This window comes from Paenibacillus sp. IHB B 3084, from assembly GCF_001447315.1.
GTDB lineage: Bacteria > Bacillota > Bacilli > Paenibacillales > Paenibacillaceae > Paenibacillus.
Window position 1 is genome coordinate 5,088,392 of record NZ_CP013203.1, and the last position, 57,671, is coordinate 5,146,062.

The window sequence follows — 57,671 nt, forward strand, 5'->3', positions numbered from 1 at the left end:
ATATTTAACGGCGAAACGGAAACAGATGATAACATTATGGAAGGCATATGCCGCCCGGGTTATTTATACAGGCGACTTCATATCGGTTCTACAACACCGATAACCTTAATGCTGGACTACACTTGAATTGGGAGGTGAATATTATGAATAAAACGGATTTGATCAATCAGGTTTCCGAAAGCACTGAATTGTCCAAAAAGACGTAACTAAAGCCGTTGACGCTGTATTCGAAGCGATCTCCGGAGCGCTGCAAAGTGGAGACAAGGTGCAACTGGTAGGTTTCGGGAACTTTGAGGTTCGTGAACGTTCCGCACGTAAAGGACGTAACCCGCAAACAGGAGAAGAAATCGAAATCCCTGCGAGCAAAATTCCGGCATTTAAACCGGGTAAAGCGCTCAAGGACGGAATTAAATAAGATTTCTTACATATTCCCATTGCGCTGAAAAGACCGTGAATTTGATTCACGGCCTTTTCTTTTTGTCCTGTTATTCCATAGCAGATGCAATGCGGGACGAAGCAGGGGAAGCGGTTCTGTCGTTCCGTGAAGCATAGGCGATCAGCACCAGCGGTTCACCCGCCAGCTCAGCAAATTCTTGCTCAAGCTGCTGAAGCCGCTCTACTTGGGCAGGACTCAGATTAGCGGGACGATAGTTTTTCATCAGATTCGCTCCTTTCGTTAGCGGATGGGGCTGCACGGATAGTATGGCTCGGGACGCGGTAATTGTTGCAGTTTGTGTCCGAAGCATGTAGTTGACAAAACAAGCTCGAATCTCCATCATAAAAGTATAGCTTTGGCTCTCAGGGGGGAAATGGATATGGAAGATAATGTGACGGGTAACAGTGATTACGTTGTGATTAAAGCAAAAAGCAACGGATGTCAGGTTTTTGGTCTGACAAGAGGCCAGGATACACGCCTGCATCATTCAGAAAAATTGGACAAGGGTGAGGTGTTGATCGTTCAATTTACAGATCATACCTCTGCTATTAAAATTCGCGGCAAGGCCGTTGTGATGACCAAACACGGAGTCGTGGATACGGAGGATTAAAATGCAGGCATAGCCTGCTTTTTTTTGTTGTACAATGAGAGTGAGGACCTTTACCGTAATAACCCATAACAGGGTAGGGGTCAGGGGGGCTCTGAATGAAACCTTGGATTGTGCTAAGCGGTTCAATTCTCATAACCACTGCCGCTGCTATACTGCTGCCATCCTTACAGGCGCTGGATTCTGGAACCGTTGCTGTTCGTGAGACACAGGCGACGGTATCGTCGCAGCAGCGGGTGCTGCTGACCGATGACAATCTGGTGGATACGCTGAATGAGCTTCCTTTGACGACACCGATTGCCAGCGTAAGCTGGGAACATTCAGTCCTGACTCTGGATGTAAAGCTGTCCAAGGAAGAAACCGCCCCGCTTGAAATCTATCAAAATATGGCAGAGATTACCACCTTTAGTTTTTATGGAACGACGAATGTAAGGCAATTACTGCTTCGGGTAGTGACGCAGGACGAATGGTCAGGAGAACGTCATCTGCTGCTGGCATCTGATATACGCCGGAACGAGTGGACGAGTGAAGCGCTGGATCAGTTGAGAAGCCGGGAAGGTGCGGACTTGCCGGAGGAACTGAAAGTCCGCTTCCGTATTACGGTAACTCCAATGTGGCAAAGCAGGTTTAACGGTGTATATACAGATTAGGTGTTTCTGTCATTGGACCTACACTACTTTAGTCGCGAATCATTTTAAATTGTGATATAATATAAGGCATTGCAATTATTTGAGTACACCAGAAAGTCATGGCTCGGAGGCTTAGGATGAAACCGTATCGCGTACCCCAATTAGCAAGGAAATATGTGGAATACGACATGATTCAACAACATACGGAAATGCCGGCTTTTCCTGACAGCCGTACCCGCCTGTTGTTTATGTTTTTGAACCGGAATGCGCAGGAGCTACATACAAGCGAGGATGAACTATACGCACTGGTCACCTCACTCGTGCAGATGGGGCTGGATACGCATGATATGATTGATACTGTATCCGGCATACGGAGTCCGGAGGAAATGCGTTCCAGACAGCTTAAAGTGTTGGCCGGGGACTATTTTAGCAGCCGTTTTTATCAGTTGCTCGCATTGGCAGGTCGCATTACAGCCATTTCGAAGCTGAGTGATGCGGTGTGTGAAGTGAATGCAGGTAAAATGAGCCTGTATTGGGAGATGAAGCATTTCCGTCTGAATGCGGCACAGTATTTAACTCATATGGTTCGTTTTAAAAAGGAGCTTTTTCTATCCTTTACTTCACTTGTGGCAGAACAGGATCGGGAAGTTTGGGAGCAGCTTCTCAACGAATTTGCCCTCTGTGATACGTTGGCAGAGGAATGGGACAAGCGTGCAGAACCGGACAAATCCCGTTTCGGATATATGTTCTGGCATGTTTACGGTAAAGGTGACCAGAACGAACGGGAGCTGCTCTCAGAGAATAGTCCAGACGCGGATGCATGGCGCAAGCTTGTTCTGAAGTACAAGGCCGAGGATGCGGTACTGGACAAGCTCCGCACGGCTATTACACACATCCGGCAGATCCTGTCAGATGATCAAAATACGGGGATTGAGGAATTCGAACGCATGCTGGAGCCTTTCCTGAAGCTGCTGAATAGTCCACACCCGGTTGTGAGGGAAGGTTAGGTGAACGTCATGGGATCAAGCGACACCAAGCCGAAAGAGCAATTCGTTCACGGCGTGTTTGAAAGCATCGCAGGTAAATACGACTTGATGAACGATATACTGAGCTTTCGCAGACATAAGGCTTGGCGTAAATTTACGATGAAAAAAATGAATATGCACCATGGGGATACGGCAATCGACCTATGCTGTGGTACATGTGACTGGACGCTCGCGATGGCGCGTGCAAGTGAAAGTGGTCACATCGTAGGGCTGGATTTTAGCCAGAACATGCTGAATGTAGGCGAACGCAAGATTGCATCGGAAGCCCGTGAAAAGCAAATCACGCTTGTTCAGGGTAACGCGATGGAACTCCCTTTTGAAGACAATTTTTTTGACTACGCAACGATTGGCTTTGGTCTGCGTAATGTGCCTGATCTGCGCCGCGTTTTAGAGGAAATGCAGCGTGTCGTCAAACCGGGCGGGCAGGTCGTATGTCTGGAATTGTCCAAGCCTACATGGCAGCCGTTCAAGGGGATTTACTATTCATACTTTAAACACATCTTGCCCATGCTCGGCAAATTGTTCGCCAAACGTTATGAGCAATACAAATGGCTCCCTGATTCGTTGGCGCTTTTTCCGGGAAGGGATGAGCTGGCTGGCATCTTCTGTGAAGTCGGACTAAAGGATGTACAGGCTCATTCTCTCACTGGAGGCATTGCGGCATTGCATATTGGAATCAAGGAGAGTCAGCATGTTTAAGAAAATTGCTATTTTTTTGGAAATGATTAAAATTGAACATACGTTATTTGCGCTCCCATTTGCATTTATGGGGGCTGTATTAGGGTCAGTTGTCGTGACAGGCACACTTCCTTCATGGTCACAGATCGGATGGATCTTGCTGGCTATGGTCGGCGCACGTAGCGCTGCTTTTGGCTTCAATCGCATGATTGACCGTGTAATTGACGGGAAAAATCCGCGTACGGCAGGGCGTGCCATTCCGGCGGGGCTGCTCAAGTCGAGCGAAGTTGTGATTTTCATCATCGTCAGTTTGGTACTGTTGTTCTGGGCATCGTTCAAGTTAAGTCCGCTGGCGTTCAAGCTGTTCCCGCTGGCCTTTTTTATGCTTGTTTTTTACTCTTATACCAAGCGTTTTACTTGGCTTTGTCATATCGTACTCGGTCTGACAATCGGATTGGCGCCGCTGGGCGCGTGGGTCGCAGTGACGGGACAAATCGATTTAATCGCTATCGTATTATATCTCACGATTGCATTTTGGACGGCTGGCTTTGACATTATATATGCTTGTCAGGATATTGATTTTGATCAGAACGAGGGCGTTTATTCCATTCCTGCCCGCTTTGGTGTGTCGGGTGCCCTTAATATGGCTCGGGCATTCCATGTCATTACGGCGATCGGATTTATTGTGCTGTTCTTTATTACAGATTTAAGCTGGTGGTATCTGGCGGGCATGATTTTTTCGTACATTATCTTATTCTATGAGCACTATATCGTATCTCCGAAGGACCTGAGTCGTTTGCAGACGGCGTTCTTTACGATGAACGGTGTACTAAGCATGGTCGTATTTGCTTTTACACTGATTGATTTGGTGGTGCGTCAATACTTATGAATCATAATCAGGTGAGCAACCATCAAGGCAAACGAATCGTTATTGGCATTACAGGCGCGAGCGGAAGCATTTATGGAGTACGGCTGGTAGAAACACTGCTGGATTTGCAGTACACAGTTCACCTGATTGTTTCCAACGCCGGCTGGCGGGTACTGAAAGAGGAATTAGGCTGGAACGTAACTGACCGGGAGGGGGCTCTGAATGACAAATTCGGGGGCCGTCCCGGTTCTCTTGTATACCATCCGTTCACGGATATTGGCGCTTCGATTGCGAGTGGCTCCTATCTGGTGGACGCGATGGTTATCATGCCCTGCTCGATGGGAACGTTGTCCGCAGTGGCGCACGGCTCGTCCGATAATCTCATGGCGCGAGCAGCAGACGTGATGATGAAGGAAGGCCGTCCGCTCATTCTGGTGCCTCGTGAGACGCCGCTACATGCCATTCATTTGGAAAATATGCTTAAGCTTGCAAGGCTCGGGGTCAAAATGATTCCGGCTATGCCGGCTTTTTACTTTCATCCTAAGACGCTGGATGATATCGTACTGTTCCTCGTAGGCAAAGTTTTGGACAGCTTGCGTATCGAACATCAACTGTTTACGAGATGGGGGGATTCCGATGCCGACACCAGACACCAAGACAATCACAATCGGAAAAATTAAATATACTAACGCTTGGCCCATTTTTCATTATTTTAATCCTTCACAGCTTTTCCATCCGGCGGAGCTGGTTTCTAGAGTCCCGGCTGAATTGAACCGAAGCATGCTGAAAGGAGATTTGGATATCAGCGCGATGTCCTCCTTTGCTTATGCATCCGGTGCCGAGGATATGCTGCTGTTGCCGGATCTGTCTGTCAGTGCGGACGGTCCTGTGCAATCCATTTTGCTGTTCTCACGCAAACCGCTGGATGAAATCAAAAACGGAACGATTGCGTTGACGAATACGTCTGCTACATCCGTGAATTTGTTAAAAATTTTAATGGAGAAGGCGTGGGAAGGCCAACCTTCCTATTTCGACTGCGAGCCGGATCTGGATTTGATGCTGGGGCAGGCGGATGCAGGGCTGCTGATTGGAGATCACGCGATCAAGGCATCCTGGCGGCGTGATGGCCTGTACGTTACCGATCTCGGAGAAGAGTGGAAACGCTGGACAGGGTACAGCATGACCTTTGCCGTATGGGCAGTGCGCCGTCCTTTTGCTACACAGAATCCTGATGCCGTGGCTGAAGTAGCAGATGCCTTTCGTGTAAGCAAGCAGCGCAGTCTGTCTGATCTGACGTCTGTTATTTCTGAAGCCTGCAAGGAAATTGGGGGCCTGCGGGATTATTGGGAGCGCTACTTTACTAATCTGTGTTATGATTTTGGAGAGAAGGAACAAAAGGGCTTAGAGCTTTATTTTCAGTACGCACATGAACTGGGGCTGCTTGACCGACGAGTGAAGCCGCTTCTCTGGAGTGACAATACGCTGACACGGGTGAAAGAATGAAACGATTGGAATTGTTCGGTTTATTAAAGAAGGATATGAACTTCATAGAAGAAGAGCTGTACCGCAGCATCGACAGCACGGAGCCGTTGATTAATGATACGTCGCTTCATTTGCTCAAGGCGGGAGGCAAGCGTTTGCGGCCGGTCTTTGTGCTGCTGGGAGGCAAGTTTGGGGAATACGATCTGGACAAGCTCAAATGCATAGCAGTACCGCTGGAACTTATTCATTCTGCTTCCCTCGTTCACGACGATGTGATTGACGATGCGGAGATGAGGCGTGGCCAGCCAACTGTGAAGTCCAAATGGGACAATCGGGTGGCCATGTACACCGGAGACTACATATATGCACGTGCGCTTTCGATAGCCGCAGGACTGCCGAATCCGGACATTCACCGGGTATTGTCCAAGGCGCTGGTGCAAATGTCCATCGGTGAAATGGAACAAATCCGCGATTTTTTTAATGTCGATCAGAGTGTACGTAATTACTTGCTTCGCATACGTCGCAAAACGGCATTGTTGATTGCGGTCAGCTGCCAATTGGGAGCTATGGCTGCGGGTGCGCGGGAAAGAGTGAATTCCCTGTTGTATACTTATGGCTACAATGTGGGTATGGCTTTTCAAATTCAGGACGATTTGCTCGATCTGTGTGGCACGGAAAAAAAGATTGGCAAACCGCCAGGCAGTGATATGAGACAGGGAAACATTACGCTTCCGGTCATTTATGCGCTTGGACAGCCTGAGCTGCGCGACGATCTATTGGCTGAAATCGGTCGTATTCAGGCCGGGGACGGGCAGGGAGATGCACGCAAAGCGGTGGATATAATTAAAAAAAGTGAAGGAATCGCTAAAGCGGAAATTCTCGCCGACCGATATATTAAAAAAGCGCTACACGCGCTGGACTTACTACCAGATGTCAAAACGAAAAAGACGCTGCGCGATATTGCTCATTTTGTGACCCGCCGCTCCTACTAAAGTTGTGTTTTGGGTTTGCTATGACAAAATACTTTAACCGTTTCCAAGCTTTCTGTTACAATACAGTTTAGTACTGTATAAATACATTAGATTGGATTGGGAGTGAGCCGATGGATCGTACGTTTTTGATGGTTAAACCGGATGGAGTACAACGTGGACTAATTGGACGTATTATTAGTCGTTTGGAGGACAAAGGCTTCAAAATGACGGCTGGCAAACTTGTGCAGGTATCTAAAGAACAGGCGGAACGGCATTATGCGGAGCATGTGGGCAAGCCTTTTTTTGAAGAGCTTGTAGGCTTTATCACTTCTGGTCCTGTATTCGCCATGGTTTGGGAAGGGGATAACATCGTTACCCTGTCTCGCCTGTTGATTGGTAAAACACAAGTGACAGAGGCTCTTCCGGGCACGATCCGGGGAGACTTTGCTGCACATACACCGTTTAACCTCATTCACGGTTCAGATTCACCGGAGAGCGCGGAGCGCGAGATTGCGAATTTTTTCACGCCGGAGGAATCGGTTCGGTACGAAAAAAGTGTGGCGACCTGGGTGTAAGTATAATCTCGTATGAAGAAGGATGGTAGCATGACGGATATGGAACTGGGTCAGACGGACCCCGATTACACAGCGTTTATCCGCAAAATCAAGGACAGCACAGGTATTGATCTTGCACAATACAAGGAAGCACAGATGAAAAGGCGGTTAACGACGCTTCGCAACAAAAACGGGTTTCCCAGTTTTGTTTCTTTTTATGATGCCATGATGAAAGAAAAGCCCCTGTTCTATGAATTTTTGGATCGGATGACGATCAATGTTTCAGAGTTTTGGCGTAATCCCAATCGGTGGGAAGTGCTGCGGGATACGATTTTGCCACAGCTGCTTGTAGGCAAGCAGAAGCTCAAGCTGTGGAGTGCGGCCTGCTCGACTGGTGAGGAGCCGTACAGCTTGGCTATGGTACTGGACGGCAAGGGAATTTTGGGGAATTGCTCCATTACGGCCTCTGACATTGATGACGGCGCACTGGCTAAAGCCAAGGAAGGCAGATATTTGGAGCGTTCGCTCAAGGATGTGCCTGAACAGGTAGCTAGTAAGTATTTCAAGCCGGATGGTGCGATGTATCGAATTGATGATCGTTTGAAGCAGGCTGTGAAATTTCAAAAGCAAAATTTGCTGCTGGATCGGTTTGAGGACGGCTACGATCTCATTATCTGCCGTAATGTCATGATTTATTTTACGGAAGAGGCCAAGCATAAGCTGTACCAGAAGTTTGCAGCCAGTCTTCGTCCCGGCGGCGTGCTGTTTGTCGGCAGTACAGAGCAAATTTTTTCTCCAAACCAATATGGTCTGGAATCGACGGAAACCTTTTTTTATCGTAAAAAAGCATAAGCCCGGACATACAGCCCATTGTTCGTAGCTCGTTGAGTTCTAACAATGGATACGTTGGCTATTGGCTTATCAGGAGCGCACGTCCTTTGGCTTTGACCAAAGGGCGTGTTTTTTTGTTTATCTGCACTCTCGTGGCTTTTCTTGTCAAAGAAAGGTGCGTATACTATAATGAAGCACAGTTAAAGGTTTTAGCGATGCACAGTTTAACAGTTTAAAGGGGGAACGCGTCATGAGTTTACGTTACTTAACCGCGGGGGAAACGCATGGTCCCCAGCTTACTGCGATTGTAGAGGGCATGCCGAGCAATTTAAAATTGGATTTTGAAGAATTGAATTTTCAGCTACACCGTCGTCAGAAGGGGTATGGACGGGGACGGCGTATGCAGATTGAAAAGGATACGGCCAACATTGCCGGAGGCGTTCGTCACGGGTATACCACAGGTGCGCCGATTGCCCTGATTGTGGAAAACAACGATTGGAAGCATTGGCAGAACATTATGAATATTGAGCCTATCGAAGGCAGTGACGAGGAAAAGCGCCGGGTTCACCGTCCGCGTCCGGGTCATGCAGATCTGAACGGCGGATTGAAATACAATCTGAAGGATCTGCGCAACGTGCTGGAACGTTCCAGTGCCCGTGAGACGGCAATTCGTGTTGCCTGCGGCGGTTTGGCCCGTCAATTGCTGGCAGAGTTCGGAATTAAGGTGGCTGGTCAGGTTATCCGCATTGGAGAAATCGAGGCACCTCACCGCGAATTGCCGATTGACGAGCTGATTGCCGTGACAGAAGCTTCTTCAGTGAGAGTAACCGATCCGGAAACCGAAAAGAAAATGGAAGCCTACATTGACCTTATCAAGCAAGAAGGCGATTCGGTTGGTGGTGTAGTGGAATGTATCGTGGAAGGTGTTCCAATCGGTCTGGGCAGTCATGTTCAGTATGATCGGAAGCTGGATGCACGCATTGCCCAAGGAGTCATGTCCATTAATGCGTTCAAAGGCGTGGAAATCGGTATCGGCTTTGAAGCTGGAGAGCTGCGCGGTTCGCAGGTGCATGATGAGATCCTGCATGATGACGAACGTGGATATCACCGCCGTACCAATCGTTTGGGCGGTTTCGAGGGTGGGATGACCAACGGAATGCCTGTCGTGGTTCGTGGCGTGATGAAGCCGATCCCGACGCTGTATAAGCCGCTGCAAAGCGTGGATATTGATACGAAGGAAGCGTTCACCGCTCAGGTTGAGCGTTCGGATGCGTGTGCTGTACCAGCGGCAAGCGTAGTCATGGAGCATGTCGTAGCCTGGGAGATTGCGAAGGCTTTGCTTGAAAAATTCGGCGGGGATTCCATTGAAGAGATCCGTGCGAACATTGCATCCTACGAAGAACAACTGGGACGGTACTAAAATGAGTACGCTGACGGTACAACTTGGGGAACGTTCCTATCCCATTCATATCGAACGTGGACTGTTACATCGGGCAGGAGCGTTGTTGAGCGAACGAGGAATTGCGCAAAAAAGTCCATTGTTGATTGTCTCTGATGAAAATGTAGCAGCTTTTTATTTGGCGACACTGGAGAGCAACCTTCAGGCAGCAGGGTACAAGACGGTTTCCATCGTCGTCAAGCCGGGTGAAAAGTCCAAATCGCTTGCTGTGTATGAGCAGGTGATTACAGCAGCTATCGAGGGCGGTTTGGATCGCAATTCAGCCGTTATCGCACTTGGCGGTGGCGTAGTGGGTGATCTGGCCGGATTTGTGGCGGCTTCTTTTATGAGAGGCGTCAAGTTCGTACAGATTCCAACTACAATCCTTGCGCATGACAGCAGCGTGGGCGGCAAGGTCGGCATCAATCATCCTTTGGCTAAAAATATGATTGGAGCTTTCCATCAGCCGGAATTGGTATTGTATGACGTGGATACGTTGTCTACATTACCTCCGCGCGAGGTATCCGCCGGGCTGGCTGAAATGATCAAACATGGATTGATCTGGGATGCTGATTTTGCTCACTGGTGCCGCGATTATGCGGCTGACTTGCTGGCTTTGGATGCGGCAGCTCTGGAGTACGGTCTGGAAAAGGGATGCTCCGTGAAAGCCGAAGTGGTGTCGCGCGATGAACGTGAAAACGATTTACGTGCTATTCTAAACCTCGGTCACACTATTGGTCATGCAATAGAGGCGATTGCGGGGTATGGTGAGTTTTTACACGGGGAAGCGATTTCTATTGGTATGGTCGGTTCTGCACTTCTGGGTGTGAAGCTGGGGGCAGATCCTTCATTGGTAACAGAAACAAGGGATATGCTGGCTTCGCTTCGTCTACCGACCTCTCTTCCCGCTCATCTCGAAACGGATCGTCTGCTGGATGCTATGATGCATGACAAAAAGTTTAAGGAAGGCAGTATTACTTTTGTCGTCCCACGCAGCATCGGGCGCGTGGAGGTAGTGAAGGATATTTCCGTCTCTTACATCCGACAAGTAATTGAACAGCTAAAAGAGGAGGCGTAACGATGTACAATCGTGGAATTCGTGGGGCGACGACCGTAGCGAACAATGAAGAAAACGAAATTTTGGAAGCCACATGTCTTCTGTTGGAGGAAATTGTGTCCTACAATGAAGTGCAGCCGGAGGATATTAGCAACGTATGGATTACGGTGACCCACGATCTGAATGCTACTTTCCCGGCGAAGGCGATCCGCCAGCTAGACGGTTGGGATATGGTTCCGCTTATGTGTTCGTTGGAAATTCCCGTAGAGGGCAGCTTGCCAAAATGCATCCGTTTGATGGTACAGGTGAATACCGTTAAAACACAGCGGGAAATCAAACATGTTTATTTGAACGGAGCGCAGGCGCTAAGACCGGATTTGGCTTCCCAAGGGAAGTAATCGCCTGTTTTTAAAGTTGATGGTTGCCAAAGTAACATCGTATGAGATATAGTGTGTGTAGCAGAGTTGAGTAGAGTTAGCCAGAGCCAGAGTTGAGATGAGAAGAGTGCAGTTGAGCCAATTCCATATGAAGATTACAGAGACCAGCGGTAGCGGGTAAGCCTTTGTCCACGGAGAATGTTTCTGGGGGAAGTGCTTATTTGAAGTAACCCAGGTTATACAAAGGGATGAGTGTATACTTTGTATATTTGCTGTAGTCATTTTGTATATGGTAGCATTCTTATAATTTCAATAACTGACAGCCTCTACCTTCCGGGTGGAGGCTTTTTTATGTTCTCTCCTTTGGGTTCTGCGCCAATTTGGAAAGGAAGTGATCTCATGTTAACGCCGCATGTGGAGCAAGTGATAACGATGGCGAATGAATTTAACCTGATTCCTGTGTACAAAAAAGTGCTGGCCGATATGGAGACGCCAATTCGGATTTTCCGTCGGTATGCTGAGCGGGACCGGGCCTTTCTGCTGGAGAGTGTAGAGGGAGGCGAGCAATGGGCGCGACATTCATTCATCGGGACCGACCCGTTCCTGATGGTTTCCGGCAAAAAAGGCCGTTTAATCCTGGAACAGCATGGTAAGCGACAAATATTAAACGACAAGCCGCTTGAAGCGCTCAAGGCGTTGCTTCGCAAGTACCGTAGCCCGAAGCTGAAAGAGATGCCTCCATTTACAGGCGGGGCCATCGGATTTTTTGGATATGATTTGCTGCAATACTATGAAAAACTGCCAGAGCATTCAGTAGATGATTTGAATATGGATGATATTCGTTTTATGTTCTGTGATCAAGTTATCGTCTTTGACCACGTGAAACAGCAAATTTTGCTGGTCGGCAATGTTCATGTAGGCGAAGGCTACAGTGATGAGGACATCCGCGCTGCTTATGCCGAGGTGGAACGCAAGCTGGAAGCAACGGCGCAGTACCTGCGTAAGCAGACACCGCCAGAGACATTGGGAGCAGCCTCGATTCCTGATGATGTGGAGCTGGGTGAGATTCAATCGAATGTGACGAAGGAGCAGTTTATTTCAAACGTGGAGCAGGCAAAGGAATATATCCGTTCAGGCGATATTTTTCAAGTCGTGCTATCCCAGCGCTTTCACATTGATACAGATGCCTCTCCTTTACAGGTATACCGCGTGCTGCGCACGATGAACCCGTCTCCGTATATGTATTATTTGAAAATGGATGACGAGATCATCGTGGGCACTTCGCCGGAGGCGCTCGTCAAGGTGGAAAACGGTCGGGTGGAAACCCGTCCTATTGCCGGAACGAGGCCGCGTGGCGTGACGGAAACAGAAGATATAGCGCTCGCCGAAGAGCTGCTGAAGGATGAAAAAGAACGTGCCGAGCATCTGATGCTGGTCGATTTGGGAAGAAATGATCTGGGACGTGTATCTCAGTTCGGTACGGTCAAATGCGATACGTTTATGGAAATTGAACGCTATTCCCACGTGATGCACATTGTATCCAATGTATCGGGTAAGCTGCGCGAAGATAAAGATTTTTTCGATGCGTTCCTGTCCTGCCTGCCAGCGGGCACGGTATCGGGGGCTCCGAAGCTGCGGGCGATGGAGATTATTGCCGAGCTGGAGCGGGAAGCGCGCGGTCCGTATGCAGGAGCCATCGGATATTTGGGCTTCTCGGGCAATATGGATACTTGCATTACGATTCGTACGATTGTGTTTAAAAAGAACCGGGCCTATGTTCAGGCGGGTGCAGGGATTGTGTGGGACTCGGTTCCGGAAAGCGAGTATCAGGAGACGGTGAACAAGGCCAAGGCGATGCTGAAAGCGATCCGCACGGCTGAAGCGATGTTCCCGGCGACGGTACAGCCCTACAACAGCGTCATCAACCAGGATTATTTGTACACTCCGTAACATACAAAATCTGATTTTGAGGAGGAGACGACGATGGAACGACATGACATGATGCAAGTGGGGTTAAGCCGGGTCATTGAGGGACAGCATCTTTCACGTACGGAGGCCCGCGGCGTGATGGAACAGATTATGAGTGGGAGTGCCACGCAGGCGCAAATTGGTGGGCTGCTGACGGCTCTGCGCATCAAGGGGGAGACGGTGGATGAAATCACCGGATTTGCCGAAGCTATGCGCAGCTATGCCAGTCCGGTGCAAATCGGAGAAGGTGATACCCATTTGCTGGACACATGTGGAACCGGAGGTTCGGGTATTCACAAGTTTAATATTTCCACGATATCCGCTATTATTGCGGCCTCGGTATCTGTACGGGTAGCGAAGCATGGCAATCGCTCTGCAAGCGGACGTGCCGGGAGCGCCGATGTGCTGGAGGCCCTAGGGGTCAATATCCATTTGACGAGTGATCAGGCGCGGTCATGTCTGGATCGTATCGGCATCTGCTTTTTATTTGCGCAGTTGTACCATCCGTCTATGAAGCATGCTGCCGCTCCACGCAGGGAGCTTGGAGTACGAACGGTGTTTAACATGCTCGGTCCCTTGACGAATCCGGCAGGTGCGGATCGCCAGTTGCTGGGCATTTATGACGCGGGAAAAACGGAAGTGATCGCTGAGGTGCTGAATCGACTCGGCTCCAAGCGGGCCATGGTCGTAAGCAGTCTGGACGGATTGGATGAAATCAGCATTTCGGCACCGACACGGGTATCTGAGCTGAAGGATGGTCAGGTTCATACGTTTGAACTTAACCCGTCGGATCTGGGTTTACAGACGCACCGTCTCGATGAAGTGCTGGGTGGGGACGCCCATGTTAACGCCGACATTATAGGTCGGATTTTGAACGGGGAGCGGGGAGCTTATCGGGACGTCGTGTTAGCGAATGCCGGCGCGTGCATCTATGTATCGGGCGCAGCAGCTACCTTAACGGACGGAGTAGCACGGGCGGCTGAAGCTATTGACTCGGGGCTGGCCCTGTCCAAGCTGGATCAATTAATACAGGCAACGGGGAATATCAATATGTATCTTGATCGAATTGTAGTGACGAAGCGACAAGAAGTGGAGCAGCTTAAGGAGTATTTTCAAATCAGTGAAGCCGAACGATTGGTTGCCGATTTACCTGCGACGAGAGGGTTCGAGGATGCTATAGCTCTGCGTCGCAACCGTCCGCTCGGACTGATTGCCGAAGTGAAGAAGGCTTCCCCCTCCAAAGGGTTGATCCGACCGGATTTTCATCCGGTGGACATTGCACGGGCATATGAGGAAGCTGGAGCCGATTGTATTTCTGTCTTGACGGATGTGACGTACTTTCAGGGGAGTTCTGAATATTTGCACCAAATTCGTGAACAGGTAAAGATTCCGCTGCTGCGCAAGGATTTTATCATTGATGAACGGCAAATTTATGAAGCTCGTCTGCTGGGAGCGGATGCGGTGCTGTTGATTGCGGCTATACTGGAGCCACGTGTTTTGGGGTCATTTTTACAGATTGCTAAGAACCTAGGGCTGGACGCATTGGTAGAGGTGCATGACAGTGAGGAGCTTAAAGCTGTGCTGGATCTGGGGACAGCTACCTTGATTGGCGTGAACAACCGAAATTTGAGGACATTTGAGACCCGCCTCCAGACGACAGAGGAGCTGATCTCATTGATTCCTAAAGGAGTTACGTTTATTAGCGAAAGCGGCATTGCTGGACCCGAAGATGTAAATTATTTGCATTCGGTAGGTGCACACGGCATCCTGGTAGGGAGCATCTGATGCGCAAGGATGATGTAGGACAGGCTGTAGCCGATTTGATGGACGGGGTTAGAGCATGAATAAAACGGGCGTAAAAATTTGTGGACTTCAAAGCGTTGAAGTGCTAAAATCTATGGTAAACTTACCGGTCGATTATATAGGTTTTGTGTTTGCCGACAGCAAGCGCCGGATTGACGGCGCACAGGCTGGAGAGCTGCTTCGCGTATTGGATGAATGGACCCCAGGCAGCAGACCGCGCAGCGTGGGCGTATTTGTGAACCCTGATGATGCACTGTTAAATGATGTCATGGAGAAAGCACCATTAGATGTCATTCAACTGCACGGGCAGGAGAGTCCGCAGCGCTGCCGGGAGATCAGGGAGCATTTTCGCGTACAGGTATTCAAGGCATGGTCTGTGGATAGTAAAGGGCAGACGGTGAAGGGCGAGACAGAACGCCCGACGGACGAATTGGATGCCTATGTCGGGACGATTGACGCTTTATTGCTGGATACATATGATCCCTTGTATGGTGGCGGTTCCGGCAAAACGTTTGCGTGGGATCGTATTCCTGCCTATCAGACCTGGACCCAACAATATGGAATTCCTTTGTTTGTAGCCGGCGGGCTGACTGCCGATAATGCGGAAAAGCTGGTTACTGAGTATCATCCCGAAGGGCTGGATGTGTCCAGCGGTGTAGAGACGGATGGAGTCAAGGACATTGCAAAAATCACAGCATTCGTAGAAAGGGTGAAGCAGGCATGACACAATTACCTGATAACAACGGACGTTTTGGAACATTTGGCGGACGTTTTGTACCGGAAACGTTGATGAACGCACTGATTGAATTGGAGGAATCCTACCGGAAGTATGCGGATGATCCTGATTTTAACGCTGAGCTGAACGGACTGCTGAAGGATTATTCGGGCCGGGAAACGCCGCTCTATTATGCGGAGCGTCTGAGTCAGCATTTGGGCAAGGCTAAAATTTACTTGAAACGCGAAGATCTGAACCATACCGGAGCCCACAAAATTAATAATGCGCTGGCGCAGGGACTGCTGGCGAAGCGTATGGGCAAGCAGAAGGTCATTGCCGAAACAGGCGCAGGCCAGCATGGTGTTGCGACGGCGACTGTCGCGGCATTGCTCGGACTGGAGTGCAAGGTGTTCATGGGAGAAGAGGATACCGTACGCCAGCAGCTAAATGTATTCCGTATGCAACTATTAGGTGCAGAGGTCATTCCGGTTACATCGGGCACACGTACACTCAAGGATGCCGGGAATGAAGCTTTGCGGTATTGGGTGAGCCATGTCCATGATACGTTCTATATTTTGGGCTCGGCGGTCGGACCACATCCGTATCCAATGATGGTGCGCAACTTCCAGCGTGTCATTGGCGACGAAACCCGCCGTCAAATTCTCGAAAAAGAAGGCAGACTTCCAGATGTCGTGGTAGCGGCGATTGGTGGCGGAAGTAATGCCATCGGTATGTTCTATCCATTTATCGAGGATCACGAGGTTGCTTTGCTTGGGGTTGAGGCGGCTGGAAAAGGCGTGGAAACGGAATTTCATGCAGCAACGATGAGCAAGGGAACGCAAGGTGTCTTCCAAGGCTCAATGAGCTATCTGCTTCAGGATGAATATGGACAGGTACAGCCTGCGCATTCCATCTCGGCGGGATTGGACTATCCGGGTGTTGGACCGGAGCATTCGTATTTGAAGGATATCGAGCGGGCCAAGTATGTTCCGATTACCGATCAGGAAGCGCTGGATGCTCTCCAATTGTTATGCCGCACGGAAGGTATTCTTCCGGCATTGGAGTCGGCACATGCAGTCGCGCAGGTCGTTAAACTGGCACCTGCCTTGACGGCGGATGATATTATTGTTATCTGTTTATCGGGTCGTGGTGACAAAGATGTGGACTCCATTATTAAGCATTTGGGAGGAAATCCGTCATGAATTTAATTGATCAGGTGTTTGGACGCCTCAAAAATGAAGGCAAAACGGCATTAATTCCTTTCTTGACGGTAGGCGATCCGGATGTCGACACGACGGTTGAAATCATTCGGCAACTGGAGTCGGCCGGAGCCGATATATTGGAGCTGGGCGTGCCATATTCGGACCCGCTGGCTGACGGACCTGTCATTCAGCGTGCGTCTGAGCGTGCGTTGAAACGGCAAATCTCGATCCGCACGTGTATGGAGACGGCTTCTTTGGCCCGGGCGGCGGGATCAAGCCTGCCTTTTATTTTGTTCACGTATTATAATCCTGTGTTGCAGATGGGCATGGATGCTTTCTTTGCAGGCTTGCAGGAGCATGGCATCAGCGGCCTGATTATTCCCGACCTTCCGCTTGAGGAAGCAGAAGAGCTGGGAGGACGGGCGGCAGAGGTTGGTGTGCATTTGATTCCGTTGGTGGCTCCAACTTCTGAACAGCGGATTGAACGAATTGTTCGTCAAGCACGCGGATTTGTATACTGTGTATCCTCCCTTGGGGTGACCGGGGAAAGAGCTTCCTTTTTTGAGGGTATAGAGGGCTTCATCGCGCAGGTCAAGCGGCATACGGATATTCCGGTAGCGGTTGGATTCGGTATCTCCACCCGGGAGCAGGTAATTCGTTTTTCGGACATTTGCGATGGAGTTGTCGTCGGAAGTGCCATTGTGCGTCAGGTGGAGGAAGCCATCCCGTTGCTGGACGATTCTGCGCGCAGAGAAGAAGGGCTTTTCCAAATTCGCAATTTTGTGGCACAATTAAAGCAGTAAACTGGCGTCAATATAGAAAGCAGCAAATTTAGTTTTAAATGGATTAGAGGAGGTAGGGGCATGCGACCTAAACCGCATATTGTACATTTGCCGGTATATCAGCCTGGTAAACCAATTGAAGATGTGAAGCGCGAGCTGGGACTTGATGAAGTGATTAAGCTCGCCTCGAATGAAAATCCGTACGGCAGTTCTCCCAAAGTATTGCAAGCCATTCAGGAGGAATTTGCGAACATTAGTGTATATCCTGACGGCAGCGCGGTAGCTTTAACACAGGCGCTGGCTAAACATACGGGCTTGAAAGAGGATCAGTTTATTTATGGCTGTGGCTCTGACGAGATTATTGCGTTGATTACGCGTGCTTTTCTTCTTCCCGGGGAAGAAAGCATCATGGCCGATCAGACCTTCTCTGTGTACAAGAGCAATGTGGAGATTGAGGGAGCGGTTGCTGTTGAGGTGCCTTTGCGTGACGGGGTACATGATCTGGAAGCCATGTTGTCTCAGATTAACGACCGTACGAAAATGATCTGGATCTGTAATCCGAACAACCCGACAGGCACGATTGTACCTGAAGCAGAGCTGATCGCATTTTTGGATCGAGTGCCAAAGCATGTTATGGTTGTGCTGGATGAGGCGTATTTCGAGTTTGTGACGGATAGCACTTATCCAGACGGTATTCGTTTATTGCCAGCCTATGAAAATCTGGTTGTATTGCGCACTTTCTCCAAAATCTACGGTCTGGCATCGCTTCGCATCGGATACGGTATGGGAGCTGTGGCAACGATTCGCCTGATTAATCAGGTTCGTGAGCCGTTCAATACTTCGCGGGTAGCACAGGCTGCGGCGGTTGCGGCGTTGGAAGATCAGGATTTTGTGCAGGAATGTCGTGACCGCAACGCAGAGGGCAGAGCCTATTTACAAAATGAGTTGAAGCGCCTTGGACTGGAATCTTTTCCGGCACATGGAAACTTTATTATGCTGAATGTACGTCGCCCGTCGGGTGAGGTATTTCAGGAGTTGCTTCAAAAAGGCGTAATTATTCGCGCTGGTCATTACAAATATCCGACATACATTAGGGTGTCGGTTGGATCACAGCCGCAAAATGAGTGGTTTATCCGTGCGCTGGAACAGGTCCTGGGGGCGGAAGCGGCGAAAGCGCGTCTATAATTTCCGCAGATGGGATTTGATAATTGATGAAGATTGCCATTTTCGGCGTGGGACTGATTGGTGGGTCCCTTGCGCTTTGTTTTAAAGGGAAGCCGGGCATTACCGTTGTCGGTCATGCTCATCTTCCCGAACTGATGGAGCCGATGTTGGTCCGTGGTGTCGTGGACACCGTGACTCTTTCGGTTGAAGAGGCGGCAGAGGATGCCGATTTTATTTTTTATGCGTACCTGTCGGCTTACTGGAGCATTACTTGGAGTTGTTAAGCAGGCTACCGCTTAAAGAGGGTTGCATTATTACCGATGTAGGCAGCACAAAATCGTCGATTGCCAAAAAAGCGTCGGAAATCTCTTTACGTAATGCTTATTTTATCGGTGGCCATCCGATGGCCGGCTCGGAGCGTTCCGGTGTGAAGGCTGCTTCCGCATTGTTGTTTGAGAATGCCTACTATGTACTTTCCCCGGCAGAGGGTGTGCCTGAGGAAGCATACAGTTCGCTGGAGCGTCTGTTGAAATACACAGGAGCCCAGGTTGTCCGTGTCCAGCCTGATATGCACGATGACATTGTCGGGGCGATCAGCCATCTTCCGCATATTATTGCAGCAGCGCTGGTGAATCAGGTGCGCAAGCACAATGACGAAAATCCGTTGTACCGTACGCTGGCTGCCGGCGGCTTCCGCGATATTACGCGAATTGCTTCCAGTGATCCGATTGTATGGCGGGACATTTTGCTGAGCAATCGTGATGTTTTGCTAGGTCTGCTGGAAGAGTGGAACGGGCAGATTGAGCGTTTTACCCATTTACTGAGAATACAAGACGGAGAGGGAATTGCTGACGAGTTTTTGACGGCGGGGCATTTCCGCAGTGAGCTGCCAGAACGCCGCAAAGGTGTCATCGTCTCAACGTTTGATCTGTATATTGATGTACCGGATACCCCGGGGATCATCGGTCGAATTGCAACAGAGCTGGGGGACAACAGCATTAACCTGAGCAATATGCAAATCATCGAAAGCCGGGAGGATGTTCCCGGTATTATGCGGCTTTCTTTCCGCCAAGAACGGGACTGGGAGCGCGCCAAGGCACTGCTGGATTCAATGAGTTATAAAGTGGTGGTATAGAAAGGAAAGTGTGATTGTTGGTTAAGGAGGATGAGGCGCTTCGCGTTCCATTTGATCTTACGATCGCTGTTGCCTCCGGATTTTTTGATGATATGTTCAAAGGGGAAAATCCGGAGGCAAAGGCGAACGCTACGCTTCTTCAGATTCAAATGGACCGCTGCGCTACTGACCGCCTTAAAAGCAACGCACTTTCTGGGAGTGAAAGTAACAGGAAAGATTTAAAACGGGCGTGAGATCCTCTTCGCCCGTTTTTTTGTTATTTATGGCCTGAGAGCCCGGTTGAGGTGATATAGCTGGGTAAGTATATTTTCTTTGTTATATAAGCTAAATTCGAAAATTTTATATAAAAAACGGAGTAGGCGGGATGGTGCTGGACAACAGCGATGGGAAGCACCATCCGACTGCGCAGTTGGCACCTTACGTAACTTTCCAGTTCAGCTTAGTATATGAGTTCAAAAAAAAGACCACCCGGGTAAAGCCCCGGGTGGTAGCTGCTCTTATGGAGTAGCTGAGTAGGATAGGAGTGGAGAGAAACCATACTGTACTTTTATTATATGTATACGTTTTCATTTTGTCAATGATTTTTTAAAGCGTTTTCTTTTGGATAATTATTCTTACCAGCGTTTTCAAAAGGAATAGATTCAAGGTTATGTCACTTTATCTTGAAAAAACTTAAAATAGGTCGGAAATGCCGTATACCGGAAACAGTTGCTAGCGTTACGTAGCCTGTGATGGAAATCATGGGGATTTTGGACTTTTTTACTGACGACTATTTTGTGGTACAATGGGTAAGTCCATTTTGGATGTTGAGAAATGTTGGGGATAGCACCGTTATTGTTGGCACTACATAGGGTAAGAAAAAAATAAATGTTCCATGATGCTGTTTCATCCATTTGTGCGGAGTGCGCAACTTTTTTTGGCCTGTTCGGTATATATAGACAGAATCGAATGGGAGAACAGCACATGTATGGGCGAGGAGGGTCTCACTCGGATGATGACAGATTCCCAGATGATTCAGGAAATCAAACAAGGTAATGTTGAGGTTTATTCAGAATTAATGAGGCGGCACCAACGTAAAATTTTAGCTTTTGTTTATCATATGCTGAAAAGTTCGAACCTGGAAATGATCGCTGAGGACTTATGCTCGGAGACGTTTTATAAAGCGTACCGGAGCCTGCACTCTTTTCGCGAGGTAGATGCATCGTTCTCCACATGGTTATATACGATTGCACGTAATACGGTGCTGAGCGAGCTTCGCAAGCATCGTAGCGGTCAGGTTCCATTGGAGGAGAGCGGTTATGTGCCGGTTGCTCCATTGGATGTGATTCCAGAGCAGGCCGTCCTTCGCGGCGAGAAGGTAGAGATGGTTCGTGAAGCGATCAACAGATTGCCAGAGAAGCAGCGGTCTGCGCTGATTTTGCGCGAATACGAGCAATTGGATTATCAGGAGATTGCTACGATTTTGGGGCAGACGGTCAGTGCGGTGAAATCGTTGCTTTTCCGGGCCAGAACCAGTGTGAAGACGCAGTTGGAGCCTTATTTTTTTGAGCCTCTCTATGAGGAAAACGAAGGGATGAGCAGCCAATGAAATCCAGGGACGCTGAGGATTTGTTCGCTACAGGCAAGAATGTATCGAAACAAGACTCGGAGCGCAGACGGGCCAAAAGCTCGTCTGCCGGATGGGAGCATGGTTCGGAAGAAAATGAGTGGAATTTGTCAAAAGAAAGTCGATCCGCTATTCGTGATATTTCCTTTGAGATAACAGATGAGCAGGCGGAATCTATGAATCGCAGGGTCATGGATCGAATTTATGAAGAGTCACCGTGGCTTGTTCCCGGCGAGCATCGGCGTGCGCGTGTGAACCCGGCAGCCCGTAAGTATATGTCCGTATGGATCGCCGGCTTTTTGGCGGTATTTTTGTGTAGCTTTTTGTTTTTGAACTGGAATGGAAGCTCCTCTCAAGAAAATCCTCCTCAAGCGGCACCTGTCATGGATACGGGTATTTTACCGACAGGCTTGCTGGAAACTACAAGTACATCTTCACAATATCAATACCACATTAAAAATGTGAATAGTGGCATTATGGACCCGCTGGTTGCAAGCATTGTTCCTACTTACCCGCAATATTGGATGTTGTTGTCTGTGTTGGCACTTGCGCTTGCCTTATTTTCTTTGGGCTGGATTCATCGTGCGAGACGGGTTAGAAATTAGCAGCACGGCTGGGCTCCAATACGGATTCATAACAATGCCTGAATAACTAAATAGCGGAGGAAACAACACGATGCTTATTGGCTTGATCAGACATGGATTAACGGATTGGAATGCGGTAGGTAAAATCCAGGGCCACAGTGATATTCCGTTGAATGAGGAAGGGCGCCGGCAGGCACGCTTGCTGGCAGAACGATTAAAGGATGAGCCCTATCATTGGGATGGACTTATTACAAGCAGCCTTTCGAGAGCCAAGGAGACGGGAGAGATTATTGCATCTGCTCTTCATCTTCCTTTACTGGAGCCGGACGATCGGCTGAGAGAACGTGCTTATGGTCAGGTCGAGGGCATGACGCAGGTCGAGCGTGAGAAGAAGTGGGGGAGCGACTGGCATCTGCTGGATCTGGGACAGGAGAGCGATGAAGCTCTTCAACTTCGAGGTTTGGCTTTTATGGAGGCCATTTGGTCGGAAAATCGGGACAAGAACCTGCTGGTCGTTTCTCATGGCGGTTTTTTGGCTAATTTGTATAAGGCTTTGTATCAGGAAAAGTTTACGGAACGAATTGGTAATCTGTCACTGAGTGTTCTCCAGCGTGAGGATACGGATTGGACGCCGCTGTTGTATAATTGCACCAGACATTTACAGGAAAAAAGTGATTGTAACTCAAAAGGTTGACGAAAGACCACGAATTTCTACTCAGCGTAGAAGCCGTGGTCTTTTTATTTTTTAATTATAGCTTTGAAAAAAAGAGGTTTAGAGTCTGAACATTCCGTCAAAGCTGTGGGTACAACAGGTAAGAATCAATTCCGGATGACAGTCCAGTGACGAGGCGATGGAACGATGAATCTGGCGGATATGCTGACATTTGCGGATATTGTGCATTTGAACAGAATCGCGGTGTATTACGAATGTGACTGTAAGCCCAATTCCAAACATGAGCTGATCCAGGGCATTTTGACAAAGCTCGGCAGCAGCAGTTTTTTTGAGATGCAAGTCAGGGAGCTAAAGCTGTCAGAGGTAAGGTTTTTGAACACACTGCTATTCGATGACCGACCTTATTTCAGTATGGAGGAATTGATTGCGGTTGCCAAACAATCTGCCGAGGAGGATGGGGATTCCGGTGAGCGACCGCGGGACATCGTGGCCCGTTTACGCAACAGTGGCTGGTTATTCAACGGTTCGACGCATAATACGAGGTATTTGTATCAAATTCCGTTGGACATGAAGGAGCGTTTCCGTCGTGTCATGGTACAAGACTTGCAAAACGGAATGATCCGGGTAAGTGAGCCAACGTCGTACCGGGATGAAGGACATCTTTTGGCGGAGGATTTACGACTTTTCCTTCAGTATATGGAGCAGCATGAAGTTCCGCTTAACCCCGAGGGGGCTTGGTATCGTCGCAATCAGCAGCAACTAATGGAGCATTTGCACATTGCGGAGCCACTTCTGGGTAAAGGAGGCTGGCGTTTCGGATATGGTTCCTCCTTTAAGTTTTATCCCGACCGAATGGCACTGCTGTATGATTATGCACGTCACTCCAAGTTTATTGAGGAAAAGGGGGATCGAGTTGTGCTGACGGCAAAGGGGGAGGCACACAGGGAGTACGCGATCGAGGATGAGATGATACAGCTATTCAGGTTTTGGTTAAGATTGTATAAGGGAGCCGTTCCCAATCTACTTTCTCTGGTCTACTGGATAGGAGAATGTGCCAGGCCCTGGACGTCCTCGGAGTCACTTTTTGTACATATCGGCCCGCTGATCAGACCGTTCTACTATGATACGCCCCGTTCGGTTTTTGATCAGAGAATTATACGAATGATGCTGCACTTGGGTATGCTTCGTCTGGGTGAGCATTCGACGGGGCCATCTGTACAGATGACCGCCTGGGGGCTGAATCTGGCAGGAGAGTACCGCATTGGGAGGAACGACCCGGGTATGCGGCTCCATTGACAAGCAGCATACATGTTGATAGAATTCACCCAAAATGAGAGGGTGAAGTTGATGCTGATTCACTATAACGGGAACATGCCACAGCTCCATTCATCTGTCTATGTGGCAGAAGGAGCAAAAGTTGTCGGAAAGGTAACGATCGGCCAAGATTCCTCAGTTTGGTTCAATGCCGTACTGCGCGGGGATATGGCGCCTGTCATCATCGGTGAACGCTGCAATATCCAGGACGGAGTCGTTGGACATGTGAACACGGACCAGCCCCTAGTGCTGGCGGATGATATTTCGGTGGGACATGCTGCGATTATCCATGGCTGTACGGTAGGCAAAGGCACTTTAATCGGTATGGGGGCCATTGTACTCAACGGAGCTGAGCTTGGTGAATATGCTTTAATAGGAGCAGGGTCGGTCGTTACGGAAAATACCAAAATACCACCCTATACTCTTTCTCTCGGTACACCTGCCAAAGTGGTGCGAGAATTGACAGACGCAGATTTGCAGCGGATGTCACGGACGGCACTCAGCTATGTGGCGAAAGGAAAAGAATATAGGATCTCTTAAACTCATGTTGGAGGTGCATCCTATGGATAAAATGAAGGTTACTTATGAAGTAATGTTGGGCCTGTCTGCTGAAATGGTTTTGGACGAGGCATTACGTAAACACCGGAGTGAAAAGCTCTACAAGGATATTGATGAGGCGCTGGCCTCCGGAGATGAAGTAGCTTTTCGTCATCTTACGGATGAACTGAAAGCGATCAATTGAGCCGTTTCAGGAGATCTGATCTTGGGTAACAGACCCATTGGCAGTACAAGACCCTAATCATCAAGCCTGACCGTAGCAGCGGCCAGGTTTTTTTGATACGCTTTTATATGATATAGTCTTTGTAGATGGAGCCTTTACGGGGCATCTATCGTATGAACGGAGGATGAGGACGTGTCGTTGTCTTATTTGTGGAGCCGGTCGTTCTTGACGAGCCGGCCTTTTTTGTGGCTGCTGTTCTGGTGTAACCTGGTTGGAACCGTGTATGGGTACATATGGTATGGAGGGCAATTGGAATACACGCTAAACTACCACCCGATATGGCAGATTGTATTTGTGCCTGATAGTCCGACGGCCAGCCTGTTTTTTACGATTTCTGTATTATTCCTGCTTTATCCTCCGCGCCTGAAGGGCTTGAAGGTCATTCGCCAGCTGATGGAGGCGTTAGCTGTGGTTACGAGTGTAAAATACGGCATCTGGGCCTCAGCTATTATTTTTTGGGGTGTCGCGCAGGGAGGGCATATGATATGGCAGGATTGGATGCTGGTAGCATCTCATACGGCAATGGCAGTCGAAGCCTTGCTGTTCATTCGTTTTTCCACCTGCAAATGGGCGGCTCTGTGCGTAGCAGCTTTGTGGACACTGTTAAATGATACGGTCGATTATACATTTGGCATATATCCGTATCTTCCGAGGTCGCTAACGGATGATGTACCACAAGTGCGTACTTTTACCTATATGCTGACCCTTTTCAGTATCGCAGCTTCATGGCTTGCCATGTACGTGCGTGATCGAATGACTTCCTCACTTAATAAGGCCAAATCATTGGAATAGGTCCAATATTAATTTTATGATTTAATTTTTACGAATTGGAGAATTATTGATGGATATCGTTATAAATAAAAAAGAATATAGATTTAAAAAGGAAATTCGTGATGATCTTAAAATAAGAAAGAGCTTTAACCAATTAGCAAAACAAAGTTTTGATCTGAATTTTGAAGTTTGGCATCAATTAGGATTCTGGGATGAAAAATATATTCCTTATGTACTGTTAGATGGGGATTGCGTGGTGGCTAATGTATCTGTGAGTCTGATGGATTTTAGTTTGTCAGGTGAACAGATGAAATTTATTCAAATCGGAACCGTAATGACAGATCCTAACTATAGAAATCAAGGGCTGAGTCGCTTTTTGATAGAACGTGTGCTACAGGATTGGCATGGGAATTGTGATGCAATGTATCTTTTTGCGAATGATGATGTGAAGGAGTTTTATCCTAAATTTGGTTTTGCTGCTGCACAAGAGTATCAATGTATCCGGAAAGCACCAATTAAAAGCACGGACGTTCCAGTTGAAAAATTGAATATGGAAGCGACGTCAGATTTACAGCTATTGAAAAGAAAATGTTCCTCTTTAAATCCTTATTCATATTTTTCTATGGAAAGCAGTGAATGGTTAATTTTGTTCTATTGCACTTCTTTTTTTAAAGATAAGGTGTTCTATATCCCTCTGTATGACACGATTGTCATTATGGATTTTGAAGAAAATATCATGAATTGTTACGATATTTTTGGAACGGGGGATATTCCTATAGAATTGATTTTATCTGTAGTCATGGAAAAAGAAACGAAGAAAATTGTTTTCGGTTTTACGCCAGAGCCAATGGACGGTTGCGAAATTTCTCTTCTGAATCAAGAAGATACCACACTATTTTATAGATCAAACAATGAAAGTATATGTACAGAACATACACTAATGTTTCCTATTTTGTCACGGGCATAACCTGCCCTGGCAGATAGCAGCACGCTAAAGCCAAGTTCTAGCCCCCGTAACCTTGCCATACAGTAAGGTGAGGAGGGATGTCCCATGGTTTGGAGTCAGGCGTTGCGTGGTGTGCTGCGTGTTGTTTCGGGAGTTGTGTTATCTATGGTTTTGTTGCTTTCCCTATGTTTCCCTCCGGGCATTGCGGAAGCGCGGGATCAGCCCAAGTCCACCAGTAATGCAAAGGAAATAGAGGAACTGGATCGTACGGCTGCGATGTTGTACCGGGATGTAATGGATGGAAATATTGAAAAAGCCCGCGCCGATGTAGCGGAGGTCAGCCGATGGTTCAGCACGGGTCAGGTACAGGCTGCGCTGTCTGTGGAGGCCATTCATGCTTTGTCCGGCAGTATCCTTGAGGTACAGCAAGCTACACAATCCGTGCAAGCATCGCCGGATGAATGGGTGAAGGCCGCTGCCAATTTGCGGCTTGCGACAGATGCGATTGCACATCCGCGCCAGCCTTTATGGCAGCAGTATTATAAAATTTTAAAAGAAGATGTCAGCGGCTTAAATAGCCAGTTTGCTAAAGGAAATATGAAGGGTTTCGCCGCCGGAGCAGCAGTGCTGGAGGATCATTACGAGACGATCCGAACGGCGGCGTTGATCAGCGGCAAAACAACCGAGGTTGTTCGAACGGATTCATGGATTTCTTACGTTAAGGGATTGGGGAACCAGCAAAATGCGGATGCTTCAGCGATTAGAGGGGCACTAGAGCAGGGAAACCCGACATTCAATGCCTTGTTTGGACGTGAAAAAGATGCTACCGCACTGGCTCCATTCATCCCGCATGAAAGCGAGCGCCGGGCAGAACTGGCAATCGGCTTGACGATCCTGCTGACCCTGGCTTATGTGGGTTACCGTAAGTATCGATCCGGTTTCTCTAGTTAAGGCTGAAATGCTGCCACCGACTTCGCTGTCATGGATAAAATGAATATATGCCCTGACTACTTGCCCGGATTTCCGGGCTATTCCTCTTTGAAGCCCTCCCCGTGTACATCATGCACATCCTGAATGATGATGAACGCTCGTGGATCAATCGATTTCACAATTTGATGCAAACGTCGTATTTCTTGACGGGATACGACACAGTAAGCAACATGCTTGGTCTGCTTGGAAAATGCACCCATAGCCGGAATAATAGTAACACCGCGATCCATATCCCGTGTAATGATATCCGCAATATCCATCGTATGGTCACTGATAATCATAAAGGCTCTGGCGGAGTAGGCCCCTTCCTGTATAAAATCAATGATCTTCGATGCGATAAACACAGCGACCAGCGTATACAGGATTTTTTCCTTAGGTATGTACAGCAGCGATGCGCCGATGATGACGATATCAATCACCAGCAAAATCCTTCCCATACTCCAGCCAAACTTCCGGTTCAAAATACGAGCGATAATATCCGACCCGCCGGTGGTACCACCAAACCGGAATACGATGCCTAGCCCGGCCCCGAGCGTAACCCCGGCATATAATGAAGAAAGTATAAAATCGTGCTCGGTCTGAAACGTGCCCATCCACCCGAGGTGAATCATTTTTTCAAACAACCACAGAAAAAAAGTGAGCGCCCCGATGCCAACCCCGCTATAAATAATTTGTTTGCCGCCAAGCATCTTCCATCCGATTAAAAATAGAGGAATGTTCAGGAGCAATGTGGAAAGGGATGGGGAAATCGAAAAAGCATAGTTCAGCAGCAGGGTGATACCTGTGATGCCGCCTTCCATCAGCTTGCTGGGTATAATGAAATAAAGCAGGCCGAATGCATAAATAGCAGTGCCGAGCACAATGGGTAAAATGATTTTAAGCTGTTCAATAGACCTAGATGTTTTCATATAATCCCTCACAATGGCAAATTGGGATGAACGATTTGATATTTGATTTTGGAGCAGATCGTAGATCCTTATGTTTAGTATACCTTTTTATGGTAGCTTTAAAAGACAGACCATTACAAGATGTGAGTAATTTCACATTAAAAAAATATTTGTTTTCAAATGTGCTTTACGATAACATATGAATAAACCTGCACATTAGAGGGGATTGTGTTTCATGGAAAAATCGCTTGATGAAATTCAACATGAGGTAGACCAATATATTTCCCAATTCAAAGAAGGATATTTCAGCCCGCTGGCAATGCTGGCCCGGATGTCCGAGGAAGTCGGGGAGCTGGCCAGAGAAGTCAATCATTCCTTTGGCGAGAAACCGAAAAAAACGGATGAGGCCAACAATTCGATTGAGCTGGAGCTGGGAGACATTTTGTTTATCACGGTCTGCTTTGCAAACTCGCTGGGTATTAATTTGACCGATGCCTATGATAAGGTCATGCATAAATTTAACACACGTGACGCGAATCGCTGGACCAAAAAGGACACCGATTAGGCGTTTTGTACATATGCTGTACCAAACCGGTTACCCGGAGGTGCGGTGTCATGAAGGCAGAGGAATACGTTCAGAAAGCTTATCAGTGTATTTTAAAGAACGATTTTGAGCAGGCCGTGGAATGGTTCGAAAAAGCAATTTCCGCTCAGCCTGATCATGCGGAGCATTATTTCCGCTGTTCGGTCACCTATGCCCGCAGCGGGCGGATAGAGCAGGCGCTTGCTTATGCGGGCGATGCGGTTCGTCTGGCCCCGCAGCAGGATGAATATGTGCTGCATTTGCATACGTTGGAGGCCAGACAGCAGACGGAGAAAGCCAGAAAGATGCTGGATGTCGATAAAGCTACGCCACAGGTGCGCAGAGATGCAATCCTGCTGCTGGAACGGGCAATTGCCCTTGATCCGCTATGTGGTGACGCTTTTATGCTGCTTGCATTGGTTTATGCTGAAATGAATGAATATAAGCTGGCTGTGCAGGCTGCTCGTGAGGCGGCCGCTTTGTTTCCTCACAATGAACAGCTTGCCAATCTCATGAAGAAGTTATGCCAGCAAATGAATGAACAGATCTAGCACGAATTGATGCGTAAGGAGTTGTAAGATATGCCAGAGCAAATAAAGGTGGTTGTCGTTGGAGCAGCCGGGCGTATGGGCCGTGAGGTTGTCAAATTGGTTCTCCAGGATGAAGAACTTCGGCTGGTAGCCGCAGTAAACAGAACGAACGCCGGCAGTGATGCCGGCCTTCTCGTCGGACTTCCAGAAGCGGGCGTTGCTATTGTGGAGGATGTGGAGCAGGCTTTGCTGGATAGTCGCCCGGATGTGATGGTCGATTTTACAGGTCCTCGTTTTGCGTACGCACATACAGCGCTTGCGATCAAACATGGCGTTCGTCCAGTTATTGGGACAACAGGATTTACACCGGAACAGATTGACGAACTGGACAAGCAGTGCCGGGAACAGCAAATTGGCGGTCTGATTGCGCCTAACTTTTCAATAGGAGTTATTTTGTTGATGCGGTTTGCGGCTCAGGCTGCTAAATACTTCCCTCATCTGGAGATTATCGAATATCATGGCGACCAGAAATTGGACGCGCCATCGGGAACGGCAATTAAGACCGCAGAACTCATCGCTGAGCAGCGACAGGAGTTGCGTCAAGGGAACCCGGAGGAGGAAGAAACGCTCGAAGGATCACGCGGCGGCTACTACCAAGGGTTCCGTATCCACAGTGTCCGTCTTCCCGGTGTATTCGCACAGCAGGAAGTTATTTTCGGAGGATTTGGACAATCCCTCAAAATTCGTCAGGATTCCTACGAACGGGCAGGCTACATGCCCGGCGTCAAAATCGGCATTCAAAAGGTAATGGAGCAACCCGGACTTGTATACGGTTTTGAGCATTACATTGATTAAGAAATAACGCGAATGAAATGACGAACGGAATTATAGAATGAGGCAGGGGGAATTTGGAATGTTCAAGATTGCATTTATAGCGCATGACCGCAAAAAAGATGAAATGGTTAACTTTATAACCGCGTATGAGCATGTTTTTACAGGACATCAATTGTATTCAACAGGTACAACGGGTCTGCGCATTATGGAGCAAACGAAGCTTCAAATTCACCGCTTTATGTCAGGGCCGCTCGGAGGTGACCAGCAGATCGGGGCCATGGTCGCGCAAAATGATATGGATCTGATTATCTTCCTGCGTGATCCGCTAATGGCACAGCCGCATGAGCCGGATATTAGTGCACTGCTGCGTCTGTGTGACGTGCAGGGTATTCCTTTGGCGACCAATGTTGCGACTGCTGAAATATTGGTCAAGGCGCTGGATCGGGGCGATTTTGCTTGGCGTGAGCTGGTACATAAATATAAACCAGGCATTGATCAGCAGGATGATATAAAATGACACTGGACATATTGATTTTTGGAGCTCATGCCGATGATGCTGAGATTGGTATGGGAGGCACGATTGCTAAGCATGCAGCCGCTGGTTTAAAGGTGGGCGTATGTGATTTGACGCGTGCTGAAATGTCATCCAATGGCGATGTAGATACCCGTATGGCAGAAGCCGAAGATGCTTCAAAAGTGCTGGGTCTTGCTGCACGGACAAATTTGGGACTGCCTGATCGAGGTTTGTATGTTACACCGGAGAATATAGCCGCAGTGACCGCGGAAATTCGGCGTCATGCGCCGAAAATCGTATTTGCTCCCTACTGGGAGGATCGGCACCCCGATCATGTCATGTGCAGCAAGCTGGTGGAGGAAGCGGTGTTTAACGCCAAGCTACGTCGATTTATGCCGGAACAGCCTGCGGTGCTGGTGGAACAGTTATATTTTTATTTCATTAACGATATCGGCAGAACGGATATGATTGTGGACATTACGGAGCATGTTGAAGCCAAGGAGCAGGCATTACTAAGCTATGCTTCCCAATTTCAGGCTGCACCGGGTAAAGACACGGTATCCACGCCATTAAACCAGGGATATGTTGAGCGTGTAAAAGCCCGGGATTCGCTGTTGGGTCAGCGTAAGCTGATTTCGTATGCAGAGGGCTTTGCGTCCAAAACGCCTCATCTGGTTAAGCTATTCACATAAGGGATTATAAAAATCCTGACACATAAACGATAAACTGAATCCGTTCGTGTAACGGTTATATATGCGCACTGATTGGTGTGGTACCAACATTGAAAAGTCATCATCGGTGGACGGAAGGGGGCAGCTTAACTTGAATGACAAATTGAAAATCGGAATTACCTGCTATCCGTCGTTGGGCGGTTCCGGCGTAGTGGCTACAGAGCTGGGCAAGCTGCTTGCCGAAAAAGGGCATGAGGTCCATTTTATTGCCAACAGCATTCCGTTCAGATTAGGCGGGAAATTCCAGAAAAATATTTTTTATCATGAGGTAGAGGTTAACGACTATTACGTGTTCAGATATCCGCCTTATGATCTGTCGCTGGCGACCAAAATGGCTCAGGTCGCACAAATGAAAAATTTGGATGTACTCCATGTTCACTATGCTGTACCGCATGCGGTATGTGCTTATTTGGCAAAGGAAATGGTGGGCGACCATCTCAAAGTGGTAACAACGCTTCACGGCACAGACATTACGGTGTTGGCGCAGGATGAATCGTTGAAGGATCTAATCCGGCTGGCAATCAACAAAAGTGACGCTGTAACAGCGGTTTCCAAGGATTTGATTCGCGAGACGATAGATGCGCTGGAGATTACACGCCCTATTGATTTGACCTACAATTTTGTGGATAAACGAGTGTATTATCCGCGGGATGCAGCTGCGTTACGGAGAGATTTTGCCCTGCCTAATGAAAAAATTATGATGCACATTTCAAACTTCCGTCCTGTCAAAAGAGTGGGAGACGTGCTAGATATATTTGAAAGAGTGCAACGCAAAATACCTGCAAAGCTACTGCTGGTTGGAGAAGGACCCGACCTTCCGAAAATTCGCTGCAAAATCGAAAGCTTGGGCTTGCAGGATAAGGTATTCTTTTTGGGCAAGCAGGATCAGATCGCTGAAGTGATTTCCATGGCGGATGTGCTGCTGCTTCCATCGGAAAAAGAAAGCTTTGGACTGGTTGCACTGGAAGCGATGGCTTGTGGAGTACCAACGATTGGTTCCGAGGCAGGAGGCGTGCCTGAGCTGGTTGTTCACGGAAGTACAGGTTATCTTGCTGAAATCGGCAATACCGAGAGGATGGCGGAATATGCGGTGCAGCTGTTATCGGACGAAGCGATGGCAGAGCGTTTTCGTGAAGCCTGTCTGGTGCGGGCTCGTACCGTATTCTGTGATACGCTGATTACCCGTCAATATGAAGAAATATATTACCGTGTGTTGGGACGCGAGGTGCCGGATCTTAAACCGATCAGCGTTTAAGGAGGCGGACTCGCGTCCGTTTTTTTATGATAAGCCATTTGTATAATAAGTCTTTTTGAAAACTTTATAAGCAAAGGGGGAAACCCTGTGAAAATAAACACTTGGCAATATGCTGACCCAGAGATGGCTCTTCATGGCAAGGAAGTCATACATATACTAACCACAGCCGGCTACGAGGCTTACTGGGTCGGCGGTTGTGTGCGGGATGAATTATTAGGCCGAGCTATTCATGATATGGATATGACCACATCGGCTGAACCTGAACAGGTCATAGCACTGTTCCCCCATGTCATTCCGACTGGGATTCAGCATGGGACGGTTACGGTGATGCAGGGTGGGCATCCGTTCGAGGTGACTACTTTTCGGACAGAAAGCGGTTATGCTGACCATCGCCGTCCGGCAGAAGTCGCTTTCGTGAAGGATATCCGCGAAGACCTGATGCGGCGGGATTTCACGATGAACGCGATTGCCATGAATGAACATGGGGAAACGGTGGACCCGTTCGGAGGGGAAGTCGATTTGCGTGCCGCTATTGTTCGTTGTGTAGGACGAGCTGAGGAACGATTTGAGGAGGATGGGCTGCGAATGCTACGTTGCATTCGTTTTGCTTCCGTATTCCGGTTCCGTATAGCCTATAACACATGGAAAGGCATGATCCGTCGTAAAGAGGGACTTCGTTACATTGCGATGGAACGTGTGCGTGTTGAGCTGGAAAAGATGCTGGCCGGGCCGGACCCTTTGCGTGGACTGGAATTGCTGGGTCGAAGCGGCTTGCTCGCGTGTACGAAGGTTCCGGTTCCCTGGGAGCAATGCGAAACTCGGGCGCTCAGTGGAATGGTACAACTGCCGGAAGAACTGCGGTGGGGGTTACTGTTGCTGTCTTGCAGACTTACCTCAGAGGCAGCGGACGAGTTGTTAAGAGCATGGACTTTCTCCAACGGTGTACGCTTACGGTTGGTGCATCTGTTGGAATGGGAGCGTGTGTTAACGGACAGTGCTGTTTCGATAGCAGACAGTTCCACTTCGGTGGAAGGTGAAGGAATCAACGATGAGGCGTTACGCCGTAGCTGGATTCGACTGTTAATTAAATGGGGACGGGATATCTCGTCTGACTGGCTACAGCTTTATAAGTCATTGCCTGCTTCGTTTCGTGGATTACCCCCACAGTCAGAAAAGCATGTAGCGAGAATGGCTGAACTGGCGGAAGCGTGGACGAAGCAAACCGCAGTCGTTCGTATCAAAGATTTAAATATTACTGGAAATGAACTGGTTCAGGCGATGAATCGACCGGGTGGTCCTTGGCTGGGTCAGACGATGGAACGACTTTTGCTGGCTGCCGCCTGCGGAGATATTCCAAATGAATTAGAAGCATTGCTTCAAGAAGCGAAACGGGTGATGAGTAGTGAATAATCATGAAAGACTATTAGGCATACTGGAGGAAGATTCATCCGATTACGTATCCGGGGAGGAAATCAGCCGTCGCCTTTCGGTTAGCCGTACGGCCATATGGAAGCAGATCAACAAGCTGCGTGAGCTGGGCTACAATATTGAAGCTTCCTCGCGTAGGGGTTATCGGATTGTGTCCCGACCCGATCGACTGGAAGTCTCTAAACTGGCATATATGCTAAATACCCAATCGTTCGGACAACGTATAGTTGTGCTGGACTCGACGGTCTCTACCCAGCAGGATGCGATGCGTCTGGCAGAAGAGGGTGCACCGCAGGGGACGGTAGTTCTGGCGGAGGAACAGACGGCGGGCCGGGGACGTTTGGGCCGAAAGTGGTTTTCACCTCGGGGCAAAGGAATCTGGATGAGCATTGTGTTGCGACCAAGCCAGCCCTTGGCCTTCACTCCACAGTTAACGCTGCTTACAGGCGTAGCGGTATGCAGAGCCATTCGTCGGTTGACGGGTGTGGAAGCTGGCATCAAGTGGCCGAATGATCTGCTTGTTCATGGTCGCAAAGTGTGCGGTATTCTGCTGGAATCTGCAACAGAGGATCAACGGGTCCGCTACTGTATTGCAGGTATCGGCATTGATGTTAATTTAAATACAGAGGATTACCCGGAGGAGCTGTCACGGTTGGGGACATCCCTGAAAATAGAGGCTGGTCGCGAAACCGATCGTACTGCACTGATTGCTGCCGTGCTGGAAGAGATGGAGCAGCTATGTGCGTTATATGCGGATCAGGGTTTTAAGCCTATAGCTATGCTGTGGGAGGCGCTATCCGTGACGATGAATCGCTTCGTGCGGGCACATACGGGACAAGGGAGTGTGGTGGAAGGTACAGCCGTCGGTTTGGACCCTTCCGGTGCGCTAGTGGTTGAAACGAAGCAAGGAGAGCGAATACAGGTCGTTTCCGGTGATATACAATTGCAGGTGTAGCCTTAGCTGAGCATAGCGACTACAATTGTTCTTTTTCTATGCAAAACTTCACGTGAAAAAGCTGATGTTTTTTGTTATACTGTGCAGGAGGCGGCATCGGACGGTCCGAGCTGCACTCCGGGGCACATGCTCCACCACTGCAAGCAAGTTAGACCATCATAACTTCATTTGAAGGTTACGTTGGATTCTGCTCTGAGCCGAACAGGACCGAGACAGAAGGGACGATCTCAAAATGAGTGTCTTTTTTGGCTGTTCGGACCTTTTGATGACGCAAATGTACAGGCGTTCATAAAAGGTTATTTTTGTGCCAAAAAAGATGGAAGGGAGCCATGTACCATGGCAGGAAAGCACGCACTGAACATTGTGAAAATGAAAAAAATGAAGCAGGAGGGCATTCCGCTCAGTATGCTGACCGCCTACGATTATCCATCGGCTAAAATAGCCGAGGAGGCGGGAATTGATATGATTCTCGTGGGTGACTCGCTGGGCAACGTCGTTCTCGGCTATGATTCGACCATTCCCGTAACACTGGATGATATCGTGTATCATTCCCGAGCAGTAGCGAGAGGCGCGGAGCATACGTTTATTGTAGCGGACATGCCGTTTATGACATATCATGGCAGCGTATCGGAAAGCCTCCAGGGCATCCGCCGTCTGATGCAGGAAGGACATGTGCATGCTATCAAATTGGAGGGCGGCGCAGAAATTGCCGACGTCGTAAAAGCGACTGTTCAGGCAGGTGTACCCGTGCTGGGCCATATCGGCCTTACACCGCAGTCGGTCAATCAGCTTGGCGGCTACCGCATTCAAGGCAAGGACGAAGCGGACGCACGGCGTCTAATGGCAGACGCCAAGGCGCTGGAGCAGGCGGGTGCCTTTGGCATCGTGCTGGAGTTGGTGACCGAGGAAGTGGCAGCGGCAATTTCCAAAGAACTGTCCATTCCGACCATCGGTATTGGCGCAGGACGCGGATGTGACGGTCAGGTGCTTGTTTATCACGACCTGATTCAATATGCATCGCCTTATTACAGCAAACGTTTTGTCAAAACCTATGCCGATGTCGGCGGCTTGATCCGTAGTAGCATTGAGCAGTATGTGAGCGATGTGAAGGGGCGGGCCTTCCCGGCTGAAGAGCATGTGTTCAGCGCCGACGACAGTGTTGTAGAGGCTCTCTACGGCCATAAGAAAGGTCAGGAAAAGGCGCAAGTGCAGGAACAAGAAGAACAAGAGGAACAAGCTAAGGAAAAGGTGGAATCCCGGTCATGATTATCGTAAGAGAAGTGGCTCAACTGCGGCAGGCCATTGCTGAACGCCGACAGCTCGGCGCAGACGGAGCAAAAGCGGAACAAGGTTCCGCTGCTATACGGCCACATACAGTCGGCTTTGTGCCGACGATGGGGTATTTACATGAAGGCCATGCGAGCTTGATGCACAAGGCGCGTGAAATGGCAGATACGGTGGTACTTAGCATTTTTGTAAACCCGATTCAATTCGGACCTAACGAGGATCTCGATAGCTACCCTCGCGATGAAGCGCGTGATTTAGAGGTGGCGCGGCGTGAAGGTGTGGATATCGTATTTTTACCAACTGTAGCAGAAATGTATCCACAGCCAACCCGTACGAAAATAAGCGTATCTGCTTTGACGGATCGGTTATGTGGCGCTTCCCGTCCGGGACATTTTGATGGTGTGACCACCGTAGTTGCCAAGCTTTTTAACATGATAGGTCCTGATCTGGCCTTCTTCGGCATGAAGGATGCGCAGCAGGTAGCGGTGCTCCAGCAGATGGTGAACGACCTCAATATGAACGTGACCATCGTTCCTTGTCCTATCGTCAGAGAGGCCGACGGTTTGGCCCTTAGCTCGCGTAATGTGTATTTGAGCGCGGAACAGCGGGAGCAGGCGTTGGTGCTGTCACAGTCACTGCGCAAGGTGCGTGAAGTGAGCGAAGATGATGTGCAGAATACGTTTACGATCCGTCAGTTATACCAAATGGTGGAGACTACGATTACCTCCTCACCATTGGCTGACATTGACTACATTGAAATCTTAACCTTTCCAAGTCTGGAGCCCCTTCTTCCCAAGCAGCGACTAAGTGATGTCGAAGAAGACATCATTGTAGCGCTGGCTGTAAAGTTTGGGAACACTCGACTGATTGATAATATGAGAATACAGAAGGCGGAGGTGCTTTCCCATGTTTAGAACGATGATGAAATCCAAAATTCACCGGGCAACGGTTACCGAAGCCAACCTTAACTATGTGGGTAGTATTACTATTGATGAGGATCTGATGGAGACTTCCGATCTGCTGGAGAATGAAAAGGTTCAAATTGTGAACAATAACAATGGAGCCCGGCTGGAAACTTACGTTATCCCCGGACCGCGTGGTAGCGGTGTGATTTGTCTCAACGGCGCAGCAGCGCGTTTGGTGCAGCCTGGTGATACGGTCATTATTATTTCCTACGCTTCCATGTCGAATGAAGAGGCCAAAACATACAAACCGACCGTTGTATTCGTCGATGAACATAACAAACCTGCCCAAAAGGCGAACAAGGAAGTACACGCCACGATCATGTAATGAATGGGAGTGCGGATGAAACCCGTCCTTTAAGCGAAAAATGTGAGTGTATTAATCCATCTTTCGTAAGGGCGGGATGCACATGTTCCAGCATGTATTCGCAGAAATGAACAGCATGTTAGATGATATCGTGAAGCATTACCCATCAGCCCAGGGCTCCCGCAGGCAGGAGTTGCTACAGCACTGGAGTTTGCTGCGGAGAATGAGTGACGGAATTATGGATGAATGGCTGGCCTTTGAGGAAAAAATGGTTCGCCTGCGTGCTGCAGGTTTTTCCGCGGAGTCTGGTATGTCTGACGCTGAGCTGCCTGAAAAGGAGCTGCCAGCTTTTACTCGGGGTCAAGGATATTACCGACTGCTCATGTATCCTGAGGCCATCCGCCAATTTGAACAGGTGCTACAGCATTTTCCGAACAGTTGGCAAAGCCAGATGTATATGGGGATGGCGTATTTCCAACTGGAGGACACAGCGGAGGCTGTACGCCATTTTCAGAAGGTGCTGCACCTGACAGACCAGCCTGGGCTGAAAGCGGTCATTTATAATGCGCTGGGCTGTCTTATGGCGAAGCAGGCTGATGTAGAGGAGGCGCAAAAATGTTTTGCTCTCGCGCATCAGTTCGATCCTGCTTTGCCCGAGCCGTTGCACAATATGGAAGCCTGTTTGTCCGGTGCCGGAATGCTTCGGTACGACAGCTCCATGATGACATGGCTATAGTTGTCAGACACCGAGCGAGACGATGCATACCCACCTCCCCAGGCGGCGTGTGCATCGTCTTTTTTGGCTGTCTTAATTTCCAAACAGGCGATCTTCTGCTATGCTGTTATACAGAGTTATTATTTTTTGTATGTGTCAAAAGAAAGGATTAAGCCCGAATGAAATTTGCGGTATTGGATTTTGAAACGACAGGCACCCAGTCCGCGGATGACATCATTCAAGTCGGACTTGCAATTATAGATCATGATAACAGCATTTCCCGTGTTTATGGTTCTTATGTGAACCCTGGCAGATCCATTCCGCCTTTTATTACCGGGTTGACCGGGATTACAGACGATGACGTCAAGGATGCTCCTGCGCTCGAAGAGATGATGATGGAGCTTGTACCTATGCTGGACGATGTTGTGCTGGTCGGTCATAATGTGGCGTTTGATTTTAATTTTTTGCAAAGCGCTTTGGATCGGTGCGGATACTTGCCGTTTACCGGCAGGATTTTGGATACGATGGATTTTCTGAAAATCATGTTTCCATCGCTATCTTCCTATCAGCTGGGTTTTGTTTCTTCCGAATTTGGGCTGGCGCATGACCGACCTCATCAAGCAGACAGCGACGCGTTGGCTACGGCTGAGGTGTTTTTAAAATGTCTGGATGAGCTTCACGCGCTGCCTTTGATTACGATACAGCGGCTCAGTGATTTGTTCGCAGAGGAAGACAGTGACCTCGGATGGTTTTTGGACGGGGTGCGTGAAGACAAAGAACATGATCCTATTCAGGATTTGGAGGGTCATCAGTTTTTTCGTCAGCTTGCACTGAAGGTGGAGGATTGGACGGAGCTAAATGCCCCTCGCAGAGAGGACGACCCCAATCCGCTGGCAGGTATTTCCTTTGAGGAATACATGGATGATGTGCGGGACAATTTACGTTCATCCTTGAGCCAATATGAGGAGCGCGAAGCGCAGACGCAAATGATTGAGGGTGTGAATCAGGCGCTGAGTGAAGACAAGCACCTGTTGATCGAGGCGGGTACGGGGACAGGCAAGTCCCTTGGTTATTTGCTCCCTTCGCTGTATCACAGTGTGAAAAATGGACAGCGAGTCATGGTAAGTACGCATACGATCAACCTGCAGGAGCAATTACGCGAGCGTGATATTCCGATGCTGACCAAGGTGATCCCGTTCCCGTTCCGGGCTGCCATTTTTAAGGGCCGGGGACATTATTTGTGTCTGCGTAAGTTTGAACATAAAATAAACAGAAGAGACTTCGCAACGCCGAAGGAAGATTTAATTACAGCCGCCCAGATGATCGTCTGGCTGACGTTGACGGAAACCGGCGATGATGAAGAACTTAATCTGAGTAATCGTGGCGGAGATTTTTGGGAAACGGTGGCCAGTGATTCCGAGTCCTGTCTTGGTCGTTCATGTCCGTGGTTCCGCAAATGCTTTTATCATCGTGCGCGCCATGAGGCGGGAATATCGGATGTGGTTATTACGAATCACTCCAAGCTGTTCACGGACGTAAAAGCAAGTCATCAGCTATTGCCGAGCTATGAGCATCTGGTGATTGATGAAGCCCATCACCTGGAGGAAGTTGCTGGTAAGCATCTGGGCATGCATATGAAATATTTCACACTCGTGCATACGCTGACCCGGTTGTTCAAGGACAGCAAGAACGGACAATTGCCTTCGCTGCGTCAGCAGTTGGCAAAGTCGGGGCATGAGAAGTCGACGGATTGGGCCTCTACCATCGACCAGTTGTATCCGCTCGTGCTGGAGGTCAAGGAGACTTGGGATTTGCTGAGCGACAAGCTGTTTGGCATGCTGCCGGAGCGAAGTGATGCGACACCGGGCGAAACAGGGCAGTTTTCTTCCCGTCTCAAGCCATCGGCCAAGCCTGCCAAGTGGGATCAGGCGGCTGCGCTGGAAAATCAGCTTTATGTAACGATGAGCGAAATTTTGCGCAAGGGCGACAAGCTGATGCTCGATGTGAAGGAAGAACATGACGATTATGCGGCTGACAGCCTCATTACGGATATTACGGGGCTGCTCAAGGATTTGGCAGGCATTAGGGAAAGCTTGCGCTTTTTCATGCGGCTGGATGATGAAACGACCGTATACTGGCTTGAAGCGAGCGGGCAATTCCGCAGCAAGTCGCTGCAATTTTATGCGGTGCCCGTCGATGTGAGCCGCCAGCTGAAAGAAATGTTTTTTGACAAAAAAGAAGCATTATTCTGACATCTGCTACCTTATCGGTGGATAAGTCGTTTCAGTACATGACCGATCAGCTCGGCTTGCAGGAGGCCGCAGATCAAGGACGGCTGATGACTACGCAGCTCCCGTCACCCTTTAACTACAGGGATCAGGTGCTGCTAGTCATTCCAAGAGATTTCCCGAGCGTGAAGGGCAGTGTAGGAGATGAGCATTTTGTAGATATGCTCGTCAGCTCGCTAGGCGCGACTGCTCAAGCGACGCGGGGGAGAATGCTCGTTCTCTTTACCTCCTACCGTATGCTCCGGCAGGTGTATGAGCCGCTTAAGGAGGCGTTGTCTTCCAGCGATATCACCGTGCTGGGGCAGGGCGTGGACAGTGGGAGCCGCAGCAAGCTGACCCGACGTTTTCAGGAAGCGAAAGCTTCTGTGTTGCTGGGAACCAGCAGCTTTTGGGAAGGCGTCGATATTCCGGGCAAGGCGCTGACGTGTCTGGCTATCGTCCGCTTGCCGTTCCAACCGCCCAATCACCCGCTGCTGGAGGCTAAAAGTGAGCTGCTCCAGCAGCAGAAGAAAAATCCTTTTATGAAGCTGTCTGTTCCACAGGCTGTCATTCGCTTCAAACAGGGATTTGGACGTTTGGTACGTACGGCGAGCGACCACGGGGTCGTTATCGTTTACGATACGCGTGTGATCGAATCCTATTACGGGAAGCATTTTTTGTACTCATTACCGGGACCAAAAATGGAGCATATGCCGACGGAGCAAATGGTGCCCCGCATCGCCGAATGGCTCCAATCCGCCCCGGAGACAGAGGCATAACGGACGGACATCTAAATGTGTCCGTTACAATTAGGGGGAGCAAGTATGAAATCAGATAAAATTTCAGAGGCTGTCGTACGGAGGTTACCCGTATATTTACGTTATCTGAATGCACTGCACAAACGGGAGGTGTCTACGGTCTCTTCCCAGGAGCTGGGACAAAGACTGGATCTGAATCCGGCTCAAATTCGAAAGGATCTCGCGTATTTTGGAGATTTTGGCCGTAAGGGTATCGGCTATGATGTTACTTATCTTATCGAGAAAATACGCCATATCCTGAAAATCGACCAGCAAATTAACGTGGTATTGGTCGGAGCAGGTAATCTGGGGCAAGCCCTTTCGAATTATAATGCTTATTTAAAAGACAATATGAAAATTGTAGCGGTATTTGATGCTGTTCCAGATAAAGTTGGAACCAGGATCAATACGCTGGTCGTACAGCCGATGGATGAACTGGAAGCGACCGTGAAGGAACAAAACATTCGGATCGGGATTATTACCGTACCGGATTTTGAAGCACAGCACGTCGCTGACAGGCTCATTGAGAGTGGGATTGGAGCAATTTTGAACTTTGCACCCACTACTCTCAAGACACCGGCAAACATTCGGGTACATGCCACAGATTTTACAACGGATTTGTTAAGCCTTGCTTATTATTTGGAGGACGGAAAGGAAGATACGCAACATGACAGCGAATAAATGGATGATTAAAAACGGCTCCTTTGCCGTGAACAGACCGGAAGCCGGGGTAATCCACGGCTATATGATCGTGGAGGATAGCCGCATCACCTACATTGGTGAGACTTTGCCAGCGGGTGAGGAAGAGACGGACGCGATTGACGGTAACGGGCTGCTGTTTTTACCTGGCCTGATTAATACACATGGTCATGCGGCGATGTCTTTGCTACGTGGGTATGGGGACGATCTGGCTCTCCAAGTATGGTTACAGGAAAAAATGTGGCCGATGGAAGCCAAGTTTACGTCTACGGATGTGTACTGGGGTACGTCCTTGTCCGTGCTGGAAATGCTGAAAGGTGGTACAACAACCTTTTTGGATATGTACGATCATATGGATGAGGTGGCTCGTGTAGCTGAAGAGTCCGGCATCCGTGCCAGTCTGATGCGTGGAGCGATTGGACTATGTTCGGAGGAAGAACAGCGGATCAAGCTGGCTGAGGCTGTGACCTTTGCGCGTAATTGGCATGGAAAAGCAGACGGTCGCATTACGACCATGATGTCTCCGCATGCGCCGTATACGTGCCCGCCTGCGTTTATCGAAAAATTCGTACAGGCAGCGCATGATCTGGACTTGCCGTTGCATACGCATATGTCCGAAACGATTGCCGAAGTAGAGCAAAACGTACGCGATTACGGCTTGCGTCCGGTTGCACATCTGGATAAGCTGGGCTTTTTCTCCCGTCCATCGCTTGTTGCCCATGGCGTTCATTTGAATGACGAAGAAATAGCTTTGCTGGCTGAACGTGGTGTAGCGGTTTCGCATAATCCGGGCAGCAACTTGAAGCTCGCAAGTGGTGTGGCAAGAGTGCCTGACCTGCTGCGTGCAGGCGTTACTGTCTCTCTCGGAACAGATGGTCCCGCGAGTAACAATAACCTGGATATGTTTGAGGAAATGCGTCTGGCTGCACTCATTCACAAGGGAGTATCTGGCGACCCAACCGCAGTTCCTGCGGGTGAGGCGTTGCGTCTGGCAACGGAGTACGGAGCGAAGTCGATTGGCTTGAAAGAGGTAGGAGCGCTGGCAGCAGGCAACAAGGCAGACTTTATCGCGCTCGATCTGAATCAGGCGCATTTCCTGCCGCGTACGGATCTCATTTCCCATGCCGTATACTCTGCAAGCGCCAAAGACGTGGCTCATGTATGGGTAGACGGTCGTCAGGTTGTGAAAAACGGTGAGTGCCTGACTATGGATGAGGAACGTATCAAGCATGAGGCCCAAGCCGCCTTTGAAGGGCTGCTGTCGCGCTAATTCAGGTGTCACATCCCCTTAGAGAGGAAGCACAGGTTTGAAAAACAAGAAAAAATGGATAGCGGTCGCCATTCTGGCCGTCATACTGGTCCTGGTCAGCATTTTCTGGTATTATTCCTACGTTACTCAAGACCAGGTGACCGAGAGAAATGCCGCTATCGTAAAGGCCAAGCAATCGGGTGGTCTGGTCAGCACGACGCAGACGTGGAAGTCGGTGTGGGATCAGGTATACTGGGTAGTTCAAGGGAAAAATGCTCAGAACGAAAATATTATGGTGTGGGTTCCTTTTCAAAAAGTGGAGGGCCAACCGAATGTACCTGTCACAGATAATAGTGGTGTTCATACCGAGCTACTGAAAAACGGAGTCGACGAGCAAAAAATGACGGCGATGATCCAGCAGCAGCTTCCGGGTGCAGATATTGTGAGTCTTCAGCCGAGTGTGTTTAACGGTCAATATGTGTGGCAGCTGTTTTATGATGACGGCAGTCATCATTACTATACCTTTTATCGCTTCTCGGATGGGGGATCGGTGGGGGTAAAGTATACTTTGCCCAATTACTAGAGTGATGTGAGGACTGGCTGATGGTGGTTTGGGAGTGTTAGGGACGCTAGGAGCGCTGCGTAGTCCATTTGATCTTACGATCGCTGTTGCCGCCGGATTTTTTTCGATTAGATTCTTATGGGGAAAATCCGGCGGCAAAGGCGAACGCTTCGCTTCTTCAGATTCAAATGGCCCACTCCGCTGGCTGACCGCTATGGAGTCACTCCAAACACCACTCTTTTTATGGGAGGGGAGTTGGGGGTAGGGGGCACGGACGCCGCTGCGCTTATTTCCGTTTTGGGTTTTACACCAAACTAATTCTGTACGAACTGGAAAATCGTTTTTACTAAAAAAGATGAAGACATTGTCTTATAAAAAGAATGGCTAGTTAGAATGGTTGAAAGCTAAAAAAAGACGCAAATGCGGTTTATTCGTATTTACGTCTTTTTTAGCTTTTTTTGTTGGGTAAGTGTTTATCATGGAATGACTGATTGTGTTTAACTTAAAAAATGTTATATAAGCAGAACTCGAAAATGTACATAAAAACGGAGTAGGCGGAATGGTGCTGTACAAGCGGTAGTATTCGTTTTAAAAGCTTTCCGTAGGAAAGCTCGCTTCGAAAGCATCACCTCCCCGGATTTCTACCCATGTGTGCTCATTCTAGAAATCCGGGGGCAACAGCGATGGGAAGCACCATCCGCCTGCGCAGTGACTCCGCACGTATCTTTCAAGCTCAACTATCACTTGAATTTCCCTTAAACAGGTTAAATATGAAGTCTATTACATAGATCATAATAATTTTTCCTTATAATGGTTTAATTATAGGTGCAGACTAACGTAACCCATAATTTTGTGGCTATGTTATCATGACTACTTGTACAAAAAGGAGATTCATGGACATGGGAAAAGTGGATGGGAAAGTTGCATTAGTAACGGGTGGAGGTCAAGGGATTGGACGGGCTATTGCTTTACGCCTGAGCCAAGACGGCTTCGCAGTGGCAGTTGTAGATTTAAATGAAGAAACGGCGCAAAGTGTTGCTGGTGAGATTACAAAGGCAGGAGGGCGCTCGCTTGCCCTTAAAGTCGATGTTTCCGACCGGGATCAGGTTTTTGCGGCTGTAAAGGAAGCATCTGTGAAGCTCGGTGGCTTTGATGTCATTGTAAATAATGCTGGGATTGCTCCCGCCAAGCTATTGGAGGATGTTACGCTGGCTGATTTTGATAAGCTGTTCCACATCAATGTGACCAGTGTGCTTTGGGGCATTCAGGCGGCAGCCGCCAAATTCAAGGAACTGGGTCATGGTGGTAAAATCATCAATGCCTCTTCTCAGGCAGGCCATGTTGGTAATGCCAATCTCGGTATTTACTCCGCGACCAAATTTGCGGTTCGTGCTCTGACACAAACCGCTGCTCAGGAATATGCCCAATACGGTATTACAGCAAACGCATACTGTCCCGGCATTGTACAAACGCCAATGTGGAGCGGTATCGATAAAGAAATTACGGCATCCAAAGGCGAAGCAACAGGGGATGCAACCAAGGAATTCGGCAGCAAAATTGCCCTTGGCCGTCTGTCTACACCAGAAGACGTATCCGCCTTCGTATCCTTCCTGGCAGGCCCCGATTCCGATTACATGACAGGACAATCCCCTCTGATCGACGGCGGGATGATGTTCCTTTAAAGCTTTAAAGGTTGTACTATGAGGTAATAATCAATCCTCTATATACAGTGTAAGGTTAGCTTACAGTATGAGATCTAATTGCTATCGAAAATCTTTGTTTACGCCTAAAAAAACTAAATAACAAAACAAAAAAAGACGTAAATACGATAAATTTCGTATTTACGTCTTTTTTCACTGCCACTCTGCGAAGCTTGGCTGAAAGCCAGCTAAGCATCTTTACCTACCCAACTTCCCTCCTAAGGCAAATTCATCTTTATGGCTGTGCAGTAGCGGAGTGGAGGATTTGAATCTGAAGAAGCGATAGCGTTCGCCTTTGCCGCCGGATTTTCCCCATAAGAATCTGATCGAAAAAAATCCGGCGGCAACAGCGATCGTAAGATCAAATCATTCACGCAGCGTCTCCCACCACCATAACCAAAGATTTTGCCCACTCACAACTCCCCCACACATTGCCTTCGATATTAGATATACGTTATGATATACTATAATTTATAAGTGATAGACAAAAATGATAGAAAAAGACCTGCTGATCCTGTAGATCATGCAGTCTGGTTTATGTGTTGACATTCGTCCCGTTTCTTCTGTGTTTTACATTTTGAGAGGAGGATGTTATTTGAAATTACGTGCAGTTCCTATCGTTGTTGCAGCGGTTCTGGCAGCATCGCTGTTGTTTGGAGGATGGTTTATTTACCGTCAGTTTACAATGCAGAGTCCTCTGGAAAAACTGGTTTCCCAATATCCCGGCGTCACAAGCGCTCAAATAGATATTAAACCGGATCAGGTTGTTTTGAATCTGGATCTCAAACCGCAGGCAGATGTCGCCGGATTGGTCAATGTAGTTAAGCAAAAAGGACAGTCCATCATTGGCAGCCGTACAGTTAAGCTGGAAATTGCGGATCATTCCAATCCAGCGTTGAACCAGTGGTGGTCTGAGGCCATGTTTCCGGTAGCGGAAGCGATGGAAAATAAAAAATACACCCAAATTTCATCTACCGTCGAGCAGATGAAAAAGAAAAAAACCGGTATCGAGGCCGATACCGATATGGATTCAAACAACGTCTATATCCGACTCAGCGAAGGCAAAGCGACCAAGTTTATCGTTTTGCCACGTCAATCTCAGCAAATGGGGGTATGGCCTAATGCCTAGATGGATCAAGGAAGCACTAATCGGCATTGTGCCGGTGACCATTATATTTCTCATTTTTATCGGGGTGAATATCATCCCCCTTCTGATTGCAGGCGTGATGCTTAGCGGCTTGTTAATGCTCATGCATGCACGTGGAGGCTTGGCTGTAGGGGCCGGGCAAGAACGTAAACGCAAAAAGAATGGCCCGGACAAGCTGACTTTTGAGGAAATCGGTGGGCAAGAAAGCGCCAAGCAGGAGCTGCGCGAAGCGCTGGATTTTTTGAATCGGCATGATGAAATTTCCAAGTTTGGCATTCGTCCATTAAAAGGTGTTTTGCTTACAGGCCCTCCGGGAACCGGGAAAACACTGATGGCGAAGGCAGCTGCGCACTATACCAATTCTATATTTGTTGCCGCTGCAGGCAGTGAGTTTGTTGAAATGTACGTAGGTGTTGGTGCAGGCCGTGTCCGTGAGCTGTTTCGGGAGGCCCGCACTCGTGCAGCCAAGGAAAAGAAGGAAAATGCTATTATTTTTATTGACGAGATCGACGTGATTGGCGGCAAGCGTGAGGGTGGACAGCAACGTGAATATGACCAAACCTTGAATCAGTTGCTGACTGAAATGGATGGCATCTATTCAGCAGATACTCCGCGCATTTTGATCATTGCGGCTACAAACCGTAAAGAAATGCTGGACAGCGCCTTAACGCGCCCGGGGCGTTTTGACCGTCATATTCAAGTGGATTTGCCTGATAAGAAGGGCCGTCTTCATATTCTTAAAATCCATGCCAAAAACAAACCGATTCAGGAAGATGCGAATCTGGACAAAATTGCTGAGGAATCCTACGGGTTTTCCGGTGCACAGCTGGAAAGTGTCATGAACGAAGCGGCAATCTATGCGATGAGACAGGAACAGGAAATGATTGCGCAAAAGCATCTGTCGATGGCGATTGACAAGGTGATGATGGGTGAGAAAACGGATCGTGAATCCACGCTGGAAGAGAAAAAACGTGTAGCGATTCATGAACTGGGACATGCTATTATGGCTGAAATCGTTCGTCCGGGCAGTGTCAGCCAGGTAGCGCTCAGCCCGCGTGGGAAAGCGCTCGGCTATGTGCGGCACAATCCACAGCAAGAGCATTATTTGTATACCAAGCAGTTCCTGGAGGAGCAGATCATGATCTCGCTCGCGGGGGCTACGGCGGAAGAAATGTACTATGGCGGTCGCAGTACAGGCTCTAGCAACGATTTTGAGCAGGCGTTGAACATTGTTCATACGATGATGACTTCCGGTTTGACTTCACTCGGCATTATTAACATGGAAATGGTAACGAAAGAAGAGCTCATGCGCGAAAATGGTGAGATTATGGACGACCTCCATAACCGTACTTTGGAGCTGCTCGAAAAGCATCGTCCAGTGTTCGACAACTCTCTTGACATACTTATGAAGGAAGAAACCCTGTCTGGGGATCAATTTAGATGTCAATTTAGTGAAAATGCTCTATTACCAGCATAATTTTTTATGCTGGTTATTTTTTTTTACTTTTAGTCCGTGCTAAGATATTATTAGCTATTGGGACATAAACATGTATTTTTCGACAAAGAAGGATACAATATAAGAGAGTGACCAGGAAAGGGTGGAGTAAAGAACCATGCAATTTAAAAAAATCGGCGTCATCGGCGGCGGCACCATGGGACAGGGTATTTCTGAAATGCTCGCGTCCAAAGGAATTGATGTGCTGTTGGTAGAGCAGACACCAGAGAAACTAGACTACGCCTACAATATGATTGAAACGAGTCTGGACAAGCAACTGGAAAAATGGGCTATCACACAAGCGGAGAAAAAATTGATTTTATCCCGAATCCAGAAAGTTTCCCATTTGGCTGAGCTTGGAAGCTGTGACATGGTCATTGAAACCATTACAGAAAATCTGGACGAGAAGAAAGCTGTTTTCCAAGAACTGGACTATGTGTGTCCAAACAACATTATTCTTGCAAGTAATACATCCACGCTGAGCCTGACCGAGCTTGCCAGCTCGACCAAGTATCCTGAGCGTGTTATTGGTATGCACTTTATCTATCCAGTATCCCGCATTGATCTTGTGGAAATTATTCGTGGCTTGAAAACTTCGGACGAAACGTTTGAAAACACAAAAATGTTTGTTGAAGAAGTAGTGGAGAAAAAAGGGGTTATGATTTATGAATCCCCGGGCTTTGTAACAAGCCGTATCATTTGCCTGCTGATTAATGAAGCAGCTCACGTTCTCCAAGAGGGCGTAGCTTCCGCTGAAGATATCGACGATGCTATGCGAATCGGCTACAGCTTCCAAAGCGGTCCTTTGGAAATGGCTGACCGCTTTGGTCTGGATTCCGTTTTGGCTGCTCTGGAGCGCATGTTCCGTGAATTCGGCGAATTGAAATATCGTCCGTCCATCGTCCTGAAGAAAATGGTGCGTGCAGGTAATCTGGGCGTGAAATCGGGCGAAGGCTTCTTTAAGTACGACAAGGATGGTGACCGGGTATGAAAATTCTCGTAATTAATGCAGGGAGTTCTTCCCTGAAATACCAGCTGTATGATATGACGGACGAGTCCGTTCTGGCAAAAGGATTGGTCGAGCGCATCGGTATGGATTCATCCATCCTGACGCATAAGCCAACCAACAAAGAAGAATACACTGAGGTTAGCGAAATTCTGGAGCATACTACAGCGATCCGTAAAGTGCTGAATGCACTCACAGATGCGGAACATGGTGTAATCTCCAGCACTAATGAAATTCAGGCTGTGGGACACCGCGTTGTTCATGGAGGAGAAATTTTCAAGCAGTCAGCGGTTGTAACGCCTGAAGCGAAGAGTGAAATCCGCCGCTTGTTCGACCTTGCGCCATTGCATAACCCGGCCTCTATGATGGGTATTAAAGCGGCTGAATTGAATATGCCTGATGTACCGCAGGTTGTTGTATTTGATACCTCGTTCCATCAAACCATGCCTGAAAAAGCTTATATGTACGCCATTCCAAGAGTGTTGTACAATAAGTACAAGGTTCGTCGCTACGGCGCACACGGTACTTCCCATGATTATGTAAGCAAAGAAGCTGCCAAATTCGTCGGTCGTCCTTTGGAAGAGTTGAAAATCATCACTTGTCACATCGGTAACGGTGGTAGTGTAACAGCGGTTCAAGGCGGTTTGTCCGTAGATACTTCCATGGGTATGACTCCACTGGAAGGACTTATGATGGGGACACGTAGTGGTGATTTGGACCCGGCAATCGTGCCTTATGTGATGAACAAACAAGAATTGACCGTCAATGAAGTCAACTCCATGCTGAACAAGCACAGTGGACTTTTAGCTATTTCCGGTATCAGCAGTGATATGCGTGAAATCACGGAAGGTATGGAAAAAGGCGAAGCTAATTCTACATTGGCATTTGAAATGTATGAATACCGTCTGCGCAAATACATTGGTTCGTATGCCGCGGCAATGAATGGGGTAGACGTGATCGTATTCACGGCAGGTGTAGGCGAAAACTCCGTCGTTCTGCGTAAGAGAGTGTTGGAGCAACTGACATTCCTCGGTATCGAGCTGGATGAATCGTTGAACGCTATTCGTTCTGGCGAGCCTCGCCGGATTACAACAGCAAATTCGAAGGTTGATGTATTGATCGTTCCGACGAACGAAGAGCTGGTTATTGCCCGCGACACGTACCGTCTGGTTCAGTAGTTCGACCCGAAGTTTAAACTTTATGCATACGGGCTATCACTTAAATAGGTTCCGTATGTACCAAACAGCGAGAGCAAACAGCCTGACCCAGGGGGAAGGGCTGTTTGATTTTCGGTTAAGAGGAGAGAGACGGTCATGACGAATAAAAGTACGATTGCCCTAGTGGGCCGCCATGTAGGGGAAACGGTTACAATCGGCGCTTGGGTAAATAATAAACGATCTAGCGGTAAAATCCAGTTCCTGCAACTGCGCGATGGTACCGGATATATTCAAGGGGTTATCGTGAAAAGCGAGGTGTCCGAGGACATTTGGAATGATGCCAAATCCTTGACACAAGAAAGCTCTTTGTATGTTACCGGAGTTGTGCGCGAAGAACCGCGTAGCCAATCCGGCTTTGAATTAACGGTAACGGGCATTGAAATCATTCATTTGACAGAAAACTACCCGATCACGCCAAAAGAACACGGTGTAGATTTCCTGATGGATCACCGTCACCTGTGGTTGCGTTCCGCCAAGCAACGCGCGGTTCTGATCGTACGGGCGGAAATTATCCGTGCGGTACAGGAATTTTTTAACGGCAATGGCTTCACAAAGGTGGACCCGCCAATTTTGACCCCTTCTTCCGCAGAAGGCACAACAGAGCTGTTCCATATCAAATATTTTGACGAGGATGCTTATCTGACACAAAGCGGACAGTTGTATATGGAAGCGGCAGCCATGGCGCTTGGCAAGGTATACTCGTTTGGTCCAACCTTCCGTGCGGAAAAGTCTAAAACACGTCGTCACCTGATTGAGTTCTGGATGATCGAGCCGGAGATGGCTTTTGTAGATCATGAGGAATCTTTGCGCGTACAGGAGCAGTTTGTGAGTCATATCGTACAATCAGTGCTGAAAAATTGTTCAAAAGAGCTTGAAACGATCGGACGCGATGTTTCGAAGCTGGAGCAAATTCAGGGAGAATTCCCGCGCATTACGTATGATGAGGCGATTGCTTTCCTTCAAGGTGAAGGATTCGATATCCCGTGGGGCGAGGACTTTGGCGCTCCGCATGAAACGGCTATTGCTGAGAGATATAACAAGCCAGTGTTCATTACACATTGGCCGACTCACATTAAGGCATTTTATATGAAGCCTGATCCAACTCGTCCAGAGGTTGTACTGTGCGCCGATATGATCGCTCCTGAAGGCTATGGCGAAATTATCGGGGGTTCCCAACGGATTGATGATCCGGCCTTGATGGAAGAGCGTTTTAACGAGCATAACCTGGCGCGTGAAGCTTACCAATGGTATATGGATCTGCGCACCTACGGCACCGTTCCGCATTCCGGCTTTGGACTGGGACTGGAGCGTACGGTAGCATGGATTTGTGGACTCGATCATGTACGTGAAACGATTCCGTTCCCACGTATGCTGTATCGTCTGTATCCGTAACCAATGACCGGATCATTCGACAAGACATCAGCGGCAGAGTGGGCGGAGGGAGTAGCCTTTGCTATGGAAGCCGGAATGGTCCAGATTCCCTATGCCCTGCTCAAGCATTACCAGACGCTTCGGCTGACGGATGGCGAAATGCTTCTGCTTATGCAGTTGCTTGCTTTTAAACAAGCCGAACGCAATGAATTTCCAACCTGGGAGCAATTGCAGACCCGTATCGGATGTACAGCGAACGAAATTGCGCTCCATTTCAGCAAGCTGATGAAGGAAGGTTTTCTGCGGATTGATACTGTGGAGGACCGCAACTCGTCCGTTCAATTCGAACGCTACAATCTAACGGGGATGTACCGTAAGTTGGCGGAATGTATGATACCCGAGCGCACGGAGCAGTACGATGACGATGATATTTTGTTTGCTGGGAAACCGGATGTGCTAAATGGTATATCGGAATCTTCACCTTCAGAGGAACGGAATTTGTTTACGATTTTCGAGAAGGAATTCGGCCGACCGTTGTCACCGATGGAATACGAGACGATCACCAGTTGGGTGGATCAGGATCGTTATCCCGAGGAGCTGATTTTGCTCGCTTTGAAGGAAGCGGTGTTTGCAGGGAAGGTACATTTCCGGTATATTGACCGCATTTTGCTGGAGTGGAGCCGCAACCGTGTCCGTAATGCACAAGATGCAAAGGAATACGCTCAGCGTTTCCGTGGCGGCGGACGCAACTAAAGCGATAGACCGAGGTTTTCAGGCACCAGAAAGATTTATATGCTTGGTTAAAGTAACTAAAAGCTAAACGTATGTAAGTAAAATATTCTAGCATACAGCAGCTTTAGCGATAAAGGACACACCACTCCAACAGGAGGGTGTGTCCTTTTTAAATATTTTTTTAGAAATATGCAGGGGAGGAAAATTCTCCGGCGTCTATAGTATTGGGAAGGGGGAGAGCATCATTGATATAGAGAGAATCATTGAACGAATACGGTCCGGTGACCGGCAGGCGTTCCGTGAGATCGTAGAGTTGTACAGCAAGCATGTATTTCATGTCGCCTATTCGGTACTGCATGACAGCAAGGAAGCAGAAGATGCCGCGCAGGAGGCATTCGTTCAGGTGTACAAGTCTCTCCCCCAGTACCGGAACGAAGGTTTTAAAACGTGGCTGACCCGAATTGCGCTCCACAAGGCGCTGGATATCAAGCGCAAACAGGACAGGCGGCCCGCAGAGCTTATAGATGTGACAGAAACCCTCGTACAGCTCCCTTCCCGGGATGAGGATGTGCTGGTCCGTCTGATCCGCGAGGAACGAAATGTGGAACTATCGCAAAAAATTGCCCAACTGCCCCAGCAGCATCGGGATATTATCCAGGCCTATTATATGCAGGGCAAAACATATGACCAAATTGCAGAAGAGATGCAGGTAGCCTTAAAAACGGTGGAGTCCAGACTCTACCGGGCACGGCAGTGGATTCGAAATCACTGGAAGGAGGAGGAATGGCAATGACTGACCAACATGATAAACCGTGGACTGAAGGGCAGATGAATGACTGGCACGCCTATATTACAGGAGCTTGCACGACAAAGGAATCTGAACGGCTGGAAAAGCTTCTGCTGGAAGATGAACAGGTGCTGGTTTATATCTTGCCGCACTGGAGCAGTTAGAATCAACATTGGACGATTGTTCGCCTGGATGGATACGGAGCGCTTCACAGATCAGGTAATGGCTGCTCTTCCCGATATGGAAGCAGAAGCGAGTCAAGTGATTTCAAAAAACGTCGTTGGTTTGAAAAGCCTGTGTTTCACTACGTTGTTGCAGCAAGCCTGACGTTGATCTTGCTGTCCAGTGGTGCTTTTGACAAAATGATGCCGCAAACCGGCGGTAAGCCTGTTCCTCCGAAAGAACGCGTCTCTTACAGTGAAGAGGTCATGCGGGCTACGACAAGCTGGCTGGACAAATTAAAGCCCTAAAATAAATTAAAGTGACAGAAAAAGGTTTAATTCAAACCTCCAGATGAGGATTTTATCAAATCCCAAGATTAGAAAGGAAGTGTAGCGGTGCCTTATACGGAACGAAGCAAGCTCCTGCATTTCTGTTGAACATTATTCCCGGTGTGGGACACTATTACTGGACCAGAAAAGCCAATGCGTTTGTATACACCATTTGTTTTTCGGATGTCTGGCGGAGGATTATTTTTTTCAGTGGTATCAAGTGACGAAATGCCTTTATTGGCCAGTATGTTTGTTGCCGTCCTTTTCTGGGGACTCAGCACGCTGCATATCATTATTAGCTTGTTGCGTTATGATCCTCGTGCAGTCGCTGCTCCATACCCCCTCATGCAGGGCCCAATCCATATGGTTTTTACTCGCAAAGTGGACCTTATGGACAGGCTGGTTTAACAGGAGAGTACCGGAGGAGGCAACACACGCAGATACGGATGCGCCGGAAGCAGGAATGGGATATGGCCCGGCCTATAACCATTATCAACAAGGACACTATGGTATGGCAGGATCACCTGCTTTTCAAAAGGATCGGACAATGAACGCTTTTTTACGATTTGCTCTCGTTCATTCCTGGATTGGGACATCTTCATCTAGGTTTGATGCAGCGTGGCTTGTCTTTCTGCTATCCTTCTTTGGCTTTGGAGCGATCCTCGTCTTTATTACTAGCATTACAAACGAATCCGGATTTTGGCCTTTGGGGCGTGTTGCCGATCATTTGGCTGTATTGCATGTTTGATGCGGTGCAGCATGTACATCGCAAACAAGCTGGAGAAATTCTTCAGGACCGGACTTTGTTTGAGGAAATAGAGCATGGAAAACTCGAGGGACGCCGAAGTAAAATGCTGGCTACCATTTTATCGGTATTTCCCGGTGCCGGACATATGTATATCGGTTGCAAAAGCGTGGACTCCAGCTCATGCTTCTGTTTTTAGGAGGCATCTATGTACTGGACGTGCTGTATCTTTCACTCTTTTGTTCCTGATTCCGGTGGTCTGGTTTTACAGTTTTTTTGATGCATTGCAGCAAGTAAGCCGTTATGGACGGGAGCCGCTGATCGACAAGCCTGTGATCGGTATGTTTGCACAATATCACCGCTGGGTAGGCTTGGGGTTGCTATTGCTGGGTGCCTATTATATCTTAATCAACGTACTAGTTCCTACTCTGGATCGTCTGTTTCCGAACGGAGAGATTTATAATTTGGTTGACATGTATCTACGGACGATTATCGTATCCTTATTATTGATTGGCGGTGGTATTTGGATGATGATCGGTAATTCCAAATCTAAACGGGTAAAGGAGAAGAAATAGAATGGATACTGAATTTTCAAAGAGTGAGGCTCCCTTTAAGGGAGTCCATCATCCTCATAGCGATACAGGAGGCTCTACAGGTATATTTGGTACATCAACCAACAAAAGCAGCTCCTCCAAAACACCAAACGCCCCGGCAGGGGTTTGGAAGGTCGGAAGGCTGTCGATGGGACTTTTCTGGTCTTGTTGGGAGGAGTAACGTTTGCCTCCAAGTTTTGGGGAGCGAGCATATTGGATCAGGCGTTGACGTGGTGGCCTGTCGTTTTTGTTTTGCTGGGACTCGAAATTTTAATGTATACGGCGTGGAAAGGGACACGTGAGCGCATCCGTTATGATTTGTTCAGCATGTTTATTACAGCAGTCCTGGTTTTTTGTTGTATCGGATTTGCTTTGGTCAGTTCACTGGGACTTACTTCGCAAGTCAGGGATATGATGAGCTCGGTTCAGGAAACAAGGGTCCTTCCTGATTGGCATGAAAAACTGCCTGTCGGAGTGACCAAGGTGATCGTGCAGGGTGAAAATCCCTATGCGGTCAAAATTGACGCAACCACCTCACCAGAGGTGCATGTGTTCGGAAGTTATGTCTATACAGGCAACGAGGATGAATTAAAAGAACAGGAGCTGTATCAAACTAAGCATATCGGAGATACGTTATATGTGCTACTGAGCCAAATCCCGACACGTTTTATGCAACCCCAGCATCAGCTCGACGTTACGATTGCTGTACCCGAGGGGATTACGGTTACCGTGCGCGATAATCAGGGAAATATAATTGAAAAATAGAGAGACTCTTCGGCTCCGGCTTTACATCCTGCGTCATTCACGCGATACTAGAAGAAGAAGCTTCAATAGAAACCCAAAGTGCTTGTGAGCTGCTCATTTAGTGAGTGGGAACCTGCGGGTGGACATGGGTATGCTGAATCTGAATGTAAATGCGAATGTGACCAGGAAAGAGGGAGAAACCATGATAGCATTAAATCCTGATACGCTTACCGGGCGTGAAAATTATAAGCTGTTAAGCGGAAGCATTATCCCAAGGCCAGTCGCCTTTGTGACGACACTGAGCAATGAAGGGGTGCTGAATGGTGCGCCGTTCAGTTATTTTTCCATCGTAGCTTCCGAGCCGCCGCTTCTGTCTGTGTCCGTGCAACGTGTCGATGGGGTGTCCAAGGATACAGCACGTAATGCGATGGAGCAAAAAGCCTTTGTCGTTCATATTACGGATGAGGACAATGTGGGCGCGGTGAATGTGACGGCTTCCCGTCTGTCGCCGGAGGAAAGTGAAATCACACTAGCCGGACTTACGCCGATAAAAAGTACAAAAATTGTGGTTCCTGGCGTGGTTGAAGCGAAAATACGCATGGAATGTGTCCTGGAGCAGGCGATACCGCTGGGGGGCACAGAGGGTGCACCTGCCTGCGATCTGCTGATCGGGCGCGTGGTGCAGTATCATTTGTCCGAGGAAGCGTATCAAAATACATACATAATCGCCAAGGAGCTGCGTCCGGTGAGTCGTTTGGCCGGGAATGATTATGCAAAGCTGGGAGAGCAATTCAGGCTGGAGCGTCCCCAATAGGGGGCGTTGCTTTTTACAGCATAAAGGGTTACGATTATAAAGAAAATAGCACGGGAGCCTGCGGAAGCAAGCTGAGAGTACGACTATTCTGTCGTAGACCGTATGAACCTGTTGGATAATGCCAGCGCAGGGACCTTAGTGTAGGAACACTCTGCTTTTGCATAGTGTTTTTTTGCTATTTCATACACTTGAGCATGTACATGCAGAAAACCATATCTCTTGGCTGGAAAGAAACGCAGGCTCCTGTCATCAAAGGAGCAGGGTTCGCTTGATATTGAAATTCATTTTACTTTATACCAAAAATCAGATTCAGGATGAGCAGCAGAATTGGAAGCGGCAAGACGTTGTCAGGGGGCCACAACTATGACCCATACGGTGTACAAAGCATTGACCATTGCAGGCTCGGACAGCGGAGGGGGCGCGGGCATACAGGCTGATTTAAAAACCTTTCAGGAGCTGGGCGTGTACGGCATGTCTGCCCTGACGGGAGTTACTGCTCAAAATACACGCGGTGTACAAGCTGTTCATCCTGTCCCTGTTGCCATGGTGGAAGCTCAATTACAGTCCATAGGTACGGATTTACCACCTGATGCCGTTAAAACGGGTATGCTCGTGGGGGCTGAGGTCATTCGTCAGGTGGCCGCGCAAATTCGCCAGTTTCGGTGGCCTAATGTTGTCGTAGACCCGGTAATGATCGCCAAAGGCGGAGCTTCTCTACTTCATGACGAGGCAGTGGAAACGCTAAAATCGTATTTGTTACCGTTGGCGAAGGTAGTCACCCCAAACTTTCCGGAAGCGGAAGCGTTGACAGGCTTAACCCTCTCCAGTCGTGAGGATGCGAAGGAAGCCGCTCGAATGC

Annotated in this window: 57 protein-coding genes and 7 pseudogenes (1 of these 64 cut by a window edge); 62 read left to right on the top strand and 2 right to left on the bottom strand. The window is 48.5% G+C overall.

Features of this window, described 5'->3' with window-relative positions; genetic code table 11:
• Window positions 1–143: 143 nt before the first annotated feature.
• Window positions 144–415, top strand: a pseudogene (locus ASL14_RS23840) (HU family DNA-binding protein).
• Between the two features lie 70 nt (window positions 416–485).
• Here ASL14_RS23840 and ASL14_RS27150 read toward each other — a convergent pair.
• On the bottom strand, window positions 486–659 hold the full coding sequence (locus tag ASL14_RS27150) for a hypothetical protein (RefSeq protein ID WP_189338202.1): 174 nt from the start codon (window positions 657–659) through the stop codon (window positions 486–488).
• A gap of 156 nt (window positions 660–815) precedes the next feature.
• On the opposite strand from ASL14_RS27150, the gene mtrB reads away from it, so the two are divergent.
• The 31 genes and pseudogenes from mtrB to ASL14_RS23990 all read left to right on the top strand — a co-directional run bounded on the left by mtrB (window position 816) and on the right by ASL14_RS23990 (window position 27,369).
• Window positions 816–1,046, top strand: a complete 231-nt coding sequence (mtrB, locus tag ASL14_RS23845; protein WP_134913849.1) for a trp RNA-binding attenuation protein MtrB — start codon at window positions 816–818, stop codon at window positions 1,044–1,046.
• A 95-nt stretch (window positions 1,047–1,141) separates the two neighbouring features.
• A complete protein-coding gene (locus ASL14_RS23850) occupies window positions 1,142–1,693 on the top strand; it encodes a hypothetical protein (RefSeq protein ID WP_134913850.1) in 552 nt (183 codons plus the stop codon).
• A gap of 116 nt (window positions 1,694–1,809) precedes the next feature.
• The gene (locus tag ASL14_RS23855) at window positions 1,810–2,679 is read left to right on the top strand and encodes a heptaprenyl diphosphate synthase component 1 (RefSeq protein ID WP_134913853.1); all 870 of its coding nucleotides are present in this window, start codon (window positions 1,810–1,812) and stop codon (window positions 2,677–2,679) included.
• Window positions 2,680–2,688: 9 nt separating this feature from the next.
• A complete protein-coding gene (locus ASL14_RS23860) occupies window positions 2,689–3,417 on the top strand; it encodes a demethylmenaquinone methyltransferase (RefSeq protein ID WP_134913855.1) in 729 nt (242 codons plus the stop codon).
• Window positions 3,410–4,285: a UbiA-like polyprenyltransferase gene (locus ASL14_RS23865; protein ID WP_134913857.1), complete on the top strand. Its 876-nt coding sequence runs from the start codon at window positions 3,410–3,412 to the stop codon at window positions 4,283–4,285. Before ASL14_RS23860 ends, ASL14_RS23865 begins: the two co-directional genes overlap by 8 nt.
• Window positions 4,282–4,944, top strand: coding sequence for a UbiX family flavin prenyltransferase (locus ASL14_RS23870; protein ID WP_134913859.1), 663 nt, complete (start codon window positions 4,282–4,284; stop codon window positions 4,942–4,944). The genes ASL14_RS23865 and ASL14_RS23870 overlap by 4 nt, the downstream gene beginning before the upstream one ends.
• Window positions 4,901–5,767, top strand: a complete 867-nt coding sequence (locus tag ASL14_RS23875) for a menaquinone biosynthetic enzyme MqnA/MqnD family protein (RefSeq protein WP_134913861.1) — start codon at window positions 4,901–4,903, stop codon at window positions 5,765–5,767. The genes ASL14_RS23870 and ASL14_RS23875 overlap by 44 nt, the downstream gene beginning before the upstream one ends.
• Complete coding sequence (locus ASL14_RS23880; RefSeq protein WP_134913863.1) at window positions 5,764–6,738, top strand: polyprenyl synthetase family protein; 975 nt, start codon at window positions 5,764–5,766, stop codon at window positions 6,736–6,738. The genes ASL14_RS23875 and ASL14_RS23880 overlap by 4 nt, the downstream gene beginning before the upstream one ends.
• Before the next feature lie 110 nt (window positions 6,739–6,848).
• Window positions 6,849–7,292: a nucleoside-diphosphate kinase gene (gene ndk, locus ASL14_RS23885; RefSeq protein ID WP_134913865.1), complete on the top strand. Its 444-nt coding sequence runs from the start codon at window positions 6,849–6,851 to the stop codon at window positions 7,290–7,292.
• A 30-nt stretch (window positions 7,293–7,322) separates the two neighbouring features.
• Window positions 7,323–8,123 (top strand): CheR family methyltransferase, encoded by an 801-nt coding sequence (locus ASL14_RS23890; RefSeq protein ID WP_134913867.1) that lies wholly within the window; start codon window positions 7,323–7,325, stop codon window positions 8,121–8,123.
• Between the two features lie 229 nt (window positions 8,124–8,352).
• Entirely contained in the window at window positions 8,353–9,522 is a 1,170-nt protein-coding gene (aroC, locus tag ASL14_RS23895) for a chorismate synthase (RefSeq protein ID WP_134913869.1), read from the top strand.
• Window position 9,523: 1 nt separating this feature from the next.
• Window positions 9,524–10,618 carry a 3-dehydroquinate synthase gene (gene aroB, locus ASL14_RS23900; protein ID WP_134913871.1) on the top strand — a complete coding sequence of 365 codons (1,095 nt, stop codon included), beginning with the start codon at window positions 9,524–9,526 and terminating at the stop codon, window positions 10,616–10,618.
• Window positions 10,619–10,620: 2 nt separating this feature from the next.
• Window positions 10,621–10,995: a chorismate mutase gene (gene aroH, locus ASL14_RS23905; protein WP_134913873.1), complete on the top strand. Its 375-nt coding sequence runs from the start codon at window positions 10,621–10,623 to the stop codon at window positions 10,993–10,995.
• A 378-nt stretch (window positions 10,996–11,373) separates the two neighbouring features.
• Window positions 11,374–12,924, top strand: coding sequence for an anthranilate synthase component I (gene trpE / locus ASL14_RS23910; protein ID WP_134913875.1), 1,551 nt, complete (start codon window positions 11,374–11,376; stop codon window positions 12,922–12,924).
• Window positions 12,925–12,957: 33 nt separating this feature from the next.
• Window positions 12,958–14,003 (top strand): annotated as a pseudogene (trpD, locus tag ASL14_RS28445) (anthranilate phosphoribosyltransferase).
• Window positions 13,993–14,786: pseudogene (gene trpC / locus ASL14_RS28450) on the top strand (indole-3-glycerol phosphate synthase TrpC). The pseudogenes trpD and trpC overlap by 11 nt, the downstream one beginning before the upstream one ends.
• On the top strand, window positions 14,783–15,469 hold the full coding sequence (locus ASL14_RS23920; protein ID WP_134913879.1) for a phosphoribosylanthranilate isomerase: 687 nt from the start codon (window positions 14,783–14,785) through the stop codon (window positions 15,467–15,469). The pseudogene trpC and the gene ASL14_RS23920 overlap by 4 nt, the downstream one beginning before the upstream one ends.
• Window positions 15,466–16,662 carry a tryptophan synthase subunit beta gene (gene trpB, locus ASL14_RS23925; RefSeq protein ID WP_134913881.1) on the top strand — a complete coding sequence of 399 codons (1,197 nt, stop codon included), beginning with the start codon at window positions 15,466–15,468 and terminating at the stop codon, window positions 16,660–16,662. Before ASL14_RS23920 ends, trpB begins: the two co-directional genes overlap by 4 nt.
• Window positions 16,659–17,465 carry a tryptophan synthase subunit alpha gene (gene trpA / locus ASL14_RS23930; protein ID WP_134913883.1) on the top strand — a complete coding sequence of 269 codons (807 nt, stop codon included), beginning with the start codon at window positions 16,659–16,661 and terminating at the stop codon, window positions 17,463–17,465. The genes trpB and trpA overlap by 4 nt, the downstream gene beginning before the upstream one ends.
• A gap of 60 nt (window positions 17,466–17,525) precedes the next feature.
• Window positions 17,526–18,629 carry a histidinol-phosphate transaminase gene (gene hisC / locus ASL14_RS23935; RefSeq protein ID WP_134913885.1) on the top strand — a complete coding sequence of 368 codons (1,104 nt, stop codon included), beginning with the start codon at window positions 17,526–17,528 and terminating at the stop codon, window positions 18,627–18,629.
• Between the two features lie 26 nt (window positions 18,630–18,655).
• Window positions 18,656–19,743: pseudogene (locus ASL14_RS23940) on the top strand (prephenate dehydrogenase).
• A gap of 17 nt (window positions 19,744–19,760) precedes the next feature.
• The gene (locus ASL14_RS23945) at window positions 19,761–19,976 is read left to right on the top strand and encodes a hypothetical protein (protein WP_134913887.1); all 216 of its coding nucleotides are present in this window, start codon (window positions 19,761–19,763) and stop codon (window positions 19,974–19,976) included.
• Between the two features lie 758 nt (window positions 19,977–20,734).
• Window positions 20,735–21,331 (top strand): RNA polymerase sigma factor, encoded by a 597-nt coding sequence (locus ASL14_RS23950; RefSeq protein WP_014282079.1) that lies wholly within the window; start codon window positions 20,735–20,737, stop codon window positions 21,329–21,331.
• Entirely contained in the window at window positions 21,328–21,954 is a 627-nt protein-coding gene (locus ASL14_RS23955; protein WP_134913888.1) for an anti-sigma factor, read from the top strand. Before ASL14_RS23950 ends, ASL14_RS23955 begins: the two co-directional genes overlap by 4 nt.
• Before the next feature lie 70 nt (window positions 21,955–22,024).
• Window positions 22,025–22,627 (top strand): histidine phosphatase family protein, encoded by a 603-nt coding sequence (locus tag ASL14_RS23960; protein WP_134913890.1) that lies wholly within the window; start codon window positions 22,025–22,027, stop codon window positions 22,625–22,627.
• Window positions 22,628–22,792: 165 nt separating this feature from the next.
• On the top strand, window positions 22,793–23,902 hold the full coding sequence (locus ASL14_RS23965) for a hypothetical protein (RefSeq protein WP_134913892.1): 1,110 nt from the start codon (window positions 22,793–22,795) through the stop codon (window positions 23,900–23,902).
• Window positions 23,903–23,953: 51 nt separating this feature from the next.
• Complete coding sequence (locus ASL14_RS23970) at window positions 23,954–24,460, top strand: gamma carbonic anhydrase family protein (RefSeq protein ID WP_134913894.1); 507 nt, start codon at window positions 23,954–23,956, stop codon at window positions 24,458–24,460.
• A gap of 22 nt (window positions 24,461–24,482) precedes the next feature.
• Entirely contained in the window at window positions 24,483–24,662 is a 180-nt protein-coding gene (locus ASL14_RS23975) for an IDEAL domain-containing protein (RefSeq protein WP_025682222.1), read from the top strand.
• A gap of 171 nt (window positions 24,663–24,833) precedes the next feature.
• On the top strand, window positions 24,834–25,493 hold the full coding sequence (locus tag ASL14_RS23980) for a DUF1405 domain-containing protein (protein WP_134913896.1): 660 nt from the start codon (window positions 24,834–24,836) through the stop codon (window positions 25,491–25,493).
• A gap of 49 nt (window positions 25,494–25,542) precedes the next feature.
• Window positions 25,543–26,439, top strand: a complete 897-nt coding sequence (locus tag ASL14_RS23985) for a GNAT family N-acetyltransferase (RefSeq protein WP_134913898.1) — start codon at window positions 25,543–25,545, stop codon at window positions 26,437–26,439.
• Between the two features lie 84 nt (window positions 26,440–26,523).
• The gene (locus ASL14_RS23990; protein ID WP_134913900.1) at window positions 26,524–27,369 is read left to right on the top strand and encodes a sporulation protein YpjB; all 846 of its coding nucleotides are present in this window, start codon (window positions 26,524–26,526) and stop codon (window positions 27,367–27,369) included.
• Window positions 27,370–27,446: 77 nt separating this feature from the next.
• On the opposite strand, the gene ASL14_RS23995 is transcribed toward ASL14_RS23990, so the two are convergent.
• Window positions 27,447–28,316 carry a YitT family protein gene (locus tag ASL14_RS23995; RefSeq protein WP_134913902.1) on the bottom strand — a complete coding sequence of 290 codons (870 nt, stop codon included), beginning with the start codon at window positions 28,314–28,316 and terminating at the stop codon, window positions 27,447–27,449.
• Between the two features lie 214 nt (window positions 28,317–28,530).
• Between ASL14_RS23995 and ASL14_RS24000 the strand changes: the two genes are divergently transcribed.
• The 30 genes and pseudogenes from ASL14_RS24000 to thiD all read left to right on the top strand — a co-directional run.
• Complete coding sequence (locus ASL14_RS24000; protein WP_134913904.1) at window positions 28,531–28,860, top strand: nucleotide pyrophosphohydrolase; 330 nt, start codon at window positions 28,531–28,533, stop codon at window positions 28,858–28,860.
• A gap of 50 nt (window positions 28,861–28,910) precedes the next feature.
• Window positions 28,911–29,429 (top strand): tetratricopeptide repeat protein, encoded by a 519-nt coding sequence (locus ASL14_RS24005; RefSeq protein WP_134913906.1) that lies wholly within the window; start codon window positions 28,911–28,913, stop codon window positions 29,427–29,429.
• 30 nt (window positions 29,430–29,459) lie between these two features.
• Window positions 29,460–30,263: a 4-hydroxy-tetrahydrodipicolinate reductase gene (dapB, locus tag ASL14_RS24010; RefSeq protein ID WP_134913908.1), complete on the top strand. Its 804-nt coding sequence runs from the start codon at window positions 29,460–29,462 to the stop codon at window positions 30,261–30,263.
• Between the two features lie 58 nt (window positions 30,264–30,321).
• Complete coding sequence (gene mgsA / locus ASL14_RS24015) at window positions 30,322–30,759, top strand: methylglyoxal synthase (protein WP_134913910.1); 438 nt, start codon at window positions 30,322–30,324, stop codon at window positions 30,757–30,759.
• Window positions 30,756–31,448: a bacillithiol biosynthesis deacetylase BshB1 gene (gene bshB1, locus ASL14_RS24020; RefSeq protein WP_134913912.1), complete on the top strand. Its 693-nt coding sequence runs from the start codon at window positions 30,756–30,758 to the stop codon at window positions 31,446–31,448. Before mgsA ends, bshB1 begins: the two co-directional genes overlap by 4 nt.
• A gap of 130 nt (window positions 31,449–31,578) precedes the next feature.
• Window positions 31,579–32,742: an N-acetyl-alpha-D-glucosaminyl L-malate synthase BshA gene (gene bshA, locus ASL14_RS24025; protein ID WP_134913914.1), complete on the top strand. Its 1,164-nt coding sequence runs from the start codon at window positions 31,579–31,581 to the stop codon at window positions 32,740–32,742.
• An 87-nt stretch (window positions 32,743–32,829) separates the two neighbouring features.
• Entirely contained in the window at window positions 32,830–34,152 is a 1,323-nt protein-coding gene (locus ASL14_RS24030; protein WP_134913916.1) for a CCA tRNA nucleotidyltransferase, read from the top strand.
• Entirely contained in the window at window positions 34,145–35,125 is a 981-nt protein-coding gene (locus ASL14_RS24035) for a biotin--[acetyl-CoA-carboxylase] ligase (RefSeq protein WP_134913917.1), read from the top strand. Before ASL14_RS24030 ends, ASL14_RS24035 begins: the two co-directional genes overlap by 8 nt.
• Window positions 35,126–35,461: 336 nt before the next feature.
• Window positions 35,462–36,391, top strand: a complete 930-nt coding sequence (panB, locus tag ASL14_RS24040) for a 3-methyl-2-oxobutanoate hydroxymethyltransferase (protein WP_134913919.1) — start codon at window positions 35,462–35,464, stop codon at window positions 36,389–36,391.
• On the top strand, window positions 36,388–37,326 hold the full coding sequence (panC, locus tag ASL14_RS24045; protein ID WP_134913921.1) for a pantoate--beta-alanine ligase: 939 nt from the start codon (window positions 36,388–36,390) through the stop codon (window positions 37,324–37,326). Before panB ends, panC begins: the two co-directional genes overlap by 4 nt.
• The gene (panD, locus tag ASL14_RS24050) at window positions 37,319–37,702 is read left to right on the top strand and encodes an aspartate 1-decarboxylase (RefSeq protein ID WP_134913923.1); all 384 of its coding nucleotides are present in this window, start codon (window positions 37,319–37,321) and stop codon (window positions 37,700–37,702) included. The genes panC and panD overlap by 8 nt, the downstream gene beginning before the upstream one ends.
• 82 nt (window positions 37,703–37,784) lie before the next feature.
• Window positions 37,785–38,417 (top strand): tetratricopeptide repeat protein, encoded by a 633-nt coding sequence (locus ASL14_RS24055; RefSeq protein WP_134913925.1) that lies wholly within the window; start codon window positions 37,785–37,787, stop codon window positions 38,415–38,417.
• Between the two features lie 158 nt (window positions 38,418–38,575).
• Window positions 38,576–41,442, top strand: a pseudogene (dinG, locus tag ASL14_RS24060) (ATP-dependent DNA helicase DinG).
• 45 nt (window positions 41,443–41,487) lie between these two features.
• Entirely contained in the window at window positions 41,488–42,141 is a 654-nt protein-coding gene (locus ASL14_RS24065) for a redox-sensing transcriptional repressor Rex (RefSeq protein WP_134913927.1), read from the top strand.
• Window positions 42,128–43,429, top strand: coding sequence for an amidohydrolase (locus ASL14_RS24070; protein ID WP_134913929.1), 1,302 nt, complete (start codon window positions 42,128–42,130; stop codon window positions 43,427–43,429). Before ASL14_RS24065 ends, ASL14_RS24070 begins: the two co-directional genes overlap by 14 nt.
• A gap of 37 nt (window positions 43,430–43,466) precedes the next feature.
• Window positions 43,467–43,991, top strand: coding sequence for a cell wall elongation regulator TseB-like domain-containing protein (locus ASL14_RS24075; protein WP_134913930.1), 525 nt, complete (start codon window positions 43,467–43,469; stop codon window positions 43,989–43,991).
• A gap of 34 nt (window positions 43,992–44,025) precedes the next feature.
• The gene (locus ASL14_RS24080; protein ID WP_134913932.1) at window positions 44,026–44,235 is read left to right on the top strand and encodes a hypothetical protein; all 210 of its coding nucleotides are present in this window, start codon (window positions 44,026–44,028) and stop codon (window positions 44,233–44,235) included.
• Between the two features lie 634 nt (window positions 44,236–44,869).
• Window positions 44,870–45,652 carry a (S)-acetoin forming diacetyl reductase gene (locus ASL14_RS24085; RefSeq protein ID WP_134913934.1) on the top strand — a complete coding sequence of 261 codons (783 nt, stop codon included), beginning with the start codon at window positions 44,870–44,872 and terminating at the stop codon, window positions 45,650–45,652.
• 613 nt (window positions 45,653–46,265) lie between these two features.
• Entirely contained in the window at window positions 46,266–46,799 is a 534-nt protein-coding gene (locus ASL14_RS24090; RefSeq protein ID WP_044648438.1) for a hypothetical protein, read from the top strand.
• Complete coding sequence (locus ASL14_RS24095; protein ID WP_134913936.1) at window positions 46,792–48,294, top strand: AAA family ATPase; 1,503 nt, start codon at window positions 46,792–46,794, stop codon at window positions 48,292–48,294. The genes ASL14_RS24090 and ASL14_RS24095 overlap by 8 nt, the downstream gene beginning before the upstream one ends.
• Before the next feature lie 136 nt (window positions 48,295–48,430).
• Complete coding sequence (locus ASL14_RS24100; protein ID WP_134913938.1) at window positions 48,431–49,303, top strand: 3-hydroxyacyl-CoA dehydrogenase family protein; 873 nt, start codon at window positions 48,431–48,433, stop codon at window positions 49,301–49,303.
• Entirely contained in the window at window positions 49,300–50,496 is a 1,197-nt protein-coding gene (locus ASL14_RS24105; protein WP_134913940.1) for an acetate/propionate family kinase, read from the top strand. The genes ASL14_RS24100 and ASL14_RS24105 overlap by 4 nt, the downstream gene beginning before the upstream one ends.
• 135 nt (window positions 50,497–50,631) lie before the next feature.
• On the top strand, window positions 50,632–51,927 hold the full coding sequence (asnS, locus tag ASL14_RS24110) for an asparagine--tRNA ligase (protein ID WP_134913942.1): 1,296 nt from the start codon (window positions 50,632–50,634) through the stop codon (window positions 51,925–51,927).
• A 3-nt stretch (window positions 51,928–51,930) separates the two neighbouring features.
• Complete coding sequence (locus ASL14_RS24115; RefSeq protein ID WP_134913944.1) at window positions 51,931–52,659, top strand: DnaD domain protein; 729 nt, start codon at window positions 51,931–51,933, stop codon at window positions 52,657–52,659.
• 139 nt (window positions 52,660–52,798) lie between these two features.
• Window positions 52,799–53,431 carry an RNA polymerase sigma factor gene (locus ASL14_RS24120; RefSeq protein ID WP_134913946.1) on the top strand — a complete coding sequence of 211 codons (633 nt, stop codon included), beginning with the start codon at window positions 52,799–52,801 and terminating at the stop codon, window positions 53,429–53,431.
• Window positions 53,428–53,895 (top strand): annotated as a pseudogene (locus ASL14_RS29375) (hypothetical protein). The gene ASL14_RS24120 and the pseudogene ASL14_RS29375 overlap by 4 nt, the downstream one beginning before the upstream one ends.
• Before the next feature lie 87 nt (window positions 53,896–53,982).
• Window positions 53,983–55,236, top strand: a pseudogene (locus ASL14_RS29380) (multi-tm2 domain protein).
• A gap of 144 nt (window positions 55,237–55,380) precedes the next feature.
• Window positions 55,381–56,019, top strand: coding sequence for a hypothetical protein (locus ASL14_RS24135; protein ID WP_223264104.1), 639 nt, complete (start codon window positions 55,381–55,383; stop codon window positions 56,017–56,019).
• 181 nt (window positions 56,020–56,200) lie between these two features.
• The gene (locus ASL14_RS24140) at window positions 56,201–56,812 is read left to right on the top strand and encodes a flavin reductase family protein (RefSeq protein WP_134914622.1); all 612 of its coding nucleotides are present in this window, start codon (window positions 56,201–56,203) and stop codon (window positions 56,810–56,812) included.
• A gap of 363 nt (window positions 56,813–57,175) precedes the next feature.
• Window positions 57,176–57,671 carry the 5' portion of a bifunctional hydroxymethylpyrimidine kinase/phosphomethylpyrimidine kinase gene (thiD, locus tag ASL14_RS24145; protein ID WP_134913948.1) on the top strand. The gene runs 374 nt beyond the window's last position, so 496 of the gene's 870 nt are visible here — the first part of the coding sequence; the start codon lies at window positions 57,176–57,178; the stop codon falls past the right edge of the window.

Excerpts from the sequence above, each read along its gene's own strand:
- ASL14_RS27150 (WP_189338202.1), bottom strand. The coding sequence starts at position 659 with ATGAAAAACTATCGTCCCGCTAATCTGAGTCCTGCCCAAGTAGAGCGG.
- mtrB (WP_134913849.1), top strand. The coding sequence starts at position 816 with ATGGAAGATAATGTGACGGGTAACAGTGATTACGTTGTGATTAAAGCA.
- ASL14_RS23850 (WP_134913850.1), top strand. The coding sequence starts at position 1,142 with ATGAAACCTTGGATTGTGCTAAGCGGTTCAATTCTCATAACCACTGCC.
- ASL14_RS23855 (WP_134913853.1), top strand. The coding sequence starts at position 1,810 with ATGAAACCGTATCGCGTACCCCAATTAGCAAGGAAATATGTGGAATAC.
- ASL14_RS23860 (WP_134913855.1), top strand. The coding sequence starts at position 2,689 with ATGGGATCAAGCGACACCAAGCCGAAAGAGCAATTCGTTCACGGCGTG.
- ASL14_RS23865 (WP_134913857.1), top strand. The coding sequence starts at position 3,410 with ATGTTTAAGAAAATTGCTATTTTTTTGGAAATGATTAAAATTGAACAT.
- ASL14_RS23870 (WP_134913859.1), top strand. The coding sequence starts at position 4,282 with ATGAATCATAATCAGGTGAGCAACCATCAAGGCAAACGAATCGTTATT.
- ASL14_RS23875 (WP_134913861.1), top strand. The coding sequence starts at position 4,901 with ATGCCGACACCAGACACCAAGACAATCACAATCGGAAAAATTAAATAT.
- ASL14_RS23880 (WP_134913863.1), top strand. The coding sequence starts at position 5,764 with ATGAAACGATTGGAATTGTTCGGTTTATTAAAGAAGGATATGAACTTC.
- ndk (WP_134913865.1), top strand. The coding sequence starts at position 6,849 with ATGGATCGTACGTTTTTGATGGTTAAACCGGATGGAGTACAACGTGGA.
- ASL14_RS23890 (WP_134913867.1), top strand. The coding sequence starts at position 7,323 with ATGACGGATATGGAACTGGGTCAGACGGACCCCGATTACACAGCGTTT.
- aroC (WP_134913869.1), top strand. The coding sequence starts at position 8,353 with ATGAGTTTACGTTACTTAACCGCGGGGGAAACGCATGGTCCCCAGCTT.
- aroB (WP_134913871.1), top strand. The coding sequence starts at position 9,524 with ATGAGTACGCTGACGGTACAACTTGGGGAACGTTCCTATCCCATTCAT.
- aroH (WP_134913873.1), top strand. The coding sequence starts at position 10,621 with ATGTACAATCGTGGAATTCGTGGGGCGACGACCGTAGCGAACAATGAA.
- trpE (WP_134913875.1), top strand. The coding sequence starts at position 11,374 with ATGTTAACGCCGCATGTGGAGCAAGTGATAACGATGGCGAATGAATTT.
- ASL14_RS23920 (WP_134913879.1), top strand. The coding sequence starts at position 14,783 with ATGAATAAAACGGGCGTAAAAATTTGTGGACTTCAAAGCGTTGAAGTG.
- trpB (WP_134913881.1), top strand. The coding sequence starts at position 15,466 with ATGACACAATTACCTGATAACAACGGACGTTTTGGAACATTTGGCGGA.
- trpA (WP_134913883.1), top strand. The coding sequence starts at position 16,659 with ATGAATTTAATTGATCAGGTGTTTGGACGCCTCAAAAATGAAGGCAAA.
- hisC (WP_134913885.1), top strand. The coding sequence starts at position 17,526 with ATGCGACCTAAACCGCATATTGTACATTTGCCGGTATATCAGCCTGGT.
- ASL14_RS23950 (WP_014282079.1), top strand. The coding sequence starts at position 20,735 with ATGATGACAGATTCCCAGATGATTCAGGAAATCAAACAAGGTAATGTT.
- ASL14_RS23955 (WP_134913888.1), top strand. The coding sequence starts at position 21,328 with ATGAAATCCAGGGACGCTGAGGATTTGTTCGCTACAGGCAAGAATGTA.
- ASL14_RS23960 (WP_134913890.1), top strand. The coding sequence starts at position 22,025 with ATGCTTATTGGCTTGATCAGACATGGATTAACGGATTGGAATGCGGTA.
- ASL14_RS23965 (WP_134913892.1), top strand. The coding sequence starts at position 22,793 with ATGAATCTGGCGGATATGCTGACATTTGCGGATATTGTGCATTTGAAC.
- ASL14_RS23970 (WP_134913894.1), top strand. The coding sequence starts at position 23,954 with ATGCTGATTCACTATAACGGGAACATGCCACAGCTCCATTCATCTGTC.
- ASL14_RS23975 (WP_025682222.1), top strand. The coding sequence starts at position 24,483 with ATGGATAAAATGAAGGTTACTTATGAAGTAATGTTGGGCCTGTCTGCT.
- ASL14_RS23985 (WP_134913898.1), top strand. The coding sequence starts at position 25,543 with ATGGATATCGTTATAAATAAAAAAGAATATAGATTTAAAAAGGAAATT.
- ASL14_RS23990 (WP_134913900.1), top strand. The coding sequence starts at position 26,524 with ATGGTTTGGAGTCAGGCGTTGCGTGGTGTGCTGCGTGTTGTTTCGGGA.
- ASL14_RS23995 (WP_134913902.1), bottom strand. The coding sequence starts at position 28,316 with ATGAAAACATCTAGGTCTATTGAACAGCTTAAAATCATTTTACCCATT.
- ASL14_RS24000 (WP_134913904.1), top strand. The coding sequence starts at position 28,531 with ATGGAAAAATCGCTTGATGAAATTCAACATGAGGTAGACCAATATATT.
- ASL14_RS24005 (WP_134913906.1), top strand. The coding sequence starts at position 28,911 with ATGAAGGCAGAGGAATACGTTCAGAAAGCTTATCAGTGTATTTTAAAG.
- dapB (WP_134913908.1), top strand. The coding sequence starts at position 29,460 with ATGCCAGAGCAAATAAAGGTGGTTGTCGTTGGAGCAGCCGGGCGTATG.
- mgsA (WP_134913910.1), top strand. The coding sequence starts at position 30,322 with ATGTTCAAGATTGCATTTATAGCGCATGACCGCAAAAAAGATGAAATG.
- bshB1 (WP_134913912.1), top strand. The coding sequence starts at position 30,756 with ATGACACTGGACATATTGATTTTTGGAGCTCATGCCGATGATGCTGAG.
- panB (WP_134913919.1), top strand. The coding sequence starts at position 35,462 with ATGGCAGGAAAGCACGCACTGAACATTGTGAAAATGAAAAAAATGAAG.
- panC (WP_134913921.1), top strand. The coding sequence starts at position 36,388 with ATGATTATCGTAAGAGAAGTGGCTCAACTGCGGCAGGCCATTGCTGAA.
- panD (WP_134913923.1), top strand. The coding sequence starts at position 37,319 with ATGTTTAGAACGATGATGAAATCCAAAATTCACCGGGCAACGGTTACC.
- ASL14_RS24055 (WP_134913925.1), top strand. The coding sequence starts at position 37,785 with ATGTTCCAGCATGTATTCGCAGAAATGAACAGCATGTTAGATGATATC.
- ASL14_RS24065 (WP_134913927.1), top strand. The coding sequence starts at position 41,488 with ATGAAATCAGATAAAATTTCAGAGGCTGTCGTACGGAGGTTACCCGTA.
- ASL14_RS24070 (WP_134913929.1), top strand. The coding sequence starts at position 42,128 with ATGACAGCGAATAAATGGATGATTAAAAACGGCTCCTTTGCCGTGAAC.
- ASL14_RS24085 (WP_134913934.1), top strand. The coding sequence starts at position 44,870 with ATGGGAAAAGTGGATGGGAAAGTTGCATTAGTAACGGGTGGAGGTCAA.
- ASL14_RS24095 (WP_134913936.1), top strand. The coding sequence starts at position 46,792 with ATGCCTAGATGGATCAAGGAAGCACTAATCGGCATTGTGCCGGTGACC.
- ASL14_RS24100 (WP_134913938.1), top strand. The coding sequence starts at position 48,431 with ATGCAATTTAAAAAAATCGGCGTCATCGGCGGCGGCACCATGGGACAG.
- ASL14_RS24105 (WP_134913940.1), top strand. The coding sequence starts at position 49,300 with ATGAAAATTCTCGTAATTAATGCAGGGAGTTCTTCCCTGAAATACCAG.
- asnS (WP_134913942.1), top strand. The coding sequence starts at position 50,632 with ATGACGAATAAAAGTACGATTGCCCTAGTGGGCCGCCATGTAGGGGAA.
- ASL14_RS24115 (WP_134913944.1), top strand. The coding sequence starts at position 51,931 with ATGACCGGATCATTCGACAAGACATCAGCGGCAGAGTGGGCGGAGGGA.
- ASL14_RS24140 (WP_134914622.1), top strand. The coding sequence starts at position 56,201 with ATGATAGCATTAAATCCTGATACGCTTACCGGGCGTGAAAATTATAAG.